This is a genomic window from Methylovulum sp. (assembly GCF_028687615.1).
Taxonomy (GTDB): Bacteria; Pseudomonadota; Gammaproteobacteria; order Methylococcales; family Methylomonadaceae; genus Methylovulum.
Window position 1 is genome coordinate 57,672 of the sequence record NZ_JAQTZU010000010.1, and the last position, 54,454, is coordinate 112,125.

Consider the following 54,454-nt stretch of genomic DNA (forward strand, 5'->3'; position numbering starts at 1 on the left):
ATGCTGTTTATTCTTCCCAGGCCCTGCCGTCGCGGGCGATCAAAGCGATTGAGGCGACTGGCCCCCAGGTTCCGGCGGGATAGGTTTTGGGTGCGGCGTTAAGGTGTTGCCAGGCGTTTTGTATCGAATCAATCCATGTCCAGGCCTGTTCAATTTCTTCACGGCTTAAGAACAAAGTCGGATTGCCGCGCATGGCTTCCAGCACCAATTTCTCATAACCGCCGAAGATGCGGCTTTGTTTGAAAGTTTCGGAAAAACTCAAATCCAGTTTGGTTTTTTTCAGCTTGATATGTTCATCTATGCCCGGGATTTTGTTGAGCATTTCAATTTCCACACCTTCATTGGGTTGCAGATGGATAATCAATTTATTGGGCGGTAAATCGCGGAAGCTGTCCTTAAAAATATTGTGTGGCAGTTGCTTGAAGTAAACGACGATTTCGGTGCGTTTGCCGAGCATCGCTTTACCTGTGCGTAGATAAAACGGTACGCCCGCCCAACGCCAGTTATCAATATCCACGCACAAAGCGACAAAACTTTCAGTGGTGCTTTCGGTGTTGGCCCCTTCTTCTTCCAGATAGCCAAGGACGGACTTGCCTTTTAAATAGCCCGCCGTGTATTGTCCGCGCACGGTTTTTTCTTCAACGTTATTTAGCGTGATCGGACGCAGGGCTTTGAGAACCTTTATTTTTTCATTATGGATGCTTTCCGCTTCCAAATTGACGGGCGGTTCCATCGCGATAAACGTCAAAATCTGCAACAAGTGGTTCTGCACCATGTCACGCAATTGTCCGGTTTTGTCAAAATAGTCCCATCGGCCTTCAATACCGACTTCTTCCGCGACGGTGATCTGGATATGGTCGATAGTATTGTGATTCCAGTTGGTGGTAAAAATGGAGTTGGCAAAACGTAATGCCAGCAAGTTTAGTACCGTTTCTTTGCCTAAATAATGGTCGATGCGGAACACTTGTTTTTCGGAAAAAACTTTGGCGACTTCGTCGTTGATTTCCTGTGACGATTTGAGGTTATGGCCTATCGGTTTTTCCATGACCATTCGTGATTCGTGAGTCAAAATGCCCGATTGGTGCAATCCCAGGCAAATGTTTTTAAACAAAAACGGAGAAACGGCAAAATAATTGACCAGCACCCTAGTTTTGCCATCCGTGACGGTTTTCAGTTGCTTGTATTGGTCAAGTTGCGTCAAATCTATTTGCAGATAGGCCAGTCTGGCCGAGAAACGTTGCCAGACGGCCTCGTCTAATGCGTCATTTAAAAATTCTTGCAAACTTTTATGGGCAATTTCAATAAATTGGCTGTTGTCATGTACATGCCGGTCAACACCGATAATGCGCGTGTCCGGTTCTATCAGATTGGCGTTTTCTAGCCGGTATAAAGAAACAAGCAGCTTGCGGCGTGATAAATCACCAAGCGCACCGAAGATAACCAAATCACAGGGTTTAAATGCTTTTTTGTCTGTCATTACGTGTCGCCGAATAAATAGGAAGGCCGATGTGGGTATTGAGCAATTAATATGCCGATATATTAATGCCTTATTATCTCAGAATTTGTTTGAAGATGCTTACAGATTAGCGTCTTTTGAAAACCAAGATGGGCAAGGGCGGTGGTCTTATTGCCCCCATGTTTGTGCATGACTGCGCTATTTTAGTGCGGTTGTGATGTTTTAGTCCTTGTGACATGGATTAAAACACTAAAAATTGATTTATTAAAATGAATTGACAAGCTGATTCAATCTCAATTATAGTTTTGACTCGAAACCAAAAAAGGAGAGTGTTATGAATATTGCGATTTTTTATCATGCTGGATGCCCTGTATGTCTAGGGGCGGAACAAATGGTGGCTGATGCCATTGATCATGCCAAATATGCCGTTGAAGTTGTGCATTTGGGGGAACAATCTGACCGTATTGCCGAAGCTGAAGCGGCGGGTGTGTTATCAGTTCCCGCGTTGTTGCTGGACGGCCACGTTTTTCATATCAATTTCGGCGCATCGCTTGATGACTTAAAAAAATAATAAAAGGCATACAATTATGAGTGGACAAGAACAAAAAAAAGATAAATTTTGGCTGTATGTGGGCGGCACCCTGTTTCTGATCATTGCGGGTATTGCGATGGTGAAGCAAAGCGAGAATGAAAAATTCGCCCCGATTAAGCAACAGATAGAAGAAGAAAATGCCCAGATGAATATCCGGGTGTTGAATGGCAATTAAATTTTGGAGAGCGATTATGAAATTGAGTTTTACAGCCCGGCTATCCGTGTGGGTGTTGCTTGGCGGTGCGTTCTTTGTTAGTGAAACGCAGGCAACCGAATATATTTATCGGGATTTGATGGCCAATACCTTGCCGTCAGCGGGGTGTGCAGCCGAAACCGAGGCCGTGGCACATGCGTCCAAAGCGTTTAATCTTAATAAATACAGCAAAAAGTTTTGCCAGTCACAAGGTTATGGCTGGCATGTTGATGAAATTAAAGATACTGGTAAGCCGGTTTGTCAGGATTGCAACAATGCCAATGCCGGTAAAAAGCAATGTCACCTTGAAGACGTTGTCGTGAAGTGCAAACGCATTAAACCGGGTTCAGTGGGTATGCTGCCTGGGAAGAGTTAGCAGATTAAATCAGGGTGTTTTTGCATTTTTTTCTTGAATCCATGTTTTCCTCCAATATTGGCCGAATAGCTGGGAAATTCGGCCTTTTTTTGTTTATTGATTTCCGTATTCTGACGTCCATTAGGCTGACGGCTTAATTTGTTATAATATTTCCATTGGCAAAGTTGCTTTTTCGGCGGCTGCGTTGCCGGGAAAATTTATTTATAACAAGACAACACGGACTATGAGCAACAATACCATCCAATTTCCACCCTCAGAGGATTTTTTCTCGTCGGCGTTTTTATTTAACAATGTCGGTGCTCCGTTTGTGATCGGCATGGCGGTGGGGTATTTCGCCAAAAAAATGCTCAGAATAACTTTGTTTGTTTCTGGCGCGGCTATCGTGCTGCTATTTGTCGCTGAATATTATGGAATCGTTAATATCAGCAATGCGGATTTGCAAAATGCCGCCAGTTCGGCAACTGATGCGGCAAAATCTTCAGGTGACTTTCTGGTACATCGTCTGTCCAGTATCACCAGCAAAGGCGTAAGTGGTGTGGCGGGATTCTTTGCCGGTTTTAAATTTGGATAGCTTGGGTGCAGGCGTTAAATGCGCTTTAACGCTTCATCGAATCAAAAAACTCTGCATTCGTCTTAAAATCTTTTAGCTTGCCGATTAAAAATTCAGATGCCGCTGTTTCGTCCATAGGTTGCAAAATTTTGCGCAGTATCCAAGTTTTTTGCAAAGTATCCGGGTCGACCAGATATTCTTCGCGGCGGGTACCGGAGCGGTTGATGTTGATCGCCGGATAAATGCGTTTTTCGGCAATCTTGCGGTCCAGATGCAATTCCATGTTGCCCGTGCCTTTAAATTCCTCGTAGATCACCTCGTCCATTCTAGACCCGGTATCCACCAAAGCCGTGGCGATGATCGTCAAACTGCCGCCTTCTTCGATATTACGCGCCGCACCGAAAAAGCGTTTGGGTTTTTCTAGCGCATTGGCATCGACGCCGCCTGTTAAAATCTTGCCGGATGATGGCACAACGGTATTGTAAGCCCGTGCCAAACGGGTGATGGAGTCTAACAAAATGACCACATCGTGTTTGTGTTCGACCAAGCGGCGGGCTTTTTCGATGACCATCTCGGCAACTTGCACATGGCGCACGGCGGGTTCGTCAAAGGTGCTGGAAATCACTTCGCCACGCACACAACGCTCCATTTCCGTGACTTCTTCAGGCCGTTCGTCGATTAACAATACAATCAAATAACATTCGGGATTCTGCTCGGCAATCGCTTGGGCGAGGCTTTGCAAGATCATGGTCTTACCGGCTTTGGGCGGCGAGACAATCAAGCCACGCTGGCCTTTGCCAATTGGGGCGATCAGGTCGATGATGCGGCCTGTCAGGTCTTCGCTAGTGCCGTTGCCCTGTTCAAGCACGAACCGCTCTTTGGCAAACAGCGGCGTCAAGTTGGAAAAGTAGATTTTGTTCTTGGTGTTTTCGGGCGGCTCAAAATTGATTTGCTCAACTTTAAGCATGGCGAAATAGCGTTCGTTATCTTTCGGCGGCCTGATTTTACCGCTGATGGTATCCCCAGTTTTTAGTGAAAACCGACGGATTTGACTGGGGGAAACATAAATATCATCCGGGCCTGCGAGATAGGAACATCCGGGTGTGCGTAAAAACCCAAAACCATCCTGCAAAATTTCCAGAACCCCGTCGCCGTATATGTCGTCGCCTGCTTTTGCCTGTTTTTTAAGGATGGCAAAAATTAAATCCTGTTTGCGTGATCTGGCGACATTTTCCAGTCCCAAAGACTCGGCGATGTCTATGACTTCACTGATTTGTTTAAGCTTTAACTCGGTTAGATTCATAAAAAGATAACTTGAAGGAAAGCGGCCGGGACGTGTGGGCCCAACTGCCTACTATAGGATGGATTGAATGTCAGGGGTGTATAATCGGATGATATGATGAGTGCGCGTGACCACCGCACGGGGGTAAGTATAACTGACGCACCCAGACCCGTCCAACTATTTGTGGCGGATCTGGATCAAGGGGCGAAGCTAGGTTTAGATGTTGTTATCAAGAAATTTGGTAAGTTCTGATTTAGTCAGCGCTCCGACTTTTGTCGCTTCCACTTCGCCGTCCTTAAACAGCATCAGGGTGGGAATGCCGCGTACTCCATAATGTTGTGGAGTTTGTGGGTTTTCATCGATGTTCACTTTTACCACAGTCAGTTTGCCTGCGTATTCTTCGGCAATAGCATCCAGTACAGGGGCGATCATTTTGCAAGGCCCGCACCATTCCGCCCAATAGTCGACCAGGACAGGGCCGGTAGATTTAAGGACTGTTTCGTTAAATTCACTATCACTTACATGAAGGACTGAGTCACTCACACTAATTCTCCAACAATTCAAAATGTAAAACTATAGGAGGCTTGGCAACGTGAGTCAATCAATTTTTAGGCCCTGCCATTTCAACCTAAGAGCGTTTTACGATATGCTATAGCCCATGAAACAGACACATCTTACCGAAACCCGATTTAGCAACCTCGAATTATCTGGCAGTATTCTCCGAAGCCTGGACGATGCCGGCTTTAATTACTGCACGCCGATTCAGGATAAGGCGTTGCCTTTACTGCTACGCGACAAAGACATAGCCGGACAGGCACAAACCGGAACCGGAAAAACCGCGACGTTTTTACTGGCCACTTTTCAATATCTCATCAATGATGGCGGTGATGAACCGGCAGACGTTGAATATGATGAATATGATGAATATGGCGAAGAGAAAGAGATAATATCCGCACCTGTCGCCGTCTTCGCCGATAAAAATATCAACAATCCGCGGGCAATTATCCTCGCCCCGACCCGCGAACTGGCGATCCAGATCCACAAGGATGCGTTATTGCTGGGCAAGCATCTGGATTTGAAGTTCGCGTTGATTTACGGCGGTACTGATTATGAAAAACAGCGCGACAAAATAAAATCCAATGTCGATATTATTATCGGGACGCCCGGGCGGATCATTGATTTTTATAAGCAAAAAGTGTTTACCTTAGAGCATGTCAAAGTCACCGTAATGGATGAAGCTGACCGTATGTTTGATTTGGGCTTTATCAAGGACATCCGCTATTTGCTCAACCGTATGCCATCGCCGGACAAGCGTCTGAATATGTTGTTTTCAGCCACCTTGTCTTATAAAGTCACGGAGCTGGCTTACGAACACATGAACAATCCGGTGCTGATCCGTATCGAAAGCGAAGAAGTCACGTCCAAAGCCATAGAGCAAAGCGCGTATTGCCCGTCTAACGAGCAGAAGCTGCCGTTGCTCATCGGTATCCTCAACCATTATCAGCCGCTACGCAGCATCATTTTTGTCAACACCAAGCGTTGCGCCGAACTGCTGGATGATACGCTCAATGCCAATGGCTATAAAACCGCCGCCCTGAGTGGCGATGTGCCGCAAGATAAACGCCAGCGCTTATTGAATGATTTTCAGGAAAACCGTATCCGCTTATTGATTGCGACGGATGTTGCCGCCAGAGGGCTGCATATCGCCGATGTGTCGCATGTGTTCAATTACGATTTGCCGCAAGATGTGGAAGATTATGTGCATAGGATAGGCCGCACCGCCCGCTTTGGCGCCAGTGGCGAGGCGATCAGTTTTGTCTGTGAGCAATACGCGTATTCCATGCCCGACATTGAAGACTATATCGGGCAAAAAATTCCCGTGAAAGCGATTCCGAAGGCGTTGCTTGCCGAAGTCATCGTACCGGAAAGGAAAATACGGGAATATAAACCGATGTCTGGCGACAAGCGTCCAGACCGTAGCAAAAAGCCTTACAAACCTAAAGCCCGTCCATCAACTCCCGAAAATCCTCAATAGCCAAAAATCCGTCAATATCGCGTTTGGGCTGTTGGCTATCGGGCTTGGCGACGGCGATCAGGTGTTCAATTCCGAATTGCCGTGCCGACGCCAGCACGGCAAGATTGTCGTCAACAAACAAGGTTGTGTTTTTTGTAAATGGCTGTTGCTGCTGCAACAATGACCAAAATCCTGATTGTTCTTTGGCGACACCCAAGTCATGCGAACAGATAATGCCGTCAAAAAACTGCTGTAAACAGGTTTTTTGCATTTTTATCTCCAAGCCGTCACGATGTGCATTCGTCACTAAATACACCGATTTTGACGATGACTGGACTTTTTCCAAAAATTCCGTGACATGTGGCAATACGGTGATCAAGCCGGCGATTTCGGCTTTTAAGCCAGCAATATCCAGTTTTAAAGCATCGCTCCAATAATCCAGGCAATACCATTCCAATTGCCCTTCCATCATTTTAAAGCGCGGGATTAATTGCTGTTTGGCTTCCGCCGCCGTCACCCCTTGTTGCTCGGCAAATTTCTGCGGCACAAATTCCTTCCAGAAATGGTTGTCGAAGTTCAAGTCCAGCAAGGTACCGTCCATATCCAACATCACGGTATCAATTTTGTTCCAATCTATCATAAGAGTGCGTTATAGTTAGGTTACTGACTTAAAAAATATTTCGATGACAGAAAAACCGACCATCCTCACCAAAACCACTGTTGCTAAAAGCCGGTTATTCAGGATTGAATCACTGGAAATACAATTTAGCAATGGCGAGTTACGCCAATATGAACGCTTGGCAAGAAGCGGTATGGGGGGCGCGGTTTTGGTCATCCCGATGTTGGATAACGCCACTGTTTTGTTGATCCGCGAGTATTCGGCGGGTACACACCGTTATGAATTGGGCTTGCCCAAGGGCAAAGTCGATGCGGGCGAGTCATTTTTCGAGGCCGCCAACCGCGAACTGAAAGAAGAAGTCGGCTTTGGCGCGAGGAATTTATGCCGGTTAAGCACCTTCTCCATCGCCCCCGCTTATCTGGAGCACACCACGGAAATCATCCTCGCCCAAGATTTATACGCCGAAAAATTGCTGGGGGATGAACCCGAAGAATTGGAAGTGGTGGCCTGGAAACTTGCCGATATTAACGATTTATTGGCAACGGGGGAATGTTCCGAAGCCCGTTCCATCGCCGCCTTGTTTATGGCGAGGGAGTACTTACAACAATTTTCTGCCGATTAAATCCAACGATCAAATATTCCGCCCCCTACGTCAAAACTGATAATATCCCTTCAGCGATGTTATCAGTACGGTGCCAACTCCACTTACAAACGATACAAGGGTTCTAACGGGCTATCTTCTTTCCCCGCCAACTTAGCCCTCGCTTGGTTTTCAGTAAAGGTCTGGAACAAACGCTTGCCTTCCCATTCGTGGGCGTCTTTGCCATATAACGCTTGATTCAACAATAAAATTTCATCACGCAGACGCGCTTCACAAAACGTCGCAACTGCCCCTAGGCTAGTGGCCTTAAATTGTAATTGCCCCCATGCCAACAAGGCTGATTTTGCCGCTGTGGCATCGTTCGCGGCACAGGCTTTTTTCAAGCGGTTCACCACGTCCTTCAAGCGAATTTCCCGCGCCAGGCTGGCTTCATCTGGCAACACTTTGTCTACAGCTTTCCTGCTTAAAAAATATCCCAGTGTTGCCAGCCAGACCAAACCCAAGCCTAAAGCCACCCAAGGCCAGTAATTGGCGGGGGAGGCTTGCGTTAAGACAACAGGCGCAGGTGCTTGGGTTTTTTCGGCTTGGCTGCTTGGGGCCGGCGTGGTGGTAACGGGTGGCGCAGGCATATCGGCACCGGCAGCCGCAGTCAGCACGGTTTCAGGGATATGTGCGGTTTCCATTTGTTGGCTTTGGGTGTTAAACCAAGGGATATTGATGGCTGGCAAGGTGATCTGGCCCGCTTGGGAAGGGATCAGCGCGATTTTTTCTTCCTTGAAAGCCGTCAGGCCATTGCTGGTTTTATTTTCTTTCAATACCGGTTGGTCAGGATAAGTTTTTACGCTGCCGTCGATTTTGCTGGCGTTCAATTCCGGCAATTGCCCGACGGTGACGCCTTTGGCTTGGATGCTCAAGGTGCGCGTCAAGGGTTCGCCGACTTTCATTTGCGTGATGTCGCCAGACCATTCCTGTTTTAACTCCAGTTGCTCGGCGGGCAACCAATGCTGCCCGCTTGCCGTAGCGGGAGCGGGTTTGACATCCAGTGTCACCGCTTGCGATTCCACCCGTTTGGCTTTCGCCATTTGCGAATTGAAAAAACTGTTATAAATCGAGCGGCTGATAGTCAGGACTTCGGCGGTCAACACTAGCGGCTTGATGGTCAATTTACCGCTTTTTTGTGGAAACACGGCATATTTACGCTCGGTGACCGAATAACTCACACCGTTGACCTGCGTGTTGTAGTTGCTGTCATCACCGAGTTTTTCAATCACGGCATCCGCCAATTCAGGCTCGGACAATTGCGCCCTGGCTATATCAACACGCGTGTAAACCCGCAAGGTGTAAATGATTTGTGCCTGGATATAAGCGTCAGTTGGCGTGGCTTCAACTTTTAAGAACAACTCTTCGTTGCTAGTTGCGCCGCCTTGCTTGCTGTCTTGAAGCACTTGCACGGGTACAGGCGACGTGACATCATCACCAAAATGGATGGCCGGAATTTCCAGATTGCCCGCCGATTTTGCCATGACATTTAGCGTCCATTGGATGGTTTTGCTGGTTTGTCCATTCACCCAAGACGAACTGCTGGCCTGATTTTGATGCAGTATCGAAAAATCCTGTTCCAGCGGGCTAAAATCAGGGTCATCATCCGGGTCTTCTTTGGCGGTGAAAATGACCTGGAACGAGTCATTCAGATTGACCGGATTGCGGTCTACGGTGACTTGGATTTGGGCTGCTAAGGCGTAGGGGCTGATGGTTAGCAATAATAGCCAACTCAATAGCATAAAAGGTTTGATTAATGACATAGTTTATTCTTCTGCTTCCACATTAAATTCAACACGGCTTTGCAACACAATTTCTTCTATAACGCTTGTGCCATTGCCCGACTCAAGCACTTGCTGGAATATTTCAACAAGTTTAGGAATATTGATTATCTCTTCTATGGATTCAATATATTTTTTTACAATCGCTTTGATTTGATATTTTGCTTCCGCTTGATGGCTGATTTTTTCTATTATTGCATCAGTCGATTCGTTGGTTTTGACAACAAATGTGACGGGATATCTTTGGACTTTGTCTACATCCAGAAAATATTTTCCTGCATCAACTGTTTCGGTCACTTGAAAAAATCTACCCAGCGGTTTCATGACAAAATCTATACCGCCATCATTGGCATTCGTCCGGCCTGTTTTGTAGAGGGTTAAGGCATCTTCAACAAGTTCTTCAAGTGACCATCCCCAATAAATCCGTTGATCGGCATAATGCTGTTTTAGGATGGCAAAGCTGACAATTTCAAAAATTCGCGCATCCACATTGGGGCGCAATAAGCCCTGTATGAACTGGATCGCTTTCTCTGGCGATTTTTCCTGAACATCTATGATTTCTTGGCAATAAACCATAAATTCCGAAAATGCACTCTTCCGCGCTTGGATATACGCATCAATAATTTCATGGATTGCAGCGGCAAGATTAAATGTAACTTTGTCGAATTGGACAGAAATGAACTTCTCATTAAGCCAATAGCGGTTACTTTCCGCATCACGAATGACGGGCAAATACTCACAAACCGGAAAATATTTTTTGAATTCTTCATTTAGGCGATGGTTTAGCGCGTGATTTTGCAGCTTGCTCCCAAATGGCAATTCACGTTGGCGGCGCAATAAATCAGTGAATTTCGCGCCTTCATAGTCCGCATAACCACCCTTGTTGGCAAATCCACCGTTTAGGTAGTCTTCTACCAAAACATAAATCGCATAGTGATTGGCAAATCCCGCACGTGATTTTGAACCACGATTTGCCGCTTTGGTTTTGAGATTTAGATATTGGATCATCACGCTGGTGTTTAAAATTGCTTTACCTTGGTTTTCAAAATGACGGTCAAGAATCGCAAGCAAGGTATCGGTAAAATGGTGTTCAGGAATTGACACTAAAAATATCCCCTGTCATATCAATCCGCTTTATTCCTCGGCCATTTTGGATTTTGGTGTTTTTCTTGGGCTTAGCCAAATTCTCGCCTTGATAATCCAATAAGCCCAGGACACGCCGTAAACCAATTTTTAAATAGTCTTCTTGTGATTCGATACTAATCGACTTCCGTCCCAAGGCTTTTGCCACGGCGGCGGTCGTAAATGTCCCGGAAAAAGGATCAAGTACGGTGTCGCCTACATTGCTGCTGGCGCGGATGATACGTTCAAGCAAGGCTTCTGGTTTTTGGGAAGGATGGTTTTCGTACTCATCCATCCGATATCTGACCCGCGAAAAATCCCAAACATTGCCTGGCACTTTTTGTGTGTTGTAGGGTTTTGGCACATCACCTCGATAATCAATCAATCCCCGTTTTGCACCCGTTTTTGCTTCAACGAGAATATCATCGGCATTAAAAGTATAGGCATTGGGATTCTTAACGCAATGCAAAATAGGCTCATACATAGAGCCGTAGTATTTTTTTGCCTGGACTCCTGAACTGTCATAAGACCAAATAATGCGGCTGAGGACAGTCAGCCTTTCCCTAACATAAAGGTCAAAATAGGGCATGGCTTGGGTGCTGGTCATCAAGTACATTGTTCCTGTAGGCTTAAGCACCCTGATGCATTCATCAAGCCATTGATAAGCCCAAGCAGCATAGTCAGCATCCGAAGGCCAACGGTCATCAAATGCCGCGAATTTTTTGCCGATATTGTAAGGGGGATCAACAAAAATAAGGTCTACAGAGTTGTCTTCGATTTTTTTCCGTAGGACATCCAAGGCATTGCCGTGATGGATACTGTGGCTTTGAATTTCGTATTTGTCCATAGGATCATTCACTATGCGATTGGAATGGATCAATAACCAACGGCAACATCTTCCCCGCATTCAAAATCCCATTCGGGTCAAACTGCTTTTGTATCGCCCGCATTAAATCCAAAGAATTGGCATCCAGTTCCCTATCGACGAAATCGCGTTTTTCTAAGCCCACACCATGTTCGCCAGACAATGTGCCGTTCAATTTCAGCACTAGCGAAAACACTTCGTCCAGACACTGGTGCGCCCTCGCGCTTTGTTCGGGATCGTCTGGGTCAAGCAAGAGATTGACGTGGATATTGCCGTTGCCGGCATGGCCAAAATTGATGATCGGCAATTGGTAGTGTTTGGACAATTCGTCCAGCCCTGCAATCAGCGTCGGGATTTCGGTGACGGGAACGACGACATCTTCATTGATTTTCTTCGGCGCGACTTTCCGCAAGGCGGGCGATAAGGCTTTGCGGGTTTGCCACAGGGCGGCGACTTCCTCCTTGGTTTGCGCGACGCGGATGTCCAGCAATCCGTCGTTCCTGGCACTGTCGGCGACTTTTTGTGCGGCGGAGTCCAAGCCATCGAGCTGCCCGTCCACTTCCATCATCAAAATCGCCCCTGCGTTTTCGGGCAAATCACAGGTGGAATATTGCCGGATCATGTTGATGGCGTTGCCGTCGATGAATTCCAAGGCGCACGGCACGACAGGCTGCGCCATAATCGCGGCGACGGCTTGGGCGGCGGCAAACACGTCTTTATACACGGCGCGTAGGGTTTTGGTGGCTTCCGGCAGCGGCGTGAGTTTAAGCGTGGCTTCGGTGATGACCGCCAAAGTGCCTTCCGAGCCGATAATCAGCCGCGTCAAATCCAGCCCGACCACGCCTTTGCTGGTGAACACGCCGACTTTGATTTCCTTGCCCGCACCCGTGACGGCGCGTAGACCCAGCGTGTTTTCGCGTGGCGTACCGTATTTCACGGCGCGAGGCCCGGCGGAGTTGTAAGCGAGATTGCCGCCGATGCTGCAAAACGCCGCGCTGGTCGGGTCGGGTGGCCAGAAAAAGCCTTTTTTCTTCACAAAATCTTGCACTTGCTGGTTGGTGATGCCGGGCTGGACACGGATGTAACGGTTATCGGGCGAGAATTCCAAGACTTGGTTCATGCGCTCCATTGACATGACCAAACCGCCTTTGAGCGGCACGGTCGCGCCCGTGGTTCCCGTACCGCGTCCACGGGCGGTCAGCGGCACTAAGTAGTCATTGCAGACGGCGACGGTGGCGGCGACTTGCCCGTGCGTGGTCGGGAACACCACCGCTTGCGGCGGCACATGGCGGCGGCTGTTGTCGTAGCCGTAAGTCCAGCAATCTTCCGGTTGGGTCAGCAAGTCGCTGGCGGCAAAAATCCGCGCCAAAGCCGCAACAAAACCAGCGGGCAAAGGCGGCAGGTCAATCGAGGTATTCAAAGACGGTGACGATTTGTTTGACATGGGGTTGGTATCTAATCAAATTGATGGCGACAGTGCCTTCGTTGCGATGGACTTTACCCATCAGGTAAACCATGCCGTTTTCAACGTAAGCTTTGACCATTGCCGGATTAAAGCCTTGCAGGGTGCGGATTTTGTCCAGCGCGGCGCGGATATTGTCCGCCAGTTCCGCGTCGCTGGCACGGGAATGCAGGTCGCTAGGGTAGGCGATGGCGATTTTGTTGTGCACCAGTTTCACATTGTCCACCAAGCGGATGATGCCGATGATTTTAGTGCGTAAGGCTTCAGTCGGTGCTTCGCCTGTCACCAACGCCGCGCCGTTGAAAGCGTGGACGTTGATATGGGTGAGTTCCTGCAATTCTTTATCGCTGATCAATTCATCGTAACTATCCGCTTCAATCGCCTGGTCAGTGATGATGGCTACACGGCTACGGCGGCCCTGGGCGAGTTCGGAGGCCAATTCCACTTCGTTGATAGGCGTGGTGGTGCAGCCGTTGAGGGCGGATAATGCAGCAAATAAGAGCAAAAGTTGTTTCATGGCGCACCTTGATTTCATATTCGACCTGTCGGTCTCGTGTTAGTAAATTAACCAAATAGTTGATGGTCTATTAAATCACAAAGGCAATGGGTGATCAGAATGTGGATTTCCTGGATATGGGCGCGGGAGTCGCTAGGCACGCGAATTTCTATGTCCACTTCATTCAATAACGGCGAAATCTTGCCGCCATCGTTGCCCGTCAATGCGACGACGGATATGTCCTTGTCATGCGCCACGGTAATGGCTTTAGCAAGGTTGGCGGCGTTATGGCTATCGCAATAAACGACCAGTATATCGCCGCTTTGTCCCAAGGCGCGTAGTTGTTTGGCGAAAATTTCATCAAAATGATGGTCATTGGCAATGCCTGTCAAAATCACGGCATCGCTGTTCAGTCCGATCACCGGCAAAGACGGGCGGTCACGTTCATATTGGTTGAGTAAGGCCGACGCCAGCAATTGTGCGGTGGCGGCGGAACGTCCATTGCCGCAAGCGAAGATTTTTCTATCATTCAACAGCGTGGAAACCAAGCGTTGCGAAGCGTATTCAATCAGCTCGCATAAGCTGCCCAGGGTTTGCTGCTGGCATTGGATGCTATCTGAGAAATGGTTGATGATTCTGTCTTGTAAGCTCATGGGGTGACTATTCAATGAATGTGCCGGAAGGTAGGCAGGCATCAAAACGCATTTTTTATCCAATCCAGTTGCCCGTTACCGGATAAGGCAACCACGTCAAAACGCAGTGGTGGATTAATTTTGTTTGCTGCCAGATAGGTTTGTGTGGCGGCTATTATACGCGATTGCTTGGCGGGTGTGATGCTCTCGGCGGCACTGCCGAAATGGTCGGATTTGCGGTATCTGACTTCGACAATCACCAAAGTGTGCTGATCCTGCATGACCAAATCCAGCTCGCCATGTTTACAGCGGAAATTGCGGCAAACCAGTTGCAGGCCCTGTTCCCGTAAATGAATCAAAGCCCGTTCTTCGGCTTGTTCGCCAGTTAGCAGATGGGAGGCTTTGGATGTACGAAATAGACACATCGTAATTTTTCGAAATAAGTGTGATTTTTTAATAAGATTCAACATCATGTTAGCACACAGGTTTTATTATATTTGCGAAATTCTGTTGCCCGTGATAGCAAATGGTGTTGATATGAATTTGAGATGTATTGCAATTGATATGCGGATTTCTTATTTTATAAATTATGCCTAAGGGGGGTTATGTGTTTTTTTGTTTATTTAAGTTGATTTGCTTGTCCTTATGTTTGGGGTTGGTTTATTCGCCGTTTGTTAGGGCATCGTTGGACCAAGAAATGCCTATGCAATTACAAATACAACAAAAGGATGCCGGATGGATTCCGATGATGGAATTTCTAACAGAGCAGTTGTCGGGTTCATCCGTCCTCAAGGAAACGGATTATGTCGGTGGGCAATTCCCTCTAACCTTTGTACGTTATTTCCTGTCGCCAAAAGGCAACTACGATTGCAACCAACAAGGCTGGTTGCACAATTATTCAAGTTGCTTGTTCAGCCGCCTTGGACGTGCGGCATCACCATCAGCATGGACAGATATTTGCTCCTGCAATATCTGCATTCCCCACATCCATGTGGGTCATGGGCGAGGCCGGGCGCTGGACAACATTTTTGTCGGGCGCTTGTGGCGGACCGTGAAATACGAAGAAGTGTATTTAAAGCAGCACGGCAACCTGCCGGACTTGTTGATGGGATTGACGCAGTACTTCCAATTCTATAACCAGGAACGCCGGCATCAATCACTGGCTTACAAAACGCCCGATGAAGTCCATAAAACGGCTATCGGCGGCGGTGCAAAGATTGTGGATAAATTTAATGATACGGGTGAGGCATCAGAACCCGTACAACAAAATCGGGACAGCGCCGTTCAGATGGAGTGCGAATTGAGTTCTATCTTAACACAGGTGTTTTTTGTCTGGACTTTGGGGGCCACTATACAGTAACCGCCATTGTTAAAAAACTTTTGAACAGTTACTTACTAATTCCATCGGTCTTTACGCCTTATTCTTTAAATTTTTTAAGCAACCAGAATTTTGTTAAGTGAGTTTTCCCACTCGTTTTCAAACACCATGTGAAAAGATATTTTTTCTTTGGAATTTATCAATTCCAATTCGCCTTTGGGCTTAATATCACCCATGAGCGTGGCATTGATAGTGCTGAATAATTTTTGTTTATAGTCGGTGTCTTTGTTGCCTTCCAAGTGTTCCCCTTTGGATTCCACAAAATACAGCCTTTCTATACCATCCGCCCCCGCCTCTAATTTAACCAGAAAATCAGAGTATATTTTTTCGCGCCTCCAGCCCTGTATTGAATATTCCGTACCCTTAACCGCTAATCTGTGCCACCATGCCACAACGTCTTTATTATTGATGGCGTGTGCCACGGCTTTTTCAAGCCCGTTATAATTAGAAAAATAGTGGGGTTCAAACAGGCTTTTTTCTAAGGTGACGGCAGTTTCGTTTAAATTGCGCTGCATTTCTATTTTTTCTGCCATTTGCCAGTTTAAATTAAAGAACGGCTCGGCAAGCAAATGTAAAAAAACCGTACCTTCATCCAGTTTGCGCCTGAAAATTGCCTCTGATTGTTCAAGCATCCAGCGGAAACAATCCTTTTTTATTTCCTCAACGATAAACACGGAATTAAGGGCTATTTTTGCCTCACTTTCGCCTTTTTCCCTTAACTCGGACAATACACCATCAATAATTCGGAAGGCTTGCCAAGCGTTCGGGACTTTATCCATTAACTGGCTAACCATTAAAGTAATGCTAATTTCGTTAGTTATTTTCTCTGATTTTTTCTGACTCTTAAAAAAATCAATCTGCCCAGACTTTCCCTTTTCTAAATCCACAACTCGTAAGGCGGATTCGCCGCGAGGCAATCCGCCATAATTTTCGGATGTGGTGGCGGTTTGCTTCGCGAAACCGCCCTATACCCTAACCCGTAAGACACATACCGTTAGGGTGCAATAGGCGATAGCCGTATTGCACCTGTTGGCCTTCAAACATCGGCGCATTACGCTATCGCTAATGCGCCCTACGCGGGCTCGATGCACTTAATGACCCCAATATCAAAGTACATTTTAATTTAGATGGGGTGGATATTTGGCAAGGGATTCAGAGAGCGGCATCAGGTAGAGGAGGAGCAACAGATTGGGAGCTTTTACAAATAAGACAAAACCCCCAATTTTGGGATACTTTACAATTTTGGATGAACGGTAAACCCGTTCCCAACCCGTTTAAATGAGGAATACACAAATGGTTACTCAGCGTACTTTTTTAGGCAGGACTTTTCAATTATGGGAATACCATGTCAGCCATGGTTCATTGCTAATCCGTAGTCCGAAAAGCTTAAATGAGACAACAAATATTGATATCATTTGTTCGGGAATTGAATATTTGTCTGTGCCTAGGTTTATTTTTAATTTGGAAGTTACTGAACCGACTTTAGAAGAATTTCAGAATTTGCAAACGATAATTCGTAGTCCCGTGCCAATTTCATATATTCATGTTCTTGTTTCTAATGGCAATCGTTTTCTAGTTGTAGCAGCGAGCTTTAAGATTGTGGAAAACACATCTGACATTTTCGAAAGTCCATTCGATAACATGTAAACCTTAGTTCGTGTTTTAAAAGTCTCGATTTAGTAAAAATTGGTCACAATCAACTGGGTTGCCCGAACGTAACATTGGAAAATTGGATGAAATCACCTTGTTTCAAGATGAATTTGATCTAAAAAACCTCAGTTTTCACCACCGCCGTACTTTTAAAACACGCACTTAACACTTTGAAGCCCCTATGCGTATGACGCCAACCGCCAGCGGGTGTTGAAGACCGGGACCGGCGGGACCCGGCGTTATGTTTACGACGGCCAAGGCCACCTGCTCTTTGAGCGCTCCGCCAACAACGCGGTAAGGCGCACACCGTAGGGTGCAATAGGCGATAGCCGTATTGCACCGCAGTCGGCGTTCAAACATCCGGCGCATTACGCTATCGCTAATGCGCCCTACGCGGGCTGATGGATGGACCTGGCATCATGTTCCAGACCAACCCGGAATAATGCAACTGGTTCCGAGAAGCCAACACCAAGGAGGCCCTTGGCAATCCATACTACATCCTAATCGTGAAGGTGGTTTTAAACTTTGGGGTAACCAGTACTAGAGGTCAACTATGAAATTAATAAATGCACTTGATCAAATCCAAGAAACACAAGATGAAAATAATGATGTTATTTTTGCAAAAAAGCCTTGGACATTAGATTCAGAAGCCGATGTTAGGCCGTTAGATGTTGATCTTCACGTACCTAAAGAAATAGTAGATCTCGGACTAACTTACTTTCTTGAAATTAACATTGCAAAAGAGGTGTTGGAAGTTTTCGAAGAGCGTGTACCAACAGATGAGGAGCGTTATGCTTTACTGATCTATTACGCTGAAAATGATGCTTATCCTGATTGGATATATAACCCGTAAGATTCGCCGCTAGCCGGGTAGGTCGGGCATGCTGTTTATGCCCGACACTCCACCATCCTATAATTGACGGGCAATCGCTTTCATTGCGGCTTCCTGTTTTCGGACGCTTGAATGTCGGGCAACGATACGGCTGTTGCCCGACCTACCTCGCTCAGGAAAACATCACCCCCGCCCCGCCCGCCGATGGCTTGGGCGGCCCCAATGACCCGTACCAGCCCGTAGGCTGGGATGACGTAAGGAATCCCAGCCGGGTAGGTCGGGCATGCTGTTTATGCCCAACACTTCACTGTCTGATAATTGAAGGGCCATCGGTTTCATTGCAACATTCCGTCATCGGATGCTTGAATGTCGGGCAACGATACGGCTGTTGCCACCGCCCCGAAAAAAATAACTGGGGTCAGAGTAAATTTAAATATGCTCGGTTGATTGCCTTGTCTGGTTGTTTTACCACAATTAACTTTACTCTGAACCCCAACTCGTATAAAAGAATTCCGGCAAGGGGTGCCGGAATCTAGTGTGCAAGCTTTAATGTGTTTAATACTTAAACAGCTCAATTTAATGCCATCAAACCATATTTTGCCGGCTGCTTTTTGAGCATTTCTTCGCCATAGATACGTTTGAGAATATCTTTTTTGGCTTCCAGCCAGTCCAGCAATTCGTAACCAGGCGAGAAATTACGTTTTTCTGCACGGTAATAAGCCGCTTCTGCAATCATGAATTCTAAATTAGCCGGTAATGGCTGTTCTATAGAAACCGATGTTGGCATGTTAAAACCCAATTTAAGCAAATTGATAAGATCCTGTGGTGAGTCACCTTTAATGCCGATTGTCTTCGGCTCACGCTCGTTGAGCGTACCTGACAGGCGGTCCCAAATAGATAATACCGCGCCATAATTGCTGTCATGCTCATGACGCTCGGTGGAATGATGGGTGCGGTGCAAGTATGGAGCAATAATCAGGCTGCCCAAGGTTTTCTCACCTGTAAACCTTATATTGGTGTGGTGAAATAGTGTGAACAGCATAATCACCATTTCATTGACCAGCATCATCAATTGGTCAACTCCTAGCAAGACGATGTATCCCGCTTTCAGTAGGTTGGTGATCAATAACTCCAGCACATGCACCCGAAAAGCGGTTGATGTGTTCAGATAAGGGTCATTGTGATGCACCCGATGGAACAGCCACAGGCTATCCAAGCGGTGGCACAATCTATGCCAAGTATATAGTAGTAAATCCAACAGCAAGAATGATACGGTGAATTGGACTAAAGAATTGTTGATATAACGTAGCAAGCCTTGTTGTGAGAAATGTTGCGCCAGAAAAAACAGCGATGATACCGACAACAAAGACATCAGGGTGTTGTTCACGACAAAAAAGCTGATGTTGGTGGCATACGAGCGGCGCAGATTCGTCCCAGGCAGATGCCGATGCGGAAAAAGCTGCTCCAGCCAAGAAAACAGGCCGAAAAAAGCCAGCAAGATAACCGCTACGCCTTCTGGTGATAAAGTGGCCGGCCACTTAATAGTCATATCGTCTAAGAAAGTCATTAAATCTAACATTGGTAATCCTCCATTAAGACTGATGCAATCATTCAAGACAAGATCATCATAGATAGGCTCAGTGACAATCTTATGAAGCAAGCAGCAAGCTATTGGCCTGTGCCTGAAAGTCGGGAATGTGCATCAAGGTAAGAGACTTCAATCTAAATTTAGCAATGTATGTGCCATAAGATCTATTTCAATATTTTTGTGTTAATTTGTTTAAAATAATGAGAAATATCCCACAATTTAACGGGTAAAAGTATGGCTTTGATGTTAGAAAGAGAGGGCTAGAGGAAATTAAAATGTATCAACTAGGTGCGATTATGCGTTGTTTTGCACCAAATAATTGTAATTATGTTGTAATTATTAACTATTTATATACATATTGTTGTCGAAATATTTCGCCAACACTTGCCATCCAACATCCGGGCAACACATCAACACCAGTTTTTATTTACCGCAAAGGACACGGGGAAGGCACGAAGCTATACTCTGAACAGTCAAGTTTTCAGTTTTTGGAGCGCGGTCATCTTGACCGCAAGTGGCGGGCAGGATGCCCGCGCTCCCTTCCCCTCCCACTAACAACCGAAAACGTGACCGTTTGAAGTGTATTTCAGGCCTGACACCGCGCATAAAAACAATATCGCTTCAAGCGCATTGAAAAGATGGGTATAAGGAGAAATAATCGGTAATGTCGTAATAAACAGCGTTTGCCATCCCTCGTGGCTGGTCTATCTTACTCGTGTCGTGCACCATTTATGCAGCAACCCATTTTTATCTACACGGCTTTACCTTGTGAAGCAAAACCCTTTATTGAGCATTTCCGCCTGAAAAAAGACTTGCGTGTGCAAGCGTTTGCGGTGTTCACACGCGACAATATTAGCCTTACTGTAACCGGGGTCGGTAAAAGCGCAATGGCGGCGGGCGTTGCCTACACCCAGGCTTTGTTCGCCCCATCCCCCAATCCGGTGCTGGTGAATATCGGTATTGCCGGACACCAAAATTATCCGCTAGGCAGTCTGTTTTTGCTCAACAAAATCACCGATGCGGATAGTCAGAGATGTTATTACCCGCCGCTGGTGTTCAAACCGCCCTGCGCAACCACGGGCATCCAAACCAGCGCGAAGCCGCAGCTTGAATATCGGCATGATGAATTATGCGACATGGAAGCGTCCGCGTTTTATGAAATTGCAGTGCGGTTTTCCACCGGCGAGTTGATACAAGCCTTTAAAGTTGTTTCCGACAACCAAGTCAATCCAATCACACAAGTGACCGTACAAACCGTCAGCGGGATGCTTGCCACCCATGTTAAGGCGATTGTGCAAGTGATAGCGCAACTCGATAGACTGGCGGGGCCGCTAGGTGTTGCAGAACCCGCTTGTTTTAAGGAATTGCTGGGCCACTATCATTTTAGCGTCAATGAACAACAGCAATTGAAAGCCAAACTGATGCGTTTGCGGGTGCTGGGCGGTCAAGCCGTTTTTGAAGATATGCTTAGTTTGAGGAATGGCAAGGAGGTTTTGAGATGGCTGGAGGAGAAAATCGGCGATATTCACTTTTATTTGTAAGTGCGCTTCCTGTTTTGGCAGAAGAATTATTGCCTGTATAAACCAGCCGCCAGCTCATGTAAGGTGGCGGCTGGCTATCAGTGAACCGGTTTACAAGAAAAACAACGGGTTTTTGGTGACAGCGACAATGCCGATGTAAACAAAACACGCCATCGCACCGGCAAAAGCCAGCCAGCGGTTGGTGCCGCGTGTACGCAGGGTGACGACGCCCAAGCCTATATAACCCAGCAAGCCAAGGACTTTGCCGACCAGCCAGGCATTTTCCCCTGATAGCCAAGAGCCTTGGAAAACCAAGATGATGCCGCTGAGTAACAGCAGGCTATCAATCACATGCGGGGCTATTTTAAAGAGGGGTTGTTTGAGCAAGGCGGGGTGGGTTTCAGATAGGATGACCCTGCCGACAAAGCTGAAAATTGACAGCAAAATAAAGCTAAGGTGGATTATTTTTATCATACGTTTCTCTGGAAAGGGAAGCGGTGGCTTCAGTTAAGGGTTGCAACGTGACCGTCATCATGACGAAGCGGTTCAATCACGTGAAACGTTATTGCGCTCTAGGGTTATAGGTTGCAACGTGACCGTCATCATGACGAAGCGGTTCAATCACGTGAAACATTATTGCGCTCTAGGGTTATAGGTTGCAACGTGACCGTCATCATGACGAAGCGGTTCAATACGGTTTGCGCTTATTTCCAATAATCAACTGGACTGGCGGTAAAAACGTTTTTGTTTTGGTGGCTTTTATTTAATTTCCGACAGTAGTTTTGCCAACTGGCTTTCCGCCTGCCGTGCATAGCCGCCGCCAAACAAATTCAGATGATTCAAAATATGGTAGAGATTGTACAGGATTTTGCGTGTGCTAAAACCCGGATCTACGGGCCAAGCCGATTGATAGGCGGCATAAAAGTCCCGGTCAAATCCGCCGAACAATTCGGTCATTGCCAAATCGGTTTCGCGGTCACCGTAATAACAGGCGGGGTCAAAAATAACGGGACGGCCTTGTTGGTCAACGGCGGTGTTGCCGCCCCATAAATCGCCGTGCAACAGGGAGGGTGTGGGGTGGTAGCTGCTAAAAAATGCGTTGATATGTCCGCAAAGTTGTTCGCCCAGTGATTGCAGGCGTCCGCCATAGCCATTGGCTTTTGCCAGATTTAATTGGACGCCAAGACGTTGGTCGCGCCAGAAAGTGGGCCAATCTGCGTGTTGCCGGTTGCTTTGCGGTGTGCTACCGATGGTGTTGTCACGATGCCAACCAAAATACGCTTGTTGCGGCTGGTGCATCAGAGCCAGTTGTTGTCCTAATAAACGGCTGGTGGTGCTTGTGTTTGCGCCCCAGACAATGTGTTCCATCACCAAAAACGCATGGCCTTCGGTTTTGCCAGATACGATGGGGAGGGGGACACGCAGTGTTTGGGAGGCGGCCAGTTCATGTAATCCGGCTTGCTCCGCTTCAAACATGTCTAATAACTGGGGGCGGTTGAGTTTGACAAAATAGCTTTGCTCACCACCTTGTAAACGGAAGGCGGAATTGATGTCGCCTCCGGTTATGGGCTGTGCTACCAGCGGCTCAAAATGTTTGCCCGTGGCTGTGCTGATCTGTTTGGCAACGTCTTTAAAAGTATCCTGATGTTTCACTTAGGTTTTCGTTAAGACAAGTTTGGGCGGAAGTCCAAAATATCCAACCCATTCGCCCTAAAGTTTGGATTCTACGCCAAGACAAATTTTAAACCAATCAACAATAAAATGGTTGCCAATACGGGACGCAAGAATCGCTCAGGGATTTTCGCGCTCAGATGGCTGCCTATCCAAATGCCTGGTATGGAGCCGACCAGCAAACTGCCCAACAAGACCAAATCCACGTTGCCCAAGCTGAGATGCCCAAGACCGGCAACGGCGGTGAGCGGGATGGCATGGGCTAGATCGGTGCCGACAATTTTGACGGTTTTCATTTTAGGATACAAGAATAATAGCGCGACGGTTCCTAATGCACCTGCGCCAACGGAAGATAAAGTCACCAGGATACCTAAGACAGCACCGGTCAAGATCGTCGCCGGAATTTGCAGGTGATGAAAACGTCCGATAACTTCAAGATTGTCTTCATCTTCTACAGGGATGACAACTTTTTCTGCCCTGTGCATCATGACACTGCGCACCAGCAAAGAGACTGCCGTCAGCAACAGCGCGATACCCAGCGTGAAAGTGATCGCCACCGTGGTTTCTTTGCCGACATCCATAAAATGTTTTAGCACCAGCAATGTTGAGATGGCAAAAGGAATGCTGCCCGCCGCCATCCAGGTGACCACTTTCCAATCGACTGAGCTGTGTTTGGTATGGTGTACCCAAACGCCGCCGGTTTTGGTGATCGCGGCAAACAATAAATCCGTGCCGACGGCGACCGATGGCTTGAAACCAAATAAAAATACCAATAACGGCGTCATTAACGAACCACCACCGACTCCGGTAACACCGACTAAAAGCCCGACCAATAGCCCGGAAAAAGAATATGCTAAATTCATAAGAAATAATGTCTGCCGTTGTTAAAATTAGATGACGGCATCTTATCAGCGGTTTTCTATAACTATTAATGATATGTTATTCTATAGTTATATCTTTTAGTTATATAAAACTTGGCTATGAAGCTACATCAGCTACGCTATGTGCGTGAAATCGCACGCCAGAATTTGAATATTTCCCAGGCCGCCGAAATCCTCCATACTTCACAATCGGGAATCAGCAAGCAGATCCAATTGTTGGAGGAAGAATTGAACCTGCATGTTTTTGAGCGCAACGGCAAGCGTTTAACGGGGGTCACCGAGTCGGGGAAATTGATTTTAACGTTGGCTGAGAGGGCATTGCGGGAAATTGAAAATATCAAACGGGTTAGCGAGGAGTTCAGCCAAAAAGAAACGGGCAGCTTGACCTTGGCGACCACGCACACGCAGGCACGTTACCGGTTGCCATCGGCGGTACAGGCGTTTATACAGCGTTATCCCGATGTGAAGCTGCATATCCATCAAGGCAATCCCACGCAAGTTGCCGAACAGGTTGCCAGAGGCGAGGCCGATATTGGCATTGCCACCGAAGTGATCAGCAGTTATGACAAGTTGTTGTGCTTCCCATGTTATCAATGGAACCGCTGCATCATTGCCCCGCATTCGCATCCATTGTTCAATGACCTGCCGTTGACCTTGGAAAAAATCTCCCAATACCCGCTCATTACTTATGATTTCACTTTTACCGGGGGGTCTGTGGTCAATCGGGTGTTTGCCGAGGCGGGTTTAGTCCCGAATGTGGTGCTGACAGCAATTGATGCCGATGTGATTAAAACGTATGTCAACCTGGGTTTGGGGATCGGCTTGTTGGCGAATATCGCATTCGACCCTGAACGTGACGGCGGCTTGGGCATCATTGACGCCAGCCATCTTTTTCCTTCCAGCACCACCTATCTTGGCCTACGCCGCGATGTTTATTTACGCGGTTATATGTATGAATTAATTCAATTGCTTGCGCCGCAGTTTGACCGTAAGGCCATTGATGCGGGATTACAGGGCACGGCAATTAACCGGATTTGCTTTGAAGCTGTTTAGCGGTCCGCTGGCAAGAAAAATAAAGTATTCTGGATGCTTTAAGGTATAATCGCCCACTCAAAAAGGGGGCTTTAATAAAGAATAACCTACCCCCAAGCTTCCTAAAGTTATTCGGATATTGAGAGTTATGAAAAAAGTGAACGTTGCGTTGGTCAGGTTGCTACAGTTTGTGGTTTTTGTTTTGTTTACGTTTATGGTGATCGCTTATTTTGGGGCGATGGTGTTATTGCCGCTTGATGCCATAGTGATGTTGACTAAGCTGATGGGGCTTTTCGGTTTGCACGGTTTCATCAGTGCCTTGATTGCTGTTCCGGCGGTCGGTTATTTATGTCTTATGGTTTACAAAACACCAAGTTTGTGCCAAATGGTCGTTGACACCGGTGTCGATTTGGTGAAAACCGGTAAAGCCAGGGTTGAGGCTTTTAATGAGATTGCCAATGCAGTAAACGCTGGATAGCCCCGTTTTAATTGGGTCAAACAGGGTGTGCCGGTGACGGTGCGCCCTTTTTTATGCCTGATGGTTTTATGCTTGATGGAAACATGAGTTTATAAATGCCGCAATATGATGTATTTCTTCGACGCAGACTGAATGTTCCATCAGGTAATCATGCCATTTGATCTGGTATTCCAGTGCTTCCAAGGAATCAAAAGCCGCTTTGGCGGTTTCAATGTCCACCACGCTGTCGAGGATGCCATGCGCCATAAAAATGGGGGTGCTGTAATTTGTTGCACTGCCTTCGGATTTGAGTTGCTCGACAGTCGGCAAATAAGTCGATAACGCGACAATTCCCGCCAGTTTTTTGGGGTAGCGCAAACCCGCATGGAGTGCGATGACGCCCCCTTGCGAAAATCCCGCGAGCAAAATGTGTTCCGAAGCAATGCCTAAGGCAATTTCCCGTCCAATAAGCCGGTTGATGGCCTCGGCAGATTGGTATATGCCTGGGATATCGACTTTTCTAACCAGTGTGGCTTCGAAAATGTCGTACCATGAGCGTATCTTGGCACCGCGATTGATTGTTACTGGCTGGATAGGGGCGTTAGGAAATATAAAGTGGATATGGGCTACGGCCTGTAAATGCAGTTCTGGCACAATGGTTTCAAAATCATGGCCATCCGCCCCTAAGCCGTGCAGCCAGATGACGGAGTATTTGTGTGCCGCAGTAGGCAAGATTTCAACGAGGGTGAGTTCAGAGGGCATGGCGGTCTTAAAAATAGGAGTTTAGAGTGGGTTCGGTTGCAAACGGACGGATAACAGTCGGCTTAATTTACCATTAGTTGTCGGCAAATCAATAAGGAAACAATATTTGCGTGTCCCATTGATACAGGCCATCGCCGCTTTTAAGGCGAATGTTAGTACAATATCAGCTTCACACTTCATTTTATGAGCCAACGCCCGCCATGATAGATCATATTTTTTTAATCGCCTTATTAGTGCTTGGTTTTTTATATTGGTACCACGGTCAAAAAGTGAAGCAAATCGCTTACCAAGCAACCCAGGCGTATTGCCAGTCCGTAGACGTGCAAATGCTTGATGATTACATTGCAGGGCATGGCCTGTGGTTAAAAAGGGATAAGACAGGGAAAATGCGCTTGCAACGCACGTTTGCGTTTGAATTTTCGTCTACTGGCGAACAGCGGTATAACGGCAAAATCATCATGTTAGGCCAACAAGTCGATGCGATTGTCATGGAGCCGTATCGGGTGGATTTTAATTGATCCCAGGCGCTAATATCAGGAGTTTGTCATGAAAAAATGCCCTTCATGTGGTCACGAAACCGACCAACAAGAGATGCGCTGTCCTGAATGTGGCAGTTTTTATTCGAAAATTATTGAACTGATAGAGCAGGAAGTGGCGGAGGAAGAGCGGCAAAGTGTTAAGGGCCGTTGCCGTAGGATTTTGAATTCCGATAATAAACTGCACTCGATCAAGTTTGAATTTGAACAATTTAAGGCAGGTTTGACGTTGCAGGCTAAAATTACGTTGTGGGTGATTTTTGCGTTTGTATTTGCGTTGATGGTTATTGTTTTGTAACTTATTGAATTGAAATGAATTGAATTGAATTGAATTGAATTGAATTGAATTGGATTGGATTTATTTTTATGCTTTACATATTCTTAAGCACCAATGATGGGCAAAAAATATATGCTGCCCATGACTTTAGCTTGTAAAAAAATGGGTTTCTTGTAAAAGCGGCGGGCAATGCCTTTGTTGAAATAAACCGATACAGATAGCATCTTTTGGGTAGTCCTGCCATCGGAATGATTTGTAAAAAGTCAAACTTGCCGTTTTATGGGCACGACTGCGCTTCCTTAAAGGACGCGCAGTCGTCTCAGTGAATGCCTTATCATTCCGATTGCAGGACTACCATCTTTTGAAGGGATATTATCCGCCGACCCGCACTTTAAGTTGTAAGAGTTGGCTTGACACGAACCTGCTTGAATTACATTTCTTCTTTACCGGTTAGCCGTTGTTCTATTTCAATAACGCGTTTTTCCAGATCTTCGAGTTTGGAGCGGGTTTTAGCCAGAACCATTTTCTGGACTTCAAATTCTTCACGGGCCACCAAATCCAATTTGCTTAATGCACTTTGTAAAATGGCGTGGAAGTTTTTTTCCAGGTCTTCTTTAAGATTGTTTAAACCGGGCGGAATGGCACCAGCTAAACGGTTGGCAATATCATCTATGGCTTTAGGGTCAAACATGCGGGTTCTCACATTGAAAAAAAAGGCCTACTAAAAAAGAGGTTTAGTAGATAAATTAAAGTCATCAGCCAGAACATGCTCACGACATATTTTCTTTGAATCGTTTTGGCTTAATGGCAACTGGGTTAAATTGCATAAATAATGGTCTTCCACTTCGACGAAATTAACACAGGAATGGCAGACCCCAAAACTTTTGGTATTGTTGGCTTTTTGTAATTCGATAAGGATTTCGTTCAATGCCGCTTCAATAGTCGTAAATCCGTGTGAGGAAATGGCGGCTTGCGCCTGGGCGAATACGTCAACGGGCTTAAGTTCATCCAGCAATTGCTTGCCTTGTGTCGATAAAGCCAGATGCACAACGCGACCGTCTTGGCTGTCCTGGCTTTTTTCGACATAATTTTTACGTTCAAGCACTTGAATCGATTGGGAAATAGTGCCTTTGGTCATGCCTAGGTATTCAGCCACGGCAGCAGGGGTGTCGCTGAAACGGTTGCAGGTCGATAAATAATCCAAAACTTGGATATGTACTGGCTGCAAACCGATTGCGGCATATTTTTTACGCTCTTCCGAGCGTAACAAGTTGCTGATGCGCTCGATGAGCCTAAAAGAATTTAACTCGTGCATTTATAGGGAAAAAGCCTTTTTAAAAAATTCTGGTTGCGCCAATGCCGCTTTGTGGATATCAGCGTTGTAATAGCGGGTATCGAAAGGCTTGTTAGCGGCATCCAATTCGCGGAAGTTTGCCAAGCTGGATTTACTGGCAATGGTCGCGCTCCACCAACCTGATGGGTAGATACATTGTGGGAAAAACAGCGTCTGCAAATACCCAAGGCCCGCAGAACTCATCGCATCTCGCATTTCACCTATCAATTTTAGGTGAAGCAAGGCTGATTCGCTTTGCTGGACAACCATGCCGTGTTCTGTCAGGCAGTTGAAGCAATCTTGGTAAAACGCTTTGCTGAACAAGCCTTCCGCAGGGCCGACGGGATCTGTGCTGTCGACAATAATGATATCGACAGAATTGGGTTCGGCGTCTTTGACCCATTTGATGCCGTCGATAAATTTCAATTCCGCGCGTGGGTCGCTGTTTGATTCACAAAGTTCAGGGAAATAAATTTCAGCAAGGCGGGTCACCCGTTCGTCAATATCGATCTGGATGGCTTGTTCAATCGAGCTATGTTTCAACACTTCTTTTAAAGTGCCGCAATCACCGCCGCCGATAATCCATACTCTTTTAGGTTCAGGATGCGTGAATAAGGCCGGATGGCTGATCATTTCGTGATAAAAGAAATTATCGCGGGTGGATACCATCGTGCAGCCGTCAATGACCATCAGGTTGCCGAAACCTTCGGTTTCATAAATTTCCAAAAACTGGAACGCCGATTGTTCCCCGTGCAGTTTCTTTTTTATCTTTAAAGAGAAGGCGGAGTCGGCACCAGGTAATTCTTCGGTAAACCAATCTGAAGGGTTCATGTATGTTTCCTAATAAGTAAATAAATTAAGTGGCTATTATATTAGTATCAATTCGATTTTGAGTAGTGTTATCGGGGTTGCTTATAGAAAGCAGGGGTTTTGACAAAAATTACCATAAGTTTTGATTTGGACGAAATAGGGGGAAGGGGTATTTTTACGGAAATTATTGGCAATACCACTAGTTTTTTAGGTGTGTGGATAGTATTTATTGCCATTGAAAGTATTTTTGAGACTGGATAAAGACGATTTAAGTAAATTTATTAAACAATCTGTTGACATTATAAAGCTTGTTTACGATAATGTAGAGCTTACCCGATACTGGAGGGGTTCCCGAGCGGCCAAAGGGATCAGACTGTAAATCTGCCGGCTCTGCCTTCGGAGGTTCGAATCCTCCCCCCTCCACCATCTCATATTTTTAGTTAAAAGCGGGTGTAGTTCAATGGTAGAACTCCAGCCTTCCAAGCTGATCACGTGGGTTCGATTCCCATCACCCGCTCCAATTATTGGGTTGTGCTCATATAGCTCAGTAGGTAGAGCACTTCCTTGGTAAGGAAGAGGTCACCGGTTCGAATCCGGTTATGAGCTCCATTTGCAATGTCGATAGATTAAAGGTGTATTTTCATGGCCAAAGAAAAATTTTCACGTAGCAAGCCGCACGTCAACGTAGGCACCATCGGGCACGTTGACCATGGCAAGACAACATTGACCGCCGCGCTGACCAAGGTGATGGCCGAGCTGCAAGGCGGTGAAGTTAAAGCCTTCGATCAAATTGACAACGCCCCCGAAGAGCGCGCGCGTGGTATCACCATCGCCACTTCACACGTTGAGTATGAATCGGCCGTACGCCACTATGCCCACGTTGACTGCCCCGGCCATGCCGACTATGTCAAAAACATGATCACCGGTGCGGCGCAAATGGACGGCGCCATCCTGGTCTGCTCGGCCGCTGACGGCCCGATGCCGCAGACCCGCGAGCACATCCTGTTGTCGCGGCAGGTTGGCGTCCCTTACATCGTCGTGTTCCTGAACAAGGCCGACATGGTTGACGACGAAGAATTGTTGGAACTGGTGGAAATGGAAATCCGCGAACTGCTGGACATGTACGAATTCCCTGGCGACGACACCCCGATCATCAAAGGCTCCGCCCTGCTGGCGTTGAACGGCGACACCAGCGAAATCGGTGCGCCTTCCGTCGTCCGCTTGGTTGAAGCCCTTGACACTTACATCCCGTTGCCTGAGCGCGCCGTTGACGGCGCCTTCCTGATGCCCATCGAAGACGTGTTCTCAATCTCAGGCCGTGGCACCGTGGTGACCGGCCGTATCGAACGTGGCGTGATCAAGGTCGGCCAGGAAGTTGAAATCGTCGGCATCCGCCCGACCGTGTCAACCACCGTCACCGGCGTCGAAATGTTCCGCAAATTACTGGACCAAGGCGAAGCGGGCGACAACGTCGGCCTGCTGTTGCGCGGCACCAAGCGCGACGATGTCGAGCGCGGCCAGGTCTTGGCGCACAAAAACACCATCAAGCCGCACGCCCACTTCAATGCCGAGATTTACGTCCTGTCCAAGGAAGAAGGCGGCCGCCATACCCCGTTCTTCGACGGCTACCGCCCGCAGTTCTACTTCCGCACCACCGACGTGACCGGTGCGGTCAAACTGCCCGAAGGCGTGGAAATGGTCATGCCCGGCGACAACATCTCGGTCAGCGTGAAATTGATCTCGCCGATTGCGATGGAAGAGGGCTTGCGTTTTGCTATCCGCGAAGGTGGCCGCACCGTCGGTGCCGGCGTCGTCGCTTCCATTATTGAATAGCTTATATGGTGCGTCAATTTGTTGGCATCCTTTCATTATGGCTTGAATAATATTTTTTTGTAATATATCATATCTAGCTATTTAAAGTTTTGTCTGAATAGGTCAGTAGTTCAATTGGTAGAATAGCGGTCTCCAAAACCGCGGGTTGGGGGTTCGAGACCCTCCTGGCCTGCCATTCAGATTAAAACATCAATTTTCTAATTTCATATTCCATAGCGCATGAATAGCCAAGCAGAAGCTGATGTACCTGTTCTTGATATTGTCAAGCAGGTTTTATCCGTAGTTTTAGTTGTTGCCGGTATCGCTGGGTTCTATTATTTTTCGGACGTTAAGCTTTTGTTTAGGGTTATTGGGCTATTGGCTGTATTTTCTGCTGTGGTTGCCATGATGCTGACTACGGGTTTGGGTCGCACGGTTTGGGTGTTCGCCCTTGAATCAAGGCAAGAGGTCAAAAAGGTGGTTTGGCCTAACCGCGAAGAAACTGTCCGTACCACCTTGCTTGTTTTTGCTATGGTGTCTGTGGTGGGCTTGGTGTTGTGGTTGTTGGATACCTTTTTGTTTTGGGGTGTGCGCCTTTTAACTGGTCAGGGCGGGTAATAAGGATGTCATTACGATGGTATGTTGTACACGCTTATTCCAATTTTGAAAATAAGGTTAAGCAGTCGTTGGAAGAAAGGATAAAGCGTGATGGCCTCGAGCAATATTTTGGAAAAATACTCGTTCCAACTGAGGAAGTGGTTGAAATGCGCATGGGTCAGCAGCGTAAAAGCGAAAGAAAATTCTTTCCTGGATATGTGTTGGTACAAATGGAATTGACTGATCAAACATGGCATTTGGTTAAAGATATTCCAAAAGTCTTGGGTTTTATTGGCGGCGTGTCCGATAGGCCGGCTCCGATCTCTGAAAAAGAAGCGATGGCTATATTAAACAGGGTTGAAGAGGGTGTCAATAAGCCAAGGCCAAAGGTTTTGTTTGAAGCAGGTGAAGTGGTGAGGATTGTCGATGGTCCCTTTAAAGATTTTAATGGCGCTATCGAAGAGGTTAATTACGAAAAGAGCAAGCTTAAAATATCGGTTCTGATTTTTGGCAGATCCACTTCTGTTGAGTTAGGTTTTTCTCAAGTCGAAAAAGGCTAGTAGTTAGTTTAAATAAGATTTTTAAAGATCCCTGCCTGCATAAGGCTGGGATTTTTGTTTCTACGGGGAGCTGAAATGCGTTTGTACCCATATCGGAGTTAAAAATGGCAAAGAAAATAGCTGCATACATAAAATTGCAAGTAAAGGCAGGCGAAGCTAATCCAAGTCCGCCTATCGGCCCTGCGTTAGGTCAGCGTGGCGTAAATATCATGGAGTTTTGTAAGGCATTCAATGCCAAGACCCAGGATGTCGAAAAAGGGCTCCCCTTGCCCGTAGTAATTACGGTTTATAGTGACAGAAGCTTTACTTTTATTACCAAAACCCCCCCAGCATCAATTCTCCTGAAGAAAGCCACGGGATTAAAGAGCGGTAGCAGCAATCCCAATACCAAAAAGGTGGGTACTGTTACGCGTGAGCAATTGGAAGAAATTGCTAAGATTAAAATGGAAGATTTAAATGCGGCAAGTCTTGATGCTGCGATAAAAACAATTGCAGGCAGTGCGCGCAGCATGGGCCTGAATGTGGAGGGTTTGTAATGGCTACGTTATCCAAAAAAGCAAAGCTGGTAAAAGAAAAGGTAAGCAGGGCTAAACAATATACCATCGTAGAAGCGGTAGGTTTGTTAAAAGAATTAAGCACATCTAAGTTCAACGAAGCGATTGATGTCAGCGTCAACTTGGGTGTCGATCCACGTAAGTCAGATCAAAATGTCCGGGGGGCCACGGTGTTGCCGAACGGAACCGGAAAAACGGTAAGGGTTGCGGTTTTTACCCAAGGGCCTAATGCAGATGCGGCAAGAGCGGCGGGAGCTGATATTGTTGGGATGGATGATTTAGGTGATCTTGTCAAAAAAGGTGAGATGAATTTTGATGTGGTTATTGCTTCGCCGGACGCAATGCGCGTGGTCGGGCAACTTGGCCAGATTTTAGGGCCTAGGGGTTTGATGCCTAACCCGAAAGTTGGTACGGTTACTGCCGATGTTGCCACTGCCGTGAAAAATGCCAAATCAGGTCAGGTTCGTTATCGTACCGATAAGGGTGGCATCATTCATTGCACATTAGGAAAGGTTAGCTTTGATGCGGAGGCTATTCAAGGCAATTTGGAAGCGTTATTGGCTGATTTAAGAAAAGCCAAGCCATCTTCTGCCAAAGGCGTTTATATCAAAAAAATCACCCTGTCCTCGACAATGGGGCCGGGTTTGTGGTTGGACCCAAGCAGCATAGCTGGCTAAAGCAAAGACTTTGGGTTGCCGTTTAACCACGGTGACCGTCAAAGACCGCAGGTGTTGCAAAACTTAATTTTCTGCGCAGACGGAAACTGGAACCTAAGATTTTAACTGGGGAAAAGAGCCGTAAGGAGCATCTGGAAAAAAGATGCATTTTATCAATCTGAATTATTCAGAAATTCATCGGAGGTAAACTGTGGCACTAAATTTAGATAGCAAAAAAGCTGTCGTAGAAGAAGTCGCTACATACGCCGCTAAAGCTCATTCTGCAATTGCTGCGGAGTATCGTGGATTGACAGTGACGGAATTGACCGAACTGCGCAAAACTGCGAGGGAGACAGGCGTTTATCTGCGGGTCGTAAAAAATACCCTGGCAAGACGGGCTGTTGCCGGAACAGAATTTGAGTGTATGCAAAGCGGCTTGGTTGGCCCCTTGTTGATTGCATTCTCAATGGAAGATCCTGGTGCAGCCGCGCGTTTGATTGGCGAATTTGCCAAAAGTCATGACAAATTAATTCCCAAAGTGGTTGCTATTGGTGGTCAGTTATTTGATTCATCAGAGCTTGGGCGTCTGGCAAGCCTGCCGACCCGTGATCAGGCTATCAGTCTGTTGATGGCGGTTATGAAGGCGCCAATAGAGAAATTTGTCCGTACTTTGGCCGAACCGCATGCAAAATTGGTCCGCACCGTAGCGGCGATCAGAGATCAGAAAGAAGCTGCATAGGCTTCAAATCTAACCAGTTAAAACTAATTTATTTTTAGAGGAACAAAAAATGGCATTAACACAAGAAGATATCTTGGAAGCTATCTCAAATATGAGCGTTATGGAAGTCGTTGCCTTAATTTCAGCGATGGAAGAAAAATTTGGCGTTTCCGCAGCGGCGGTCGCTGTTGCTGCTGCGCCTGCTGCTGGAGCGGCTGCTCCTGCGGCAGAAGAACAAACCGAGTTCGACGTTGTATTGACCGGTTTTGGTGAAAACAAGGTTTCTGTTATTAAAACTGTCCGTACTATTACAGGCTTAGGCTTGAAAGAAGCGAAAGATGCGGTAGAAGGCGTGCCAACTGTGTTGAAAGAAGGTATACCTAAAGCCGAAGCCGAAACTATTAAAAAGCAACTGTTAGAAGCAGGTGCGACAGTCGATATTAAGTAATAATATTGACACCTATTGAGACCTAGGTCTTTTAAGTATGGCTGGTGGCAATAGTCACCGGCCTTTTACTGTTTACATTAATTGTGCAGTAAAAACATTTCATGACGAAAAGTTTGGAAGCGATATGTCCTATTCTTTTACCGAAAAAAAGCGTATTCGAAATAACTTTGGCAAAAGCACCGAAGTACTCGAAGTCCCTTATCTTCTGGCAACACAAATTAATTCTTATGCCAGCTTTTTGCAACTGGGCGTGACGCCTGAGAAACGTGCCGATATTGGCTTGCATTCTGCTTTTTCCAGCGTGTTTCCAATTGAGAGCCATTCCGGTTATGCGGTGCTTGAGTATGTGAAATACAGGTTAGGAGAACCCGTTTTTGATGTCAGGGAATGTCAACAACGGGGGGCTACCTTTGCCGCGCCCCTAAGGGTTTTGGTGCGTCTGGTCATTTATGACAAAGAAGCCCCGGCCAATGCCAAGGTCGTCAAAGACATTCGTGAACAAGAAGTCTACATGGGCGAATTGCCTTTAATGACAGAAAACGGAACTTTTGTCATCAATGGGACGGAGCGCGTGATTGTCTCGCAATTGCACCGTTCGCCAGGCGTGTTTTTTGACCATGATAAAGGTAAAACCCATTCATCGGGTAAATTATTATTCAATGCGCGGGTGATTCCTTACCGTGGATCATGGCTTGATTTCGAGTTTGATCATAAAGACTGTGTGTATGTACGGATAGACAGGCGCAGAAAAATCCCCGCCACCATTTTGCTGCGGGCTTTAGGTTTTGATAACGAAGAAATGATTAAAATATTCTTCGAAACTAATAAATTTACGTTGAGTGCGGAACAGTGTTTGTTCCACATTGTGCCTGAAAGGATGCGTGGCGAAATTGCCGCATTCGACATCAAATACAACGGACAGGCATTGGTTGAAGAAGGCCGCAGAATTACCGCCAAGCATATTCGGGAAATGAATAAAGCCGGTATGACTGAAGTTGAAGTCCCGCGGGAATATTTAATTGGCAAGATTTTAGGGCACAATGTCATTGAACAGTCGACCGGGGAGTTGATTGCCAACGTCAATGATGAAATTACTGATGCCTTGATTGAGCGTTGTATAGAAAATAATATTTCAGAAATCAACACGCTTTTCGTCAATGACCTGGATAGGGGGCCCTACATCAGCAATGCCATGCGTTTGGATGTGACGACAAATTCCCTCGAAGCGTTAGTTGAAATTTACCGCATGATGCGCCCTGGCGAGCCGCCTACAAAAGAATCAGCCGAGAATTTGTTTCAAAACTTGTTTTTTACCGACGACAGATATGATCTGTCAACCGTCGGTCGGATGAAATTTAACCGCCGTTTGGGACGTGAAGAAATTGTCGGGCCAGGAACCTTGACTAAAAATGACATCATTGATGTCCTCAAAGAATTGATCAGCATCCGTAATGGAAACGGCAACGTTGATGATATAGACCATTTGGGCAATCGCCGCGTCCGTTCAGTTGGCGAGATGATTGAAAACCAATTCCGTGTCGGCTTGGTCAGGGTTGAACGTGCCGTGAAAGAACGTTTAACTTTGGCTGATTCAGAAGGGTTGATGCCGCAAGAAATCATCAATGCCAAACCGGTTTCGGCGGCGGTCAAAGAATTCTTTGGCTCCAGCCAGTTGTCGCAATTTATGGATCAAAACAATCCATTATCACAAGTGACACATAAACGCCGCGTCTCAGCTTTGGGGCCTGGTGGTTTGGCCCGTGAGCGTGCCGGTTTTGAAGTCCGCGACGTACACGCCACGCATTATGGTCGTGTTTGCCCAATTGAAACGCCTGAAGGCCCGAACATTGGCTTGATCAATTCATTGTCGGTTTATGCACGCACCAACAACTACGGTTTTCTGGAAACGCCTTATCGGAAAGTGGTCGATGGACATGTGACCGATCAAGTCGATTATTTGTCGGCTATTGAAGAAGGTGAATTTGTCATCGCCCAGGCCAGTGTGGCGGTCGATGAAAAGGGCAAATTAGTCGATGGCCTGGTGTCATGCCGGCACAAAGACGAGTTTACCCTGGCAATGTCCGACACGGTCCAATACATGGACGTGTCTTCCAAGCAAATTGTCTCGGTCGCGGCATCCATCATCCCGTTCTTGGAACATGATGACGCTAACCGCGCCTTGATGGGCTCCAACATGCAGCGTCAAGCCGTGCCTACGCTCAGGGCTGAAAAGCCATTGGTGGGCACAGGTATGGAGCGGACGGTTGCCAAAGACTCCGGGGTGACCGTTGTTGCCACCCGTGGCGGAAAAATTGAAGCGGTCGATGCCGCCAGGATCGTAGTCCGGGTCAATGACACCGAAACCGAAACGGGTAGTCCAGGTGTGGATATTTACAACTTGATAAAATATACCCGCTCCAACCAAAACACCTGTATCAATCAAAAACCCTTGGTGAAGCCTGGGGATTTGGTCAACGCTGGCGATATTATCGCCGATGGCCCATCCACTGATATGGGTGAATTGGCTTTAGGCCAAAATATGTTGGTGGCTTTTATGCCGTGGAATGGTTACAACTTCGAAGACTCCATTTTGGTGTCCGAGCGGGTTGTCAAAGAAGACCGCTTCACTACCATCCATATTGAAGAAAAAACCTGCGTTGCGCGTGACACCAAGCATAGCCCAGAAGAAATCACGGCCGATATTCCTAATGTCAGCGAAGAAGCGTTGGCAAAATTGGACGAATCCGGGATTGTTTATGTCGGTGCGGAAGTGAAGGGCGGCGATATTCTGGTCGGCAAGGTCACACCCAAAGGCGAGACCCAACTGACGCCGGAAGAAAAATTGTTACGCGCCATTTTTGGCGAGAAAGCCGCCGATGTGAAGGACACTTCGCTACGCGTACCTGGCAGCATTGAAGGTACGGTCATTGATGTACAGGTCTTTACCCGTGATGGCGTCAAAAAAGATAAACGCGCCTTGGACATTGAGCACGAGCAAATCAAAAGTTATCGGAAAGATTTGGATGACCAGTTGAAAATTCTCGAAGAAGATATTTTCTTACGCGTCGCCAAGTTATTGGTCGGTAAAGTGGCGATGGCAGGTGCGGGCTTGCGGGCTAATACTGAAATAAGCCAGGAGCATCTGGATGGACTGAAACGTTCTGATTGGTTGAAAATCAAAATGCAGGATGAAGAAATCAACCTGCAATTGGAAATGGTTGTCATCCAAATCGAGCAGCAACGCAAAGATTTTGACGAAAAATTTGAAATCAAGCGCAAAAAAATCACGATGGGCGATGATTTGCCGCCAGGTGTGTTGAAAATGGTCAAAGTCTATTTGGCGGTGAAACGACGCATCCAGCCAGGTGACAAAATGGCGGGTCGCCACGGTAACAAAGGTGTCATCTCGATGATTAGGCCGATTGAAGACATGCCTTATACTGCCGATGGCAATCCGGTTGACATCGTTCTGAACCCTTTGGGTGTACCGTCGCGTATGAACGTCGGGCAGGTTTTGGAAACCCATTTAGGCTGGGCGGCGAAAGGTTTGGGTATAAAAATCGGCAAGATGCTTGAAGCGAAAGCGAAAATTATTGAAATTCGCGAGTATCTGGACAAAATTTATAACTGTAGCGGTCGCAAAGAAGATTTGGATTCGTTCACGGATAAAGAAATTCTGGAAATGGCTGCCAATCTGGTGGCGGGCGTGCCGATGGCAACACCTGTTTTTGATGGGGCAGACGAAGAAGACATCCGTACCATGCTCAGATTGGCGGATTTGCCTGAGCACGGGCAGATCACCCTGTATGACGGACTGACTGGAGAGCCGTTCGAGCGCGAAGTCACGGTCGGTTACATGTACATGTTGAAGCTGAACCATTTGGTCGATGACAAAATGCACGCCCGCTCGACCGGCCCTTACAGCTTAGTCACCCAACAACCGTTAGGCGGCAAGGCGCAGTTTGGCGGCCAGCGTTTCGGGGAAATGGAAGTCTGGGCATTGGAAGCTTATGGCGCGGCTTATACTTTACAGGAAATGCTCACCGTCAAATCTGATGACGTGACGGGTCGTACCCGCATGTATAAAAATATCGTGGACGGTGATCATAAAATGGAAGCAGGTATGCCAGAATCATTTAATGTTTTAATTAAAGAAATTCGCTCATTGGCTGTGGATATTGAATTACAACGCGAATAATCGCGTAGTTTACCGCCACTACATGAAAGCCTGTTCTGGGATACTCCAGAGATTATTTTAAAGAGGACTAGCTCTTGAAAGATTTAATGAACTTCTTAAAACGCCAAGGTCGTGCGGACGATTTTGACGGAATTAGCATCGGTTTGGCCTCGCCAGATATGATCCGTTCCTGGTCTTACGGTGAAGTAAAAAAGCCGGAAACCATCAACTACCGTACTTTTAAACCAGAGCGTGACGGCTTGTTTTGCGCCAAGATTTTTGGCCCGGTCAGTGATTATGAATGTTTGTGCGGTAAGTACAAGCGTCTGAAGCATCGTGGGGTCATTTGCGAAAAATGTGGTGTCGAAGTCACTTTGTCGAAAGTTCGCCGTGAGCGTATGGGCCATATCGACTTGGCTAGCCCGGTTGCACATATTTGGTTTTTAAAATCGTTGCCGTCCAGAATCGCACTGTTGTTGGATATGACTTTGCGTGAAATTGAGCGTGTGCTCTATTTTGAATCATTCGTGGTTTTAGATCCTGGCTTGACTCCGTTGGATAAAGGCCAATTACTGACCGATGATGAATATCTGGATGCGGTCGAACTGCATGGCGATGACTTTGTCGCAAAAATGGGTGCCGAGGCTATTTATGAATTGTTAAAAGCCATTGATTTACAAGATCAAGTCAATGTCTTGCGTGAGGAAATCAATTCCACTAGCTCCGAAACAAAGATAAAAAAATATGCCAAACGACTAAAAGTCATGGACGCGTTGTTGAGTTCTAAAAACCGTCCTGAATGGATGATTTTGCAGGTTCTCCCCGTTTTACCACCCGAATTGCGTCCGTTGGTGCCTTTGGATGGGGGGCGTTTTGCGACCTCCGACCTGAATGATTTGTATCGCCGTGTCATTAACCGGAACAACCGTCTGAACAGGTTGTTGGATTTGAACGCGCCTGACATCATCGTCCGTAACGAAAAACGTATGTTGCAAGAATCGGTCGATGCGTTGCTGGACAATGGCCGTCGTGGCCGGGCCATCACCGGCACTAACAGGCGTCCGTTGAAATCGTTGGCGGACATGATCAAAGGCAAGCAAGGCCGTTTCCGGCAAAACTTGCTGGGTAAACGGGTGGATTACTCAGGCCGTTCCGTTATCGTGGTGGGGCCGTCATTGCGCTTGCACCAATGTGGTTTGCCGAAAAAAATGGCTTTGGAATTGTTCAAGCCGTTCATTTTTAGCAAATTGCAATTCCGTGGTTTGGCGACGACGATCAAAGCCGCCAAGAAAATGGTCGAAAGGGAAGGCACGGAAGTATGGGATATTCTCGAAGAAGTTATCCGCGAACATCCTATTTTGCTCAACCGTGCGCCGACTTTGCACAGATTGGGTATCCAGGCATTTGAGCCGACCTTGATCGAAGGTAAGGCGATCCAATTGCATCCATTGGTTTGTAGCGCGTTCAACGCCGACTTTGACGGTGACCAGATGGCGGTGCATATTCCGTTGTCCATCGAAGCGCAGTTGGAAGCCAGAACCTTAATGATGGCGACCAACAATATTTTGTCGCCTGCTAATGGTGAACCGGTCATTAATCCATCGCAAGACGTGGTTTTGGGCTTGTACTACATCAGCCGCGAAAAAATCAATGCTAAAGGCGATGGCAGTATTTTTGTCGATGTCGCTGAAATACACAAAGCATTGCAAGCCAAAACGGTCGAATTGCAAGCTAAGATTCATGTTCGGATCACGCAAAAAACGCGCAACGAACAAGGCGAAATTGAAGAAAAGACTTATCGTGTCAAAACGACGGTAGGCCGCGCGTTGATTTGGGAAGTTGTCCCTGACCTCATGCCTTATGAATTGGTCAACTGCGATATGACCAAAAAGAACATTTCCCGATTGATCAATTACAGTTACCGTTATTTAGGCAATAAAGACACGGTGGTGTTGGCTGACCAGTTGATGTATCTAGGTTTCCGCTATGCGACCATTTCCGGTGTGTCCTTCGGTATCGAAGACATGGCGATCCCCGCCAAAAAAGTGGACATCATTGCCGCAGCGGAAGCCGAGGTGAATGAAATCCAAAGCCAATATTCTTCCGGTTTGGTGACTGATGGGGAACGGTACAACAAGGTGGTGGACATTTGGTCACATGCCAACGATCAAGTCGCAAAAGTCATGATGGATGGTTTGGGGGAAGAATCGGTCGTGGATGCCGAAGGCAATATCGTAAAACAAAAATCCTTCAACTCCATTTTTATGATGGCGGAGTCCGGTGCGCGGGGTTCTGCAGCGCAGATACGGCAGTTGGCTGGTATGCGGGGCTTGATGGCAAAACCTGATGGTTCGATCATTGAAACGCCGATTACCGCAAATTTCCGCGAAGGGCTGGACGTACTGCAATACTTTATTTCCACCCACGGCGCACGTAAAGGCTTGGCTGATACGGCGTTAAAAACCGCAAACTCTGGTTATTTGACACGCCGTCTGGTTGATGTCGCCCAGGATTTGGTCATTACGGGCCATGATTGCGGTACGAAGGATGGCTTGGTCATGATGCCGATTATTGAAGGTGGTGATGTTGTTGAGCCTTTGTCGGAGCGTGTATTAGGCCGGGTTGTTGTCAACGATGTTATGGATCCGGCTGGTGAAAAAGTAATCGTCCCTATGGGCACATTGCTGAATGAACATTGGGTTTCTGTACTGGATGAACACAGTGTCGACCAGCTTGTCGTGCGTTCGGTCATCACATGTGAAAACCGTCACGGTGTTTGTGCCGCTTGTTATGGCCGGGATTTAGGTCGTGGCCATCACGTCAATATAGGCGAAGCAGTAGGCGTGATTGCCGCACAGTCGATTGGTGAGCCTGGAACCCAGTTGACCATGCGTACTTTCCATATCGGTGGTGCGGCGTCCAGATCGGCGGCGATTAGTAATGTCCAAGTCAAATCTGCAGGTACTGTACGCCTTAGTAACTTGAAATCGGTTGCGAACCGTGAAGGCAATCTAGTTGCTGTTTCAAGATCGGGTGAGGTCTGTGTCGTTGATGACTATGGCCGTGAAAGGGAACGTTATAAAATCCCTTATGGCGCGGTGCTTTCTGTGCAGGAAGGCAGCAAAATCAGTGCTGGTGATATTATTGTAAATTGGGATCCGTTTACACATCCCGTTGTTACTGAAGTGGATGGTTTTGTTGAGTTGGTCAGCTTTGTTGACGGTGTCACTGTACAAAAACAATCTGATGAAGTCACCGGTTTAAGTTCTTTAGTGGTTACAGATCCGAAACAACGTGGAAGTGCGGGTAAAGAATTACGGCCTATGGTCAAGTTAATTGATCGTGATGGTAATGGTATCTTATTGCCAGGCACAGAAATTCCGGCGCAATATTTTTTACCTGCGGGCGCAATTGCCGGCATCAAAGATGGTGGTGAAGTAAAAGTAGGTGACGTTCTGGCAAGAATTCCGCAAGAGTCAAGTAAGACTAGGGATATTACCGGTGGTTTGCCGCGCGTAGCGGACTTATTTGAAGCCCGTAAAACCAAAGATCCAGCCATCCTTGCTGAAACCAGCGGTACGATTTCTTTTGGTAAAGAGACCAAAGGCAAGCAACGGGTCATTATCACCGATGCGCAGGGCGAACAAATTGAAACGCTAATACCTAAGTGGCGGCATATCACCGTTTTTGAAGGTGAATATGTAGAGAAAGGCGAGACGATCGCTGAAGGTGAGTTGACGCCTCATGATATTTTGAGGTTAAGAGGTATCGAAGAGTTAGCAAACTATTTGGTTAAAGAAATTCAGGATGTCTATCGTCTGCAAGGCGTGAAGATCAACGATAAGCATATTGAATGTATTATTCGACAAATGCTTAGAAAAGTTGAGATTACTGCGTCTGGTGACACCACGTTCTTAAAAGGTGATCAAGTCGAACGCGCCGCTGTTAGGGTTGAAAACGATAAAATGGAAACCGAAGGAAAAATCCCCGCCAGCTTCGAATCCATTTTGTTAGGTATCACCAAAGCTTCTTTAGCAACCGAGTCCTTTATTTCAGCAGCTTCTTTCCAAGAAACAACGCGTGTCTTAACAGATGCCGCTGTTAGAGGCTTAAGTGATAGTTTACAAGGGCTTAAAGAAAACGTGATAGTTGGCCGCTTGATTCCAGCTGGAACAGGACTGGCTTATCATGAGCATAGAAAAAATAGGTTTGCCCAGCATCAGGCCGTTGACAGCAATAGTACGCCGGTCATTGATACGGAAGAAGCCTTGAAACAAGCCTTGAATATATAAATCTAATCAAGGAAATTTAAAATATGCTTGACCTGCATGTTATAGGCAAGTAAAATGTCCTGCTAACGTGAGTTAAAGTAATTTAGTTAAATCGAAAACAATTTTGACCGTCAGTGTTCTTGATGGTTGGTGAGTTATTGTCTGACGGTTAATTGTATATCGGAGAGAAAAATAAATATGGCCACGATTAACCAATTGGTTCGTAAACCGCGTGCTAAGAGAATAGAGAAAAGCAACGTGCCGGCGCTTGAGGCGTGTCCTCAGCGCAGGGGTGTTTGTACCCGTGTTTACACAACAACACCTAAAAAACCTAACTCGGCCTTGCGTAAGGTTGCAAGGGTCAGGCTGACAAATGGCGCTGAAGTGAGTAGTTACATTGGCGGCGAGGGCCATAACCTCCAAGAGCATTCCGTGGTCTTGATAAGAGGTGGTCGTGTTAAGGATTTGCCTGGTGTGCGGTATCACGTTGTTCGTGGTAGCTTGGATGCTTCTGGCGTAAACAACAGAAAGTGTGGGCGCTCCAAGTATGGAACTAAGCGGCCTAAAAGCTAAAAAAATTGGATAATAAAAATGTCTAGAAGAAGAGTTGCAACAAAAAGAGAGATTATTCCTGATCCAAGATTCAATAGCGTGATGTTGACGAAGTTCATGAATATGATCATGGAAAGCGGTAAAAAGTCTGTTGCTGAATCTATTGTTTATGGTGCTCTTGACGTGATTGAGCATAAGGGGCACTCGGTTCCATTGGATGTGTTGTCTAAAGCGCTAGAAAATGTCCAGCCACGGGTTGAGGTTAAGTCCCGTAGGGTTGGTGGTGCGACTTATCAGGTTCCAGTTGAGGTAAGGCCTTCCAGACGCATGGCGTTGGCAATGCGTTGGTTGATCGATGCTTCTCGTAAGAGAAACGAAAGAAGCATGGCTTCAAAATTGGCTGGTGAGTTGATGGATGCTTTCGAAGGCAAAGGAAATGCTGCTAAGAAACGTGAAGATACCCATAGAATGGCGGAAGCAAACAAGGCATTTTCTCATTATCGGTTTTAACTAAAATAGGTTTTATGTAGAGTGGCTCGTAAAACACCTGTTGATAGGTATCGAAATATTGGCATTATGGCCCATATTGATGCCGGGAAGACCACTACTACGGAGCGCATTCTTTATTATACCGGTGTTTCCCATAAAATTGGGGAAGTGCACGATGGTGCTGCTACTATGGATTGGATGCAGCAGGAGCAAGAAAGAGGTATTACGATAACTTCAGCTGCGACCACATGTTTTTGGAGTGGTATGCAAAAACAGTTTCAGCCACATCGCATAAATATAATTGATACGCCTGGTCATGTGGATTTTACGATTGAGGTGGAGCGGTCATTGCGGGTTCTGGATGGGGCGTGTGCGGTTTTTTGTGCAGTAGGTGGTGTTGAGCCACAGTCAGAAACTGTGTGGCGGCAGGCAAATAAATATAATGTGCCGCGGCTGGTCTTTGTAAATAAAATGGACCGTACCGGTGCAAGCTTTTTTAGGGTGGTTGAGCAAATAAAAAATAGGCTTGGCGCAAACCCGGTGCCAATGCAGTTGCCTATCGGTGTGGAAGAAGATTATAAGGGCGTTGTTGATTTGGTGAAGATGAAAGCCATATATTGGGAGGAAGCCAATATGGGTATGACTTTTACTGAGGAAGAAGTGCCGTCAGATATGCTTTCAGAGTGTGAAAAGTGGCGTGAAAATATTATTGAAGCGGCTGCTGAAGCAAATGAAGAGTATATGGGCAAATATCTTGAAAACGGAATTTTAACCGATGAAGAGATAAAGCACGGAATACGGATAAGGACCATAGAAAATCAAATAGTGCCGGCTTTTTGTGGTTCAGCCTTTAAAAACAAAGGTGTTCAGGCAATGTTGGATGCTGTGATTGAATATCTGCCCGCTCCTGTTGATATTCCACCTGTGGTAGGCCTGTTAGAAAACGAGGAAAGGGAGGTTCTTCGAAAGGCAGATGATGCAGAGCCTTTTTCTGCTTTGGCCTTCAAGATTGCTGCGGATCCATTTGTCGGGGTATTGACCTTTTTCCGGGTTTATTCAGGGATTTTGAATTCCGGGGATGTTATTTACAATCCAATAAAAAAGAAAAAAGAGCGCATTGGTCGTATCGTGCAAATGCATGCCAATAGCAGGGAAGAAGTAAAAGAAGTTTATGCGGGTGATATTGCGGCCGCCATCGGTCTTAAAGATGTGACAACCGGCGATACTCTGTGTGATTTGAATTCAGTGATTCTATTGGAAAAAATGGACTTTCCTGATCCTGTTATTTCAATAGCCGTTGAGCCTAGAACCAAAGCCGATCAAGACAAGATGGCGGTTGCGCTAGCCAGATTGGCCCAGGAAGACCCTTCATTTAGAGTTTACACTGATGAGGAGTCTGGGCAGGTGATAATTTCAGGGATGGGTGAGTTGCATCTTGAAATAATTGTCGACAGGATGAAAAGGGAGTTTAGCGTTGATGCGAACATAGGTAATCCTCAGGTTGCTTATAGGGAAACAATACGCAAATCTGTTGAGCATGAAAAAAAGTTTATAAGACAAACCGGAGGTCGAGGGCAATATGGACATGTCTGGCTACGGATTGAGCCGCTTGAAGCAGGCAAAGGCTACGAATTTGTAAATGAAATAGTTGGTGGTGTTGTTCCAAAAGAATATATACCCGCAGTTGATAAAGGTGTTCAGGAACAGCTAAAAAGCGGTGTTTTAGCGGGGTTTCCTGTTTTAGATGTAAAGGTTTCATTATTTGATGGTTCGTATCATGATGTGGATTCGAACGAAATGGCTTTTAGAATTGCAGGTTCCATGTGTTTCCGAGAGGGCTTACATGAAGCATCTCCTGTTTTGCTTGAGCCAATAATGAAAGTTGAAGTTGTAACTCCAGAAGAATATATGGGTGATGTTGTTGGCGACATTAATAGACGTCGTGGCATTATTCAGGGTATGGAAGATTTGCCATCCGGTAAAGTAATTAGTTGCGAAGTGCCGCTTGCTGAAATGTTTGGCTATGCAACTGATCTGCGTTCTTCAACCCAAGGGCGGGCTACATACAGTATGCTGTTTGAAAAATACAATGAAACACCTGCCCATATTGCAGATGCTATCATTAAAAAATCTTCATAAAATTGAATAAATATAAGGTATTAACTCATGGCCAAAGAAAAATTTTCACGTAGCAAGCCGCACGTCAACGTAGGCACCATCGGGCACGTTGACCATGGCAAGACAACATTGACCGCCGCGCTGACCAAGGTGATGGCCGAGCTGCAAGGCGGTGAAGTTAAAGCCTTCGATCAAATTGACAACGCCCCCGAAGAGCGCGCGCGTGGTATCACCATCGCCACTTCACACGTTGAGTATGAATCGGCCGTACGCCACTATGCCCACGTTGACTGCCCCGGCCATGCCGACTATGTCAAAAACATGATCACCGGTGCGGCGCAAATGGACGGCGCCATCCTGGTCTGCTCGGCCGCTGACGGCCCGATGCCGCAGACCCGCGAGCACATCCTGTTGTCGCGGCAGGTTGGCGTCCCTTACATCGTCGTGTTCCTGAACAAGGCCGACATGGTTGACGACGAAGAATTGTTGGAACTGGTGGAAATGGAAATCCGCGAACTGCTGGACATGTACGAATTCCCTGGCGACGACACCCCGATCATCAAAGGCTCCGCCCTGCTGGCGTTGAACGGCGACACCAGCGAAATCGGTGCGCCTTCCGTCGTCCGCTTGGTTGAAGCCCTTGACACTTACATCCCGTTGCCTGAGCGCGCCGTTGACGGCGCCTTCCTGATGCCCATCGAAGACGTGTTCTCAATCTCAGGCCGTGGCACCGTGGTGACCGGCCGTATCGAACGTGGCGTGATCAAGGTCGGCCAGGAAGTTGAAATCGTCGGCATCCGCCCGACCGTGTCAACCACCGTCACCGGCGTCGAAATGTTCCGCAAATTACTGGACCAAGGCGAAGCGGGCGACAACGTCGGCCTGCTGTTGCGCGGCACCAAGCGCGACGATGTCGAGCGCGGCCAGGTCTTGGCGCACAAAAACACCATCAAGCCGCACGCCCACTTCAATGCCGAGATTTACGTCCTGTCCAAGGAAGAAGGCGGCCGCCATACCCCGTTCTTCGACGGCTACCGCCCGCAGTTCTACTTCCGCACCACCGACGTGACCGGTGCGGTCAAACTGCCCGAAGGCGTGGAAATGGTCATGCCCGGCGACAACATCTCGGTCAGCGTGAAATTGATCTCGCCGATTGCGATGGAAGAGGGCTTGCGTTTTGCTATCCGCGAAGGTGGCCGCACCGTCGGTGCCGGTGTCGTCGCTTCCATTATTGAGTAATAAATATGTCAAATCAAACTATCAGAATCCGGTTGAAATCTTTTGATCATAAATTGATTGACCAATCGGCTGGTGAGATAGTAGAAACAGCAAGGAGGACTGGTGCGCAAGTAAAAGGCCCGATCCCTTTGCCTACTAAAAAGGAACGTTTCACAATCCTGATTTCTCCGCATGTAAACAAAGATGCGCGGGATCAATATGAGTTGAGAACGTATAAAAGATTGTTGGATATTGTAGAACCGACAGACAAGACTGTAGATGCGTTGATGAAACTGGATCTGGCAGCTGGTGTCGATGTTCAAATAAAATTGAATTAGAAGTAGAGGAATTGGCAAATGTCAATAGGTCTTATTGGTCGTAAATGTGGAATGACCAGAATATTTTGTGAAGATGGCAAATCAGTCCCTGTGACGGTTGTCCAAATTGAAGCAAACAAGGTGACTCAAATGAAAGATATTGAGACAGATGGATATCGCTCAATTCAGGTCACAACGGGTGAAAAAAAATCTTCAAGAGTCAACAAAGCAATGTCTGGCCATTTCGCTGCGGCTAATGTCACCGCTGGTCGTGGTTTATGGGAGTTTCGTCTTGAAGAAGGCGAGGGTTCAGACTTAAGTATTGGTTCGGAGTTGCCGCTGACTATGTTTACTGAAGGTCAGTATATTGACGTGCAAGGCAGAAGTATTGGTAAAGGTTTTGCTGGTGGTATTAAGCGCCACAACTTCCATATGCAGGATGCAACACATGGTAACTCGCGTTCACATAGGGTTTTAGGATCTATTGGTATGAACCAGACGCCAGGTAGGGTTTTTAAGGGCAAGAAGATGGAAGGTCATATGGGTGATGTGAAAACCACAATCCAGAATCTGACTATCCATTCTATTGACATGGAACGTAGTTTAATTTTAGTCAGGGGTTCGGTGCCAGGTGCCAAAGGCGGTGATGTGGTTATTACTCCCGCGATGAAAATGAAAAATAAGGGTTAAGCCATGGGTTTGTATATACCTGCGTTAAATAATTTGGATTCTGCCGGATCTCTGGAAGTTGCGGAGTCTGTGTTTGGACAGTCTTTTAATGAGACACTGGTTCACCAACTAGTAGTCCGTTATATGGCTGGAGGCCGTGCTGGTACAAAAGCACAAAAAACACGTTCTGATGTCAGTGGTGGCGGTATAAAGCCTTGGCGTCAAAAAGGTACCGGCCGTGCCAGATCGGGTACCACGCGCAGTCCAATTTGGCGGACAGGTGGCGTAACTTTTGCGGCAAGACCAAGATCATACGAGCAAAAATTAAATAAAAAGATGTTTCGTGTAGGGATAAAGTCTATTTTGTCAGAATTATTAAGACAAGAAAGGCTGGTTGTCAGTAAAGACATTATTCCTCTTAAAATTAAAACTAAAGAGTTAAGTCTGAAGTTAAAAGAAATAAATGCAAAACGTATTTTGATTATTGTTGATCAACTTGATGAAAATTTAGCCTTGTCGGCAAGAAACATTCCTTATGTAGAAGTTGTGGAAGCCATAAATTTAAGTCCAGTTCTGTTGGTTTCGTCTGATAAAGTAATCGTAACCCCCGAAGCATTGAAAAAAATAGAGGAGCGTTTGTCATGAATTTAAATTCATATCAGTTAGCAAATGTATTGCTTGCTCCTGTTATATCTGAAAAATCAGCAAATGCAGCAGAAAATAATAAGCAATTTGTTTTTAGAGTAGAAAAAAACTCAACAAAAGATCAAATTAAAAATGCAGTTGAAGTAATGTTCAGTGTCGAAGTTGATACCGTTAATATTTTAAATGTTAAGGGTAAACAAAAAAAATCGGCACGTGGTCTTTATAAGAAATCTGATTGGAAAAAAGCCTATGTAAAACTCAAGGATGGGTTTGACATAGAGTTCTCTGCCGCTTAGTTACAATAAAAAGTCAATAGGAAACGGTAAAAAACAATGGCTATTGTAAAGTCAAAACCGACATCTCCAGGATCACGGTTTGTTATACGAATTAAAAATGATCAACTGCATAAAGGTAGCCCTTACGCGCCTTTATTAAGTAAACTTAGTAAAAGTGGTGGTCGTAATAACCAAGGGCGCATAACAACCCGTCATATTGGTGGAGGTCATAAACAGCATTACCGGATTGTTGACTTTAAGAGAAATAAGACAGATATTCCGGCAATTGTTGAACGTTTAGAATACGACCCTAATCGTACCGCCAATATTGCTTTAATTTTGTTTAGAGATGGTGAGCGTCGATATATCATTGCCCCTAAAGGATTGCAAATAGGGCAAGAAATTTTATCTTCAGAAAATGTACCTGTGAAACCAGGCAATTGTATGCCTTTAAGAAATATACCAATGGGTACTACAGTACATTGTGTTGAATTAAAACCTGGAAAAGGCGCCCAAGTTGCTAGAAGTGCTGGAACATCAGTCCAGTTAGTTGCTAGGGACGGCGCACATGCAACCATTAGAATGCGTTCAGGGGAAATGCGCAAAGTAATGGCCGATTGCCGCGCTGTGATTGGCGAAGTTTCTAATGCCGAGCATAACTTATCTTCTTTGGGTAAAGCCGGGGCATCAAGATGGAAGGGTATTCGCCCTACCGTGAGAGGTGTTGTTATGAATCCAGTAGACCATCCTCATGGTGGTGGTGAAGGTCGTACTTCTGGTGGCAGGCATCCAGTTTCACCTTGGGGTATGCCAACCAAAGGCTATAAAACGAGAAAAAACAAACGTACTGATAATATGATTATCAGACGCCGTAAGTAGATAAAGAGGGATTAACGTGCCGCGCTCAATTAAAAAAGGTCCTTTTATTGATCACCATCTTCTAAAAAAAGTCGAAGATGCCGTAAGTAGTAATAATAGGAAACCAATTAAAACATGGTCAAGAAGGTCAATGATAATTCCTGACATGCTTGGCCTGACTATAGCTATACATAATGGTCGGCTCCATATACCAGTGCTTATTTCTGAAAATATGATAGGGCATAAGTTAGGTGAATTTGCGCCTACCCGAACATATAAAGGCCATGTGGCTGATAAAAAATCCAGATAGGAGGGTATATGGAAATTTCGGCAAAATTAAGTAATGCGCCATTATCAGCGCAAAAAGCCCGTCTAGTCGGTGATCAAATTCGTGGCTTGGCTGTTGACAAGGCCTTGAACACATTAAAGTTCAGCTCCAAAAAAGCCGCCGCGATCATAAAAAAAATACTTGAATCTGCCATCGCAAATGCAGAGCATAACGAAAGTATTGATATTGATGATCTTAGGGTGTCTACCGTTTTTGTAAACGAAGGACCAACCATGAAGCGGTTTAAGGCAAGAGCTAAAGGACGTGCAAACCATATCCTTAAAAGAACCTGTCATATCACAATTAGCGTTGCAGAATTCGAGTAGGGGTATATTGAAATGGGTCAAAAAGTACATCCAACAGGCATACGCCTTGGAATTGTGAAGGATTGGAACTCAAGATGGTATGCCAATTCACAAGATTACTCAGTTTTTCTGCATCAAGATTTGACTATCAGGGAATACATAAGAAAAAAACTGGCTAATGCTTCCGTGAGCCGCATACAGATAAATCGTCCGGCAAATAATGCCCATATCACTATTCATACGGCAAGACCAGGAATAGTAATCGGTAAAAAAGGCGAAGACATTGACGTTTTAAAACAAGAAATTTCTAAAATGATCGGAATGCCCGTTCAAGTCAATGTTGAAGAAATAAGAAAACCTGAATTGGACGCTCAATTAGTCGCAGAGGGTATCGCCCAACAGCTTGAAAAACGCATTATGTACAGACGTGCCATGAAGCGGGCTGTGACGAATACCATGCGTCTTGGTGCTGAAGGGATTAAAATTAGCATCGGTGGCCGTTTGAATGGTGCTGAAATTGCCCGTACCGAATGGTATCGAGAAGGCCGGGTGCCTTTGCATACCTTAAGGGCTGACATAGATTATGCAACAGCCGAAGCAAATACTACCTATGGAATTATCGGTATAAAAATCTGGATATTCAAAGGTGAAGTATTCGATATGGATGCACATATTGCATCCATTAATTCTGAATCTAAAAAATAGTTGAAGGGAAAAAGTTATGCTTCAACCAAAAAGAACAAAATTTCGTAAGCAACATAAAGGTAGAAATAACGGGACCGCAGTAAAAGGTTCGTCAGTCAGCTTTGGTGAATACGGATTAAAATCAGTTAGCCGTGGTAGATTGACCGCGCGTCAGATAGAATCTGCGCGTAGGACAATAACCCGTCATGTCAAACGGGGCGGTAAGATCTGGATTAGAATCTTTCCAGATAAGCCAATTACTAAGAAACCTTTAGAAGTTCGTATGGGAAAAGGAAAAGGTAGTGTAGAATATTGGGTTGCACAAATTAGACCTGGCACTATGCTTTACGAAATACAAGGTGTTTCCGAAGAATTAGCTCGTGAAGCCTTTGCCCTTGCTGCTGCCAAGTTGCCATTAAAAACACTCTTTACCGTTCGGACCATAATGTAATGAAAGCAACCGAATTACGTCAAAAAACCAAAGCCGAATTACAGGCAATGTTGCTCGAGCTTTCGCGTGAGCGATTTAACCTTAGAATGCAAAAAGCTACAGGCCAATTGTCTAAGTCAGATCAAGTAAAAAAAGTAAGGCGTGATATCGCACGTATCCAAACAGTATTGACTCAAATGGTAGGTGCATGATATGAGCGAAAACGTAACCAAGATAAGAACTGTATCTGGTCGAGTTGTTAGCAATAAAATGGACAAAACCATTACGGTTTTAGTCGAACGTGTTGTTAAACATCCTGTCTACGGAAAATATATTAAACGTTCTACTAAAATGATGGCTCATGACGAAAATAATGTTTGTCAAGAGGGTGATATTGTTGCAATTGCTTCATGTAGGCCTTTGTCAAAACATAAAACGTTTAAGTTAATACAAGTTTTAGAAAGTTCGAACAAATAGCCGTAGCTATTTATATAAAGTCAAATTAGGAATAAATCATGATTCAGATGCAAACTAACCTTGATGTCGCTGATAACAGCGGCGCGAAAAAGGTCATGTGTATCAAAGTCCTGGGTGGTTCTCATCGGCGTTATGCCGGCATTGGTGACATCATCAAAGTCAGTATAAAAGATGCGATTCCACGCGGAAGGGTAAAGAAAGGTGAGGTTTACAACGCACTAGTCGTTAGAACCCGTAAAGGTGTTCGTCGGTCAGATGGTTCAGTAATTCGTTTTGACGGTAACGCGGCAGTTATTTTAAATAATAACTTACAGCCTTTAGGTACACGTATTTTTGGCCCAGTTACACGCGAGCTTAGAGGGGAAAAATTTATGAAAATTATTTCTTTGGCTCCTGAAGTATTATAAGGCGGGAATATGCAAAAATTAAAAAAAGGTGATGACGTTATCATTCGTTCAGGCAAGGATAAAGGCAAAAGCGGACGGATCACTCAAATTCTGAAAAATGACAAGGTTTTGGTTGAAGGGATTAACCAAGTTAAAAAAACGCAGAAAGCGAATCCAAATACCGGGGTTTCTGGTGGTATTGTTGTAAAAGATATGCCCATCCATATTTCCAACGTTGGTTTGTATAATCCTGCGACAAAAAAGGCGGGTCGTATTGGCTTTAGATTATTGGAAGATGGAAAAAAAGTCAGATACTTTAAATCTACCAATCAAGTCGTTGATAATTAAGGTGTAGATAGGTTATGACCAGATTAAAAGAAACATATAAAGAAACCGTGCTTCCTGCTTTGATGCAGCAGTTTGCATATAAGTCCGTTATGCAAGCACCAAAAATTACCAAGATTACATTAAATATGGGCGTAAGCGGTGCAGTAACTGATAAAAAAGTGTTGCAGTCAGCTGTGGCCGATATGGAAAAAATCGCTGGTCAAAAGCCAGTGGTCACTTTGGCAAGAAAGTCTATCGCTGGCTTTAAAATACGTGATGATATGCCGATTGGTTGTAAGGTGACTTTACGTAGCGACAGAATGTATGAGTTTTTAGATAGATTGATAAGTATCTCTATACCTAGAATACGTGACTTTAGAGGGTTGAATCCTAAAAGTTTTGATGGTCGCGGCAATTATTCTATGGGTGTGAAAGAGCAAATTATATTTCCAGAAATTGATTACGACAAAATTGATGCTTTGAGAGGCATGGATATTACCATTACTACGACAGCACGGACAAATGAAGAAGGTTTAGCTTTGCTGAAATTATTCAATTTTCCATTCAAGAGCTAAAGGGTAGGTTTATCATGGCAAAAAAATCAATGATCGCTCGTGAAGTCAAGCGTAAAAAATTAGTAAAAAAACTTAGTGTTAAACGTAATGCTTTGAAAGAAGCTATTAGGAATCCTAATGCAACGTTTGAAGAAAAAGAATTGGCGCAATTGCAATTGCAAAAAATGCCACGGGATTCGAGCATGTCCAGAGTGCGTAACCGTTGTAATTTAACCGGTCGTCCGCACGGATATTATCGTAAGTTTGGCCTTAGCCGTAATAAGCTAAGAGAAGCCACAATGCGTGGTGACGTGCCTGGCTTAGTGAAGGCTAGCTGGTAATATCTGGTAGATCGAGTTTGGAGAATTAAAATGAGTATGACAGATCCTGTAGCGGACATGCTAACACGAATTAGAAACGGTCAATCTGCTGGGAAAAAATTGATCAAGCAGCCGTCATCTAAATTAAAAGTGTCGATAGCGAAAGTATTAAAAGAAGAAGGTTACATTGCCGATTTTAGTACGGAAACGATAGGTAATCACATCGAAATGACTATTGAGCTGAAATACTATAAAGGTGTTCCAGTTATTGAAAATATTAAAAGGATTAGTAGACCCGGATTGCGCATCTATAAGTCTAAAGATGAGTTGCCAAAGGTTCTTGGTGGTTTGGGTATTGCTATTGTTTCAACATCGAATGGTGTTATGACTGACCGGGCTGCGCGTGCTATTGGGCATGGCGGCGAAGTTATTTGTACCGTTTGTTAATGTAGGCGTGTTATGTCAAGAATTGCTAAAGCCCCCATCACTATACCTAAGGGTGTAGATATAAAACTGGAAGATAACAATGTGACCGTTAAAGGAGCTAAAGGTCATTTATCATTTATCATTAATCCATCAGTAAGTCTTGATATTACGGAAAACGTAATTCAAATGACATGGAATAAAGATGATAAGAATGCAACAGCACAAGCTGGTACAGCACGAGCGATTGTGGGTAACATGGTTACTGGTGTTTCAATCGGTTTTGAAAGGAAATTGACCTTAATCGGTGTTGGTTATAGAGCGCAAGCGAAAGATAGAGTCTTGAGCTTGGCGTTAGGTTATTCACATCCGGTCGATTTTGAGATTCCTGCTGGCGTGACAATTGAAACTCCTTCCCAGACTGAAATTATTATCAAAGGTAGCGATAAGCAACAAGTAGGGCAAGTGGCTGCCAAAAT

General features: G+C 45.9%; 64 protein-coding genes, 4 tRNA genes and 2 pseudogenes (1 of these 70 running past the window's edge). 50 read left to right on the forward strand and 20 right to left on the reverse strand.

From position 1 onward, the window contains the following. Positions 1 to 7: 7 nt before the first annotated feature. Positions 8 to 1,477: a glucose-6-phosphate dehydrogenase gene (gene zwf / locus PHH59_RS07915; protein WP_300013841.1), complete on the reverse strand. Its 1,470-nt coding sequence runs from the start codon at positions 1,475 to 1,477 to the stop codon at positions 8 to 10. A gap of 313 nt (positions 1,478 to 1,790) precedes the next feature. Here zwf and PHH59_RS07920 point away from each other — a divergent pair, with 313 nt between their 5' ends. From PHH59_RS07920 to PHH59_RS07935, 4 genes are all read left to right on the forward strand, one after another. Then, positions 1,791 to 2,027 carry a thioredoxin family protein gene (locus tag PHH59_RS07920; RefSeq protein ID WP_300013844.1) on the forward strand — a complete coding sequence of 79 codons (237 nt, stop codon included), beginning with the start codon at positions 1,791 to 1,793 and terminating at the stop codon, positions 2,025 to 2,027. 16 nt (positions 2,028 to 2,043) lie between these two features. Further along, positions 2,044 to 2,223 (forward strand): hypothetical protein, encoded by a 180-nt coding sequence (locus PHH59_RS07925; protein WP_300013848.1) that lies wholly within the window; start codon positions 2,044 to 2,046, stop codon positions 2,221 to 2,223. A 16-nt stretch (positions 2,224 to 2,239) separates the two neighbouring features. Then, positions 2,240 to 2,617: a hypothetical protein gene (locus PHH59_RS07930; protein WP_300013851.1), complete on the forward strand. Its 378-nt coding sequence runs from the start codon at positions 2,240 to 2,242 to the stop codon at positions 2,615 to 2,617. A gap of 223 nt (positions 2,618 to 2,840) precedes the next feature. After that, positions 2,841 to 3,188: an FUN14 domain-containing protein gene (locus PHH59_RS07935; RefSeq protein ID WP_300013854.1), complete on the forward strand. Its 348-nt coding sequence runs from the start codon at positions 2,841 to 2,843 to the stop codon at positions 3,186 to 3,188. Between the two features lie 25 nt (positions 3,189 to 3,213). Here the strand turns inward: PHH59_RS07935 and rho are convergent, their stop codons facing one another. Together rho and trxA are read right to left on the reverse strand one after the other, a co-directional pair. Next, the gene (gene rho, locus PHH59_RS07940) at positions 3,214 to 4,470 is read right to left on the reverse strand and encodes a transcription termination factor Rho (protein WP_019865033.1); all 1,257 of its coding nucleotides are present in this window, start codon (positions 4,468 to 4,470) and stop codon (positions 3,214 to 3,216) included. A 195-nt stretch (positions 4,471 to 4,665) separates the two neighbouring features. Beyond that, positions 4,666 to 4,992 carry a thioredoxin TrxA gene (gene trxA / locus PHH59_RS07945; protein WP_300013861.1) on the reverse strand — a complete coding sequence of 109 codons (327 nt, stop codon included), beginning with the start codon at positions 4,990 to 4,992 and terminating at the stop codon, positions 4,666 to 4,668. 115 nt (positions 4,993 to 5,107) lie between these two features. Between trxA and PHH59_RS07950 the strand changes: the two genes are divergently transcribed. Beyond that, positions 5,108 to 6,484, forward strand: a complete 1,377-nt coding sequence (locus PHH59_RS07950) for a DEAD/DEAH box helicase (protein ID WP_300013864.1) — start codon at positions 5,108 to 5,110, stop codon at positions 6,482 to 6,484. Here the strand turns inward: PHH59_RS07950 and yrfG are convergent. Beyond that, positions 6,447 to 7,103: a GMP/IMP nucleotidase gene (gene yrfG / locus PHH59_RS07955; protein WP_300013867.1), complete on the reverse strand. Its 657-nt coding sequence runs from the start codon at positions 7,101 to 7,103 to the stop codon at positions 6,447 to 6,449. The genes PHH59_RS07950 and yrfG overlap by 38 nt on opposite strands. A 43-nt stretch (positions 7,104 to 7,146) precedes the next feature. Between yrfG and nudE the strand changes: the two genes are divergently transcribed. Continuing rightward, positions 7,147 to 7,704, forward strand: a complete 558-nt coding sequence (gene nudE / locus PHH59_RS07960; RefSeq protein ID WP_300013870.1) for an ADP compounds hydrolase NudE — start codon at positions 7,147 to 7,149, stop codon at positions 7,702 to 7,704. An 83-nt stretch (positions 7,705 to 7,787) separates the two neighbouring features. Here nudE and PHH59_RS07965 read toward each other — a convergent pair whose 3' ends face one another. Genes PHH59_RS07965 through PHH59_RS07995 form a run of 7 tightly spaced genes read right to left on the reverse strand, consistent with a single transcriptional unit; the run spans position 7,788 to position 14,505 of the window. Further along, a complete protein-coding gene (locus PHH59_RS07965; RefSeq protein ID WP_300013873.1) occupies positions 7,788 to 9,485 on the reverse strand; it encodes a BatD family protein in 1,698 nt (565 codons plus the stop codon). Positions 9,486 to 9,488: 3 nt separating this feature from the next. After that, positions 9,489 to 10,607: a hypothetical protein gene (locus tag PHH59_RS07970; RefSeq protein ID WP_300013877.1), complete on the reverse strand. Its 1,119-nt coding sequence runs from the start codon at positions 10,605 to 10,607 to the stop codon at positions 9,489 to 9,491. After that, positions 10,594 to 11,472 (reverse strand): adenine-specific DNA-methyltransferase, encoded by an 879-nt coding sequence (gene yhdJ / locus PHH59_RS07975; RefSeq protein WP_300013880.1) that lies wholly within the window; start codon positions 11,470 to 11,472, stop codon positions 10,594 to 10,596. The genes PHH59_RS07970 and yhdJ overlap by 14 nt, the downstream gene beginning before the upstream one ends. A gap of 4 nt (positions 11,473 to 11,476) precedes the next feature. Beyond that, positions 11,477 to 12,934 carry an FAD-linked oxidase C-terminal domain-containing protein gene (locus PHH59_RS07980; protein WP_300013882.1) on the reverse strand — a complete coding sequence of 486 codons (1,458 nt, stop codon included), beginning with the start codon at positions 12,932 to 12,934 and terminating at the stop codon, positions 11,477 to 11,479. Further along, on the reverse strand, positions 12,894 to 13,469 hold the full coding sequence (locus PHH59_RS07985) for a BON domain-containing protein (RefSeq protein ID WP_300013885.1): 576 nt from the start codon (positions 13,467 to 13,469) through the stop codon (positions 12,894 to 12,896). The genes PHH59_RS07980 and PHH59_RS07985 overlap by 41 nt, the downstream gene beginning before the upstream one ends. Before the next feature lie 47 nt (positions 13,470 to 13,516). Beyond that, positions 13,517 to 14,101 (reverse strand): SIS domain-containing protein, encoded by a 585-nt coding sequence (locus PHH59_RS07990; protein ID WP_300013887.1) that lies wholly within the window; start codon positions 14,099 to 14,101, stop codon positions 13,517 to 13,519. Between the two features lie 41 nt (positions 14,102 to 14,142). After that, the gene (locus tag PHH59_RS07995; RefSeq protein WP_300013890.1) at positions 14,143 to 14,505 is read right to left on the reverse strand and encodes a YraN family protein; all 363 of its coding nucleotides are present in this window, start codon (positions 14,503 to 14,505) and stop codon (positions 14,143 to 14,145) included. A gap of 575 nt (positions 14,506 to 15,080) precedes the next feature. Between PHH59_RS07995 and PHH59_RS08000 the strand changes: the two are divergent. After that, positions 15,081 to 15,311 (forward strand): annotated as a pseudogene (locus PHH59_RS08000) (integrase core domain-containing protein); the annotation flags it as partial. A gap of 203 nt (positions 15,312 to 15,514) precedes the next feature. Here PHH59_RS08000 and PHH59_RS08005 read toward each other — a convergent pair. Beyond that, entirely contained in the window at positions 15,515 to 16,345 is an 831-nt protein-coding gene (locus PHH59_RS08005; RefSeq protein WP_300013893.1) for a hypothetical protein, read from the reverse strand. Between the two features lie 406 nt (positions 16,346 to 16,751). Between PHH59_RS08005 and PHH59_RS08010 the strand changes: the two genes are divergently transcribed. From PHH59_RS08010 to PHH59_RS08015, 4 genes and pseudogenes are all read left to right on the forward strand, one after another. Further along, positions 16,752 to 17,105 (forward strand): hypothetical protein, encoded by a 354-nt coding sequence (locus PHH59_RS08010; protein ID WP_300013896.1) that lies wholly within the window; start codon positions 16,752 to 16,754, stop codon positions 17,103 to 17,105. A 201-nt stretch (positions 17,106 to 17,306) separates the two neighbouring features. Then, positions 17,307 to 17,420, forward strand: a pseudogene (locus PHH59_RS16935) (hypothetical protein); the annotation flags it as partial. A 70-nt stretch (positions 17,421 to 17,490) separates the two neighbouring features. Continuing rightward, the gene (locus PHH59_RS16940; RefSeq protein ID WP_366145479.1) at positions 17,491 to 17,652 is read left to right on the forward strand and encodes an HNH endonuclease; all 162 of its coding nucleotides are present in this window, start codon (positions 17,491 to 17,493) and stop codon (positions 17,650 to 17,652) included. A 9-nt stretch (positions 17,653 to 17,661) separates the two neighbouring features. Next, positions 17,662 to 17,961, forward strand: coding sequence for a hypothetical protein (locus PHH59_RS08015; RefSeq protein ID WP_300013898.1), 300 nt, complete (start codon positions 17,662 to 17,664; stop codon positions 17,959 to 17,961). Between the two features lie 550 nt (positions 17,962 to 18,511). On the opposite strand, the gene PHH59_RS08020 is transcribed toward PHH59_RS08015, so the two are convergent. Beyond that, positions 18,512 to 19,519 carry a sterol desaturase family protein gene (locus PHH59_RS08020; RefSeq protein ID WP_300013901.1) on the reverse strand — a complete coding sequence of 336 codons (1,008 nt, stop codon included), beginning with the start codon at positions 19,517 to 19,519 and terminating at the stop codon, positions 18,512 to 18,514. Between the two features lie 740 nt (positions 19,520 to 20,259). On the opposite strand from PHH59_RS08020, the gene PHH59_RS08025 reads away from it, so the two are divergent. Then, a complete protein-coding gene (locus PHH59_RS08025; RefSeq protein WP_300013904.1) occupies positions 20,260 to 21,069 on the forward strand; it encodes a hypothetical protein in 810 nt (269 codons plus the stop codon). Positions 21,070 to 21,159: 90 nt separating this feature from the next. On the opposite strand, the gene PHH59_RS08030 is transcribed toward PHH59_RS08025, so the two are convergent. The 3 genes from PHH59_RS08030 to PHH59_RS08040 all read right to left on the reverse strand — a co-directional run bounded on the left by PHH59_RS08030 (position 21,160) and on the right by PHH59_RS08040 (position 23,582). Beyond that, a complete protein-coding gene (locus tag PHH59_RS08030; RefSeq protein ID WP_300013907.1) occupies positions 21,160 to 21,522 on the reverse strand; it encodes a SirB2 family protein in 363 nt (120 codons plus the stop codon). Positions 21,523 to 21,807: 285 nt separating this feature from the next. After that, positions 21,808 to 22,701 (reverse strand): fructosamine kinase family protein, encoded by an 894-nt coding sequence (locus tag PHH59_RS08035; RefSeq protein ID WP_300013910.1) that lies wholly within the window; start codon positions 22,699 to 22,701, stop codon positions 21,808 to 21,810. A gap of 71 nt (positions 22,702 to 22,772) precedes the next feature. Next, a complete protein-coding gene (locus PHH59_RS08040) occupies positions 22,773 to 23,582 on the reverse strand; it encodes a sulfite exporter TauE/SafE family protein (protein ID WP_300013913.1) in 810 nt (269 codons plus the stop codon). Positions 23,583 to 23,699: 117 nt separating this feature from the next. Here PHH59_RS08040 and PHH59_RS08045 point away from each other — a divergent pair, with 117 nt between their 5' ends. Both PHH59_RS08045 and PHH59_RS08050 read left to right on the forward strand, forming a co-directional pair. Then, on the forward strand, positions 23,700 to 24,653 hold the full coding sequence (locus PHH59_RS08045) for a CysB family HTH-type transcriptional regulator (RefSeq protein WP_300013916.1): 954 nt from the start codon (positions 23,700 to 23,702) through the stop codon (positions 24,651 to 24,653). A gap of 127 nt (positions 24,654 to 24,780) precedes the next feature. After that, positions 24,781 to 25,110, forward strand: a complete 330-nt coding sequence (locus PHH59_RS08050) for a hypothetical protein (RefSeq protein WP_300013919.1) — start codon at positions 24,781 to 24,783, stop codon at positions 25,108 to 25,110. 66 nt (positions 25,111 to 25,176) lie between these two features. On the opposite strand, the gene PHH59_RS08055 is transcribed toward PHH59_RS08050, so the two are convergent. Next, positions 25,177 to 25,851 carry an alpha/beta hydrolase-fold protein gene (locus PHH59_RS08055; protein ID WP_300013922.1) on the reverse strand — a complete coding sequence of 225 codons (675 nt, stop codon included), beginning with the start codon at positions 25,849 to 25,851 and terminating at the stop codon, positions 25,177 to 25,179. Positions 25,852 to 26,051: 200 nt separating this feature from the next. Here PHH59_RS08055 and PHH59_RS08060 point away from each other — a divergent pair, with 200 nt between their 5' ends. Both PHH59_RS08060 and PHH59_RS08065 read left to right on the forward strand, forming a co-directional pair. Next, positions 26,052 to 26,369 carry a DUF3301 domain-containing protein gene (locus tag PHH59_RS08060; RefSeq protein WP_300013925.1) on the forward strand — a complete coding sequence of 106 codons (318 nt, stop codon included), beginning with the start codon at positions 26,052 to 26,054 and terminating at the stop codon, positions 26,367 to 26,369. Between the two features lie 28 nt (positions 26,370 to 26,397). Continuing rightward, positions 26,398 to 26,685, forward strand: coding sequence for a hypothetical protein (locus tag PHH59_RS08065; RefSeq protein ID WP_300013928.1), 288 nt, complete (start codon positions 26,398 to 26,400; stop codon positions 26,683 to 26,685). A gap of 409 nt (positions 26,686 to 27,094) precedes the next feature. On the opposite strand, the gene PHH59_RS08070 is transcribed toward PHH59_RS08065, so the two are convergent. Genes PHH59_RS08070 through speE form a run of 3 tightly spaced genes read right to left on the reverse strand, consistent with a single transcriptional unit; the run spans position 27,095 to position 28,828 of the window. Beyond that, positions 27,095 to 27,355 (reverse strand): accessory factor UbiK family protein, encoded by a 261-nt coding sequence (locus PHH59_RS08070; RefSeq protein WP_300013930.1) that lies wholly within the window; start codon positions 27,353 to 27,355, stop codon positions 27,095 to 27,097. A 30-nt stretch (positions 27,356 to 27,385) separates the two neighbouring features. Further along, positions 27,386 to 27,979, reverse strand: a complete 594-nt coding sequence (locus PHH59_RS08075) for a MarR family winged helix-turn-helix transcriptional regulator (RefSeq protein WP_300013933.1) — start codon at positions 27,977 to 27,979, stop codon at positions 27,386 to 27,388. Then, positions 27,980 to 28,828 (reverse strand): polyamine aminopropyltransferase, encoded by an 849-nt coding sequence (gene speE, locus PHH59_RS08080; protein WP_300013936.1) that lies wholly within the window; start codon positions 28,826 to 28,828, stop codon positions 27,980 to 27,982. Positions 28,829 to 29,148: 320 nt separating this feature from the next. Here speE and PHH59_RS08085 point away from each other — a divergent pair. The 34 genes from PHH59_RS08085 to rplF all read left to right on the forward strand — a co-directional run. Continuing rightward, positions 29,149 to 29,233 (forward strand) — tRNA-Tyr (locus PHH59_RS08085). Between the two features lie 20 nt (positions 29,234 to 29,253). Further along, positions 29,254 to 29,327: transfer RNA gene (locus PHH59_RS08090), tRNA-Gly, on the forward strand. Positions 29,328 to 29,340: 13 nt separating this feature from the next. Next, positions 29,341 to 29,416: transfer RNA gene (locus PHH59_RS08095), tRNA-Thr, on the forward strand. A gap of 33 nt (positions 29,417 to 29,449) precedes the next feature. Further along, complete coding sequence (tuf, locus tag PHH59_RS08100; protein WP_019864933.1) at positions 29,450 to 30,640, forward strand: elongation factor Tu; 1,191 nt, start codon at positions 29,450 to 29,452, stop codon at positions 30,638 to 30,640. Between the two features lie 99 nt (positions 30,641 to 30,739). Beyond that, positions 30,740 to 30,815, forward strand: a tRNA-Trp gene (locus tag PHH59_RS08105). A gap of 44 nt (positions 30,816 to 30,859) precedes the next feature. Next, the gene (gene secE / locus PHH59_RS08110; RefSeq protein ID WP_300013941.1) at positions 30,860 to 31,237 is read left to right on the forward strand and encodes a preprotein translocase subunit SecE; all 378 of its coding nucleotides are present in this window, start codon (positions 30,860 to 30,862) and stop codon (positions 31,235 to 31,237) included. 5 nt (positions 31,238 to 31,242) lie between these two features. After that, on the forward strand, positions 31,243 to 31,776 hold the full coding sequence (nusG, locus tag PHH59_RS08115) for a transcription termination/antitermination protein NusG (RefSeq protein ID WP_300013944.1): 534 nt from the start codon (positions 31,243 to 31,245) through the stop codon (positions 31,774 to 31,776). Positions 31,777 to 31,880: 104 nt separating this feature from the next. Continuing rightward, positions 31,881 to 32,312, forward strand: a complete 432-nt coding sequence (rplK, locus tag PHH59_RS08120) for a 50S ribosomal protein L11 (protein WP_300013947.1) — start codon at positions 31,881 to 31,883, stop codon at positions 32,310 to 32,312. Further along, positions 32,312 to 33,007 carry a 50S ribosomal protein L1 gene (gene rplA / locus PHH59_RS08125; RefSeq protein ID WP_300013951.1) on the forward strand — a complete coding sequence of 232 codons (696 nt, stop codon included), beginning with the start codon at positions 32,312 to 32,314 and terminating at the stop codon, positions 33,005 to 33,007. Before rplK ends, rplA begins: the two co-directional genes overlap by 1 nt. A 190-nt stretch (positions 33,008 to 33,197) precedes the next feature. Beyond that, positions 33,198 to 33,725: a 50S ribosomal protein L10 gene (gene rplJ / locus PHH59_RS08130; protein ID WP_300013954.1), complete on the forward strand. Its 528-nt coding sequence runs from the start codon at positions 33,198 to 33,200 to the stop codon at positions 33,723 to 33,725. Positions 33,726 to 33,774: 49 nt separating this feature from the next. Beyond that, on the forward strand, positions 33,775 to 34,152 hold the full coding sequence (rplL, locus tag PHH59_RS08135; RefSeq protein ID WP_300013957.1) for a 50S ribosomal protein L7/L12: 378 nt from the start codon (positions 33,775 to 33,777) through the stop codon (positions 34,150 to 34,152). Between the two features lie 124 nt (positions 34,153 to 34,276). Further along, complete coding sequence (gene rpoB / locus PHH59_RS08140) at positions 34,277 to 38,350, forward strand: DNA-directed RNA polymerase subunit beta (protein WP_300013959.1); 4,074 nt, start codon at positions 34,277 to 34,279, stop codon at positions 38,348 to 38,350. Positions 38,351 to 38,424: 74 nt separating this feature from the next. Next, on the forward strand, positions 38,425 to 42,621 hold the full coding sequence (rpoC, locus tag PHH59_RS08145) for a DNA-directed RNA polymerase subunit beta' (RefSeq protein WP_300013962.1): 4,197 nt from the start codon (positions 38,425 to 38,427) through the stop codon (positions 42,619 to 42,621). Between the two features lie 177 nt (positions 42,622 to 42,798). Next, complete coding sequence (rpsL, locus tag PHH59_RS08150) at positions 42,799 to 43,173, forward strand: 30S ribosomal protein S12 (RefSeq protein ID WP_019864937.1); 375 nt, start codon at positions 42,799 to 42,801, stop codon at positions 43,171 to 43,173. Positions 43,174 to 43,191: 18 nt separating this feature from the next. Next, entirely contained in the window at positions 43,192 to 43,662 is a 471-nt protein-coding gene (gene rpsG / locus PHH59_RS08155; RefSeq protein ID WP_300013969.1) for a 30S ribosomal protein S7, read from the forward strand. Positions 43,663 to 43,683: 21 nt separating this feature from the next. After that, positions 43,684 to 45,780 (forward strand): elongation factor G, encoded by a 2,097-nt coding sequence (gene fusA / locus PHH59_RS08160; protein WP_300013972.1) that lies wholly within the window; start codon positions 43,684 to 43,686, stop codon positions 45,778 to 45,780. Between the two features lie 27 nt (positions 45,781 to 45,807). Next, entirely contained in the window at positions 45,808 to 46,998 is a 1,191-nt protein-coding gene (gene tuf, locus PHH59_RS08165) for an elongation factor Tu (RefSeq protein WP_019864933.1), read from the forward strand. A gap of 5 nt (positions 46,999 to 47,003) precedes the next feature. After that, on the forward strand, positions 47,004 to 47,315 hold the full coding sequence (gene rpsJ / locus PHH59_RS08170; protein ID WP_005373966.1) for a 30S ribosomal protein S10: 312 nt from the start codon (positions 47,004 to 47,006) through the stop codon (positions 47,313 to 47,315). 18 nt (positions 47,316 to 47,333) lie between these two features. Further along, the gene (gene rplC, locus PHH59_RS08175) at positions 47,334 to 47,984 is read left to right on the forward strand and encodes a 50S ribosomal protein L3 (RefSeq protein ID WP_300013982.1); all 651 of its coding nucleotides are present in this window, start codon (positions 47,334 to 47,336) and stop codon (positions 47,982 to 47,984) included. A 3-nt stretch (positions 47,985 to 47,987) separates the two neighbouring features. Further along, complete coding sequence (gene rplD, locus PHH59_RS08180; RefSeq protein WP_300013985.1) at positions 47,988 to 48,608, forward strand: 50S ribosomal protein L4; 621 nt, start codon at positions 47,988 to 47,990, stop codon at positions 48,606 to 48,608. Next, positions 48,605 to 48,904 (forward strand): 50S ribosomal protein L23, encoded by a 300-nt coding sequence (gene rplW / locus PHH59_RS08185; RefSeq protein ID WP_300013988.1) that lies wholly within the window; start codon positions 48,605 to 48,607, stop codon positions 48,902 to 48,904. Before rplD ends, rplW begins: the two co-directional genes overlap by 4 nt. A gap of 36 nt (positions 48,905 to 48,940) precedes the next feature. Next, positions 48,941 to 49,762: a 50S ribosomal protein L2 gene (gene rplB / locus PHH59_RS08190; protein ID WP_300013990.1), complete on the forward strand. Its 822-nt coding sequence runs from the start codon at positions 48,941 to 48,943 to the stop codon at positions 49,760 to 49,762. A 16-nt stretch (positions 49,763 to 49,778) separates the two neighbouring features. After that, on the forward strand, positions 49,779 to 50,051 hold the full coding sequence (gene rpsS / locus PHH59_RS08195) for a 30S ribosomal protein S19 (protein WP_300013993.1): 273 nt from the start codon (positions 49,779 to 49,781) through the stop codon (positions 50,049 to 50,051). Between the two features lie 8 nt (positions 50,052 to 50,059). Beyond that, the gene (rplV, locus tag PHH59_RS08200; RefSeq protein ID WP_088618393.1) at positions 50,060 to 50,395 is read left to right on the forward strand and encodes a 50S ribosomal protein L22; all 336 of its coding nucleotides are present in this window, start codon (positions 50,060 to 50,062) and stop codon (positions 50,393 to 50,395) included. Between the two features lie 12 nt (positions 50,396 to 50,407). Continuing rightward, complete coding sequence (rpsC, locus tag PHH59_RS08205; protein WP_019864925.1) at positions 50,408 to 51,079, forward strand: 30S ribosomal protein S3; 672 nt, start codon at positions 50,408 to 50,410, stop codon at positions 51,077 to 51,079. 16 nt (positions 51,080 to 51,095) lie between these two features. Beyond that, positions 51,096 to 51,509 (forward strand): 50S ribosomal protein L16, encoded by a 414-nt coding sequence (rplP, locus tag PHH59_RS08210; protein ID WP_300014001.1) that lies wholly within the window; start codon positions 51,096 to 51,098, stop codon positions 51,507 to 51,509. Further along, positions 51,509 to 51,700: a 50S ribosomal protein L29 gene (gene rpmC, locus PHH59_RS08215; RefSeq protein ID WP_300014004.1), complete on the forward strand. Its 192-nt coding sequence runs from the start codon at positions 51,509 to 51,511 to the stop codon at positions 51,698 to 51,700. Before rplP ends, rpmC begins: the two co-directional genes overlap by 1 nt. Position 51,701: 1 nt before the next feature. Further along, the gene (rpsQ, locus tag PHH59_RS08220) at positions 51,702 to 51,965 is read left to right on the forward strand and encodes a 30S ribosomal protein S17 (RefSeq protein WP_300014006.1); all 264 of its coding nucleotides are present in this window, start codon (positions 51,702 to 51,704) and stop codon (positions 51,963 to 51,965) included. 38 nt (positions 51,966 to 52,003) lie between these two features. Next, the gene (rplN, locus tag PHH59_RS08225; RefSeq protein WP_300014009.1) at positions 52,004 to 52,372 is read left to right on the forward strand and encodes a 50S ribosomal protein L14; all 369 of its coding nucleotides are present in this window, start codon (positions 52,004 to 52,006) and stop codon (positions 52,370 to 52,372) included. A 9-nt stretch (positions 52,373 to 52,381) separates the two neighbouring features. Further along, positions 52,382 to 52,699, forward strand: a complete 318-nt coding sequence (rplX, locus tag PHH59_RS08230) for a 50S ribosomal protein L24 (protein WP_300014012.1) — start codon at positions 52,382 to 52,384, stop codon at positions 52,697 to 52,699. 14 nt (positions 52,700 to 52,713) lie between these two features. Further along, positions 52,714 to 53,253 (forward strand): 50S ribosomal protein L5, encoded by a 540-nt coding sequence (gene rplE / locus PHH59_RS08235; RefSeq protein ID WP_300014015.1) that lies wholly within the window; start codon positions 52,714 to 52,716, stop codon positions 53,251 to 53,253. 14 nt (positions 53,254 to 53,267) lie between these two features. Next, on the forward strand, positions 53,268 to 53,573 hold the full coding sequence (gene rpsN, locus PHH59_RS08240) for a 30S ribosomal protein S14 (protein ID WP_300014018.1): 306 nt from the start codon (positions 53,268 to 53,270) through the stop codon (positions 53,571 to 53,573). A 30-nt stretch (positions 53,574 to 53,603) separates the two neighbouring features. Continuing rightward, positions 53,604 to 53,999 carry a 30S ribosomal protein S8 gene (gene rpsH, locus PHH59_RS08245; protein ID WP_300014021.1) on the forward strand — a complete coding sequence of 132 codons (396 nt, stop codon included), beginning with the start codon at positions 53,604 to 53,606 and terminating at the stop codon, positions 53,997 to 53,999. 12 nt (positions 54,000 to 54,011) lie between these two features. Beyond that, a protein-coding gene (gene rplF / locus PHH59_RS08250; RefSeq protein ID WP_300014023.1) for a 50S ribosomal protein L6 crosses the window boundary here: on the forward strand, positions 54,012 to 54,454 show its 5' portion. 91 nt of this gene lie beyond the right edge of the window; 443 of the gene's 534 nt are visible here — the first part of the coding sequence; it begins with the start codon at positions 54,012 to 54,014; its stop codon lies off the right edge, out of view.

What these genes read in the sequence shown, in the direction of transcription:
- zwf (WP_300013841.1), bottom strand. Translation starts at nt 1,477, where the DNA reads ATGACAGACAAAAAAGCATTTAAACCCTGTGATTTGGTTATCTTCGGT.
- PHH59_RS07920 (WP_300013844.1), top strand. Translation starts at nt 1,791, where the DNA reads ATGAATATTGCGATTTTTTATCATGCTGGATGCCCTGTATGTCTAGGG.
- PHH59_RS07925 (WP_300013848.1), top strand. Translation starts at nt 2,044, where the DNA reads ATGAGTGGACAAGAACAAAAAAAAGATAAATTTTGGCTGTATGTGGGC.
- PHH59_RS07930 (WP_300013851.1), top strand. Translation starts at nt 2,240, where the DNA reads ATGAAATTGAGTTTTACAGCCCGGCTATCCGTGTGGGTGTTGCTTGGC.
- PHH59_RS07935 (WP_300013854.1), top strand. Translation starts at nt 2,841, where the DNA reads ATGAGCAACAATACCATCCAATTTCCACCCTCAGAGGATTTTTTCTCG.
- rho (WP_019865033.1), bottom strand. Translation starts at nt 4,470, where the DNA reads ATGAATCTAACCGAGTTAAAGCTTAAACAAATCAGTGAAGTCATAGAC.
- PHH59_RS07950 (WP_300013864.1), top strand. Translation starts at nt 5,108, where the DNA reads ATGAAACAGACACATCTTACCGAAACCCGATTTAGCAACCTCGAATTA.
- yrfG (WP_300013867.1), bottom strand. Translation starts at nt 7,103, where the DNA reads ATGATAGATTGGAACAAAATTGATACCGTGATGTTGGATATGGACGGT.
- nudE (WP_300013870.1), top strand. Translation starts at nt 7,147, where the DNA reads ATGACAGAAAAACCGACCATCCTCACCAAAACCACTGTTGCTAAAAGC.
- PHH59_RS07965 (WP_300013873.1), bottom strand. Translation starts at nt 9,485, where the DNA reads ATGTCATTAATCAAACCTTTTATGCTATTGAGTTGGCTATTATTGCTA.
- yhdJ (WP_300013880.1), bottom strand. Translation starts at nt 11,472, where the DNA reads ATGGACAAATACGAAATTCAAAGCCACAGTATCCATCACGGCAATGCC.
- PHH59_RS07980 (WP_300013882.1), bottom strand. Translation starts at nt 12,934, where the DNA reads ATGTCAAACAAATCGTCACCGTCTTTGAATACCTCGATTGACCTGCCG.
- PHH59_RS07985 (WP_300013885.1), bottom strand. Translation starts at nt 13,469, where the DNA reads ATGAAACAACTTTTGCTCTTATTTGCTGCATTATCCGCCCTCAACGGC.
- PHH59_RS07990 (WP_300013887.1), bottom strand. Translation starts at nt 14,101, where the DNA reads ATGAGCTTACAAGACAGAATCATCAACCATTTCTCAGATAGCATCCAA.
- PHH59_RS07995 (WP_300013890.1), bottom strand. Translation starts at nt 14,505, where the DNA reads ATGTGTCTATTTCGTACATCCAAAGCCTCCCATCTGCTAACTGGCGAA.
- PHH59_RS08010 (WP_300013896.1), top strand. Translation starts at nt 16,752, where the DNA reads ATGGTTACTCAGCGTACTTTTTTAGGCAGGACTTTTCAATTATGGGAA.
- PHH59_RS16940 (WP_366145479.1), top strand. Translation starts at nt 17,491, where the DNA reads ATGCGCCCTACGCGGGCTGATGGATGGACCTGGCATCATGTTCCAGAC.
- PHH59_RS08015 (WP_300013898.1), top strand. Translation starts at nt 17,662, where the DNA reads ATGAAATTAATAAATGCACTTGATCAAATCCAAGAAACACAAGATGAA.
- PHH59_RS08020 (WP_300013901.1), bottom strand. Translation starts at nt 19,519, where the DNA reads ATGTTAGATTTAATGACTTTCTTAGACGATATGACTATTAAGTGGCCG.
- PHH59_RS08025 (WP_300013904.1), top strand. Translation starts at nt 20,260, where the DNA reads ATGCAGCAACCCATTTTTATCTACACGGCTTTACCTTGTGAAGCAAAA.
- PHH59_RS08030 (WP_300013907.1), bottom strand. Translation starts at nt 21,522, where the DNA reads ATGATAAAAATAATCCACCTTAGCTTTATTTTGCTGTCAATTTTCAGC.
- PHH59_RS08040 (WP_300013913.1), bottom strand. Translation starts at nt 23,582, where the DNA reads ATGAATTTAGCATATTCTTTTTCCGGGCTATTGGTCGGGCTTTTAGTC.
- PHH59_RS08045 (WP_300013916.1), top strand. Translation starts at nt 23,700, where the DNA reads ATGAAGCTACATCAGCTACGCTATGTGCGTGAAATCGCACGCCAGAAT.
- PHH59_RS08050 (WP_300013919.1), top strand. Translation starts at nt 24,781, where the DNA reads ATGAAAAAAGTGAACGTTGCGTTGGTCAGGTTGCTACAGTTTGTGGTT.
- PHH59_RS08055 (WP_300013922.1), bottom strand. Translation starts at nt 25,851, where the DNA reads ATGCCCTCTGAACTCACCCTCGTTGAAATCTTGCCTACTGCGGCACAC.
- PHH59_RS08060 (WP_300013925.1), top strand. Translation starts at nt 26,052, where the DNA reads ATGATAGATCATATTTTTTTAATCGCCTTATTAGTGCTTGGTTTTTTA.
- PHH59_RS08065 (WP_300013928.1), top strand. Translation starts at nt 26,398, where the DNA reads ATGAAAAAATGCCCTTCATGTGGTCACGAAACCGACCAACAAGAGATG.
- PHH59_RS08070 (WP_300013930.1), bottom strand. Translation starts at nt 27,355, where the DNA reads ATGTTTGACCCTAAAGCCATAGATGATATTGCCAACCGTTTAGCTGGT.
- PHH59_RS08075 (WP_300013933.1), bottom strand. Translation starts at nt 27,979, where the DNA reads ATGCACGAGTTAAATTCTTTTAGGCTCATCGAGCGCATCAGCAACTTG.
- speE (WP_300013936.1), bottom strand. Translation starts at nt 28,828, where the DNA reads ATGAACCCTTCAGATTGGTTTACCGAAGAATTACCTGGTGCCGACTCC.
- tuf (WP_019864933.1), top strand. Translation starts at nt 29,450, where the DNA reads ATGGCCAAAGAAAAATTTTCACGTAGCAAGCCGCACGTCAACGTAGGC.
- secE (WP_300013941.1), top strand. Translation starts at nt 30,860, where the DNA reads ATGAATAGCCAAGCAGAAGCTGATGTACCTGTTCTTGATATTGTCAAG.
- nusG (WP_300013944.1), top strand. Translation starts at nt 31,243, where the DNA reads ATGTCATTACGATGGTATGTTGTACACGCTTATTCCAATTTTGAAAAT.
- rplK (WP_300013947.1), top strand. Translation starts at nt 31,881, where the DNA reads ATGGCAAAGAAAATAGCTGCATACATAAAATTGCAAGTAAAGGCAGGC.
- rplA (WP_300013951.1), top strand. Translation starts at nt 32,312, where the DNA reads ATGGCTACGTTATCCAAAAAAGCAAAGCTGGTAAAAGAAAAGGTAAGC.
- rplL (WP_300013957.1), top strand. Translation starts at nt 33,775, where the DNA reads ATGGCATTAACACAAGAAGATATCTTGGAAGCTATCTCAAATATGAGC.
- rpoB (WP_300013959.1), top strand. Translation starts at nt 34,277, where the DNA reads ATGTCCTATTCTTTTACCGAAAAAAAGCGTATTCGAAATAACTTTGGC.
- rpsL (WP_019864937.1), top strand. Translation starts at nt 42,799, where the DNA reads ATGGCCACGATTAACCAATTGGTTCGTAAACCGCGTGCTAAGAGAATA.
- rpsG (WP_300013969.1), top strand. Translation starts at nt 43,192, where the DNA reads ATGTCTAGAAGAAGAGTTGCAACAAAAAGAGAGATTATTCCTGATCCA.
- tuf (WP_019864933.1), top strand. Translation starts at nt 45,808, where the DNA reads ATGGCCAAAGAAAAATTTTCACGTAGCAAGCCGCACGTCAACGTAGGC.
- rpsJ (WP_005373966.1), top strand. Translation starts at nt 47,004, where the DNA reads ATGTCAAATCAAACTATCAGAATCCGGTTGAAATCTTTTGATCATAAA.
- rplC (WP_300013982.1), top strand. Translation starts at nt 47,334, where the DNA reads ATGTCAATAGGTCTTATTGGTCGTAAATGTGGAATGACCAGAATATTT.
- rplD (WP_300013985.1), top strand. Translation starts at nt 47,988, where the DNA reads ATGGGTTTGTATATACCTGCGTTAAATAATTTGGATTCTGCCGGATCT.
- rplW (WP_300013988.1), top strand. Translation starts at nt 48,605, where the DNA reads ATGAATTTAAATTCATATCAGTTAGCAAATGTATTGCTTGCTCCTGTT.
- rplB (WP_300013990.1), top strand. Translation starts at nt 48,941, where the DNA reads ATGGCTATTGTAAAGTCAAAACCGACATCTCCAGGATCACGGTTTGTT.
- rplV (WP_088618393.1), top strand. Translation starts at nt 50,060, where the DNA reads ATGGAAATTTCGGCAAAATTAAGTAATGCGCCATTATCAGCGCAAAAA.
- rpsC (WP_019864925.1), top strand. Translation starts at nt 50,408, where the DNA reads ATGGGTCAAAAAGTACATCCAACAGGCATACGCCTTGGAATTGTGAAG.
- rplP (WP_300014001.1), top strand. Translation starts at nt 51,096, where the DNA reads ATGCTTCAACCAAAAAGAACAAAATTTCGTAAGCAACATAAAGGTAGA.
- rpmC (WP_300014004.1), top strand. Translation starts at nt 51,509, where the DNA reads ATGAAAGCAACCGAATTACGTCAAAAAACCAAAGCCGAATTACAGGCA.
- rpsQ (WP_300014006.1), top strand. Translation starts at nt 51,702, where the DNA reads ATGAGCGAAAACGTAACCAAGATAAGAACTGTATCTGGTCGAGTTGTT.
- rplN (WP_300014009.1), top strand. Translation starts at nt 52,004, where the DNA reads ATGATTCAGATGCAAACTAACCTTGATGTCGCTGATAACAGCGGCGCG.
- rplX (WP_300014012.1), top strand. Translation starts at nt 52,382, where the DNA reads ATGCAAAAATTAAAAAAAGGTGATGACGTTATCATTCGTTCAGGCAAG.
- rplE (WP_300014015.1), top strand. Translation starts at nt 52,714, where the DNA reads ATGACCAGATTAAAAGAAACATATAAAGAAACCGTGCTTCCTGCTTTG.
- rpsN (WP_300014018.1), top strand. Translation starts at nt 53,268, where the DNA reads ATGGCAAAAAAATCAATGATCGCTCGTGAAGTCAAGCGTAAAAAATTA.
- rpsH (WP_300014021.1), top strand. Translation starts at nt 53,604, where the DNA reads ATGAGTATGACAGATCCTGTAGCGGACATGCTAACACGAATTAGAAAC.